The organism is Aeromicrobium massiliense JC14, assembly GCF_000312105.1.
Lineage (GTDB): Bacteria > Actinomycetota > Actinomycetes > Propionibacteriales > Nocardioidaceae > Aeromicrobium > Aeromicrobium massiliense.
Genome location: NZ_HE978637.1, coordinates 466,377 through 523,379 on the forward strand (window position 1 = coordinate 466,377; position 57,003 = coordinate 523,379).

Sequence of the window (57,003 nt, forward strand, 5' to 3'; positions counted from 1 at the left end):
GCGAGCGCCGCGACGGCCAGCCGGCGGGGGGAGCGGCGCCGGGGCGCGGCGGGGGTGGGCGCGTCCGGCGCGACCGGCGGGATGTTGTCGGGGATGGGGGTCGTCTCGTCCATGCCCGCAGTCAACGGGTCTTCCCTGAGCGCCGGCTGTCCGCAGCCCAGGCTTCGGCTGGGACCTATGCAAAGAATCCTTTGCGGTCTACCGTGGAGCCATGACGCTCTCTCGCACCCAGGTGCAGGACCTGGACACGATGCGGGCCCTGGCCCACCCGCTCCGCATGCGACTCCTGGGGCTGCTGCGCGCCGACGGGCCGGCGACGGCCAGCGACCTCGGCCGCCGGGTGGGCGAGTCGAGCGGCTCGACGTCGTACCACCTGCGCCAGCTCGAGCGCTTCGGGTTCGTCGAGGACGCGCCCGACCAGCCGTCGCGCCGCTCGCGGGTCTGGCGCGCCGCGGCCGACGTCACGTCGTGGTCCGAGGAGCTGTTCGAGGGCGCGGGCGGCGACGAGGTCTTCGCCGCCGTGCGCGCGGGGCAGCTCGAGCACCTTCGGCGCAGCCTCGCGGCCTGGACGCGTCCCGAGCGCGGCATCGGCGCCAGCGACTACCTGCTGCGCCTGGACCCCGACGACCTCGACGCGCTGACCGCCGAGCTGCACGACGTCGTGGCCCGCTACGTCGGCCGCGACGGTGCGCGCGAGGTCGCGCTCCACGTGCTGGCGCTGCCCTACCCTCGGGAGGACGCATGAGCGTCCTGGCGCGGTTCCTCGTGCTCACCGCCCTGCGCTGGCTGCCGGTGGGGCTGATCATCCCCGTCGTGGTGCTGCTGCCGCTCGACCGCGGCCTGTCGCTGGCCGAGGTGGGTGCGGCGCTCTCCGCGCAGGGCGTCGTGGTGCTGCTGCTCGAGCTGCCCACCGGCGGGCTGGCCGACGCGTGGGGTCGCCGGCCCGTGCTCCTGCTCTCCTCGGTGCTGGCGCTGTCGTCCTACCTCACCGTGCTCGCCGCCCACCACGCCGCGACCCTCGCGGTGGCCTACGTCCTCATGGGCGCCTCGCGGGCCCTGGACAGCGGCCCGCTCAGCGCCTGGTTCGTCGACGAGTCCGGAGCGACGCCCACCGAGGTCGCGTCCGGCCTGGGCCGAGCCGGCGCCGTCGTCGGCACCTCCATCGCGGCCGGCTCGCTGCTCTCCGGGGCGCTCCTCGCGTGGCTGCCGGTGGACCACGCGACCGCGCTGGCCGTCCCGTACACGGTGGCCGTCGTGCTGGTCGTGGTGCAGGTCGTGGTGGTCCTGGTGCTGATGTCCGAGCATCGTGAGCACGTCGGCTCGCTCGCGGCCAGCGTCCGGGCCACGGGGCCGACGATCGTCTCGGCGCTCGGCCTGCTGCGCCGCTCTCGCGTGCTGGCCGCGCTCGTCGCGGTGGAGCTGTTCTGGGGCTTCGGGATGGCGGCGTTCGAGTCGCTCACCCCCGTGCGGCTGGGCGAGCTGCTCGGCGAGAGCGGTGACGCCGCGGCGGTGATGGGTCCGGTGAGCGCCGCCGCCTGGGGCGTCTCGGCGCTGGGCGCGGCCGTGGTCGGCCCGATGGTGCGGCGCTGGTCGGCGGTGTCGGTGTCCGTCGCGCTGCGGCTGGTGCAGGGCACGACGGTCGTCGTCATGGGCCTGGTCGGCGGGCCGGTGTGGCTGGTCGTGGCCTTCCTGTCGACCTACGCGGTGCACAGCGCGGCCGGCGTGGTCTACGAGTCGCTGCTCCACGAGCAGGCCGAGTCGGCCAACCGCGCGACGGTGCTCTCGCTGGCGTCCATGGCCATGCACCCCGGCGGCAGCCTCGGGGTGCTCGTGCTCGGCGTCGTCGCCGCCACGTGGGGGACCGGGGCCGCGTTCGTGGTCGCCGGCGTCGTCACCGCCGCGGCGGCTCCGCTGTTCCTCGTGCGGGAGCGTGGCGGGACCCCGCGTCCCGGCCGCGAAGGACGCCGAACCCTGGGTGCCGGGACGGTCCAGGAGCGATAGTGGTCGCCTGACAGGAGGCACGGATGACGATGGCGACGGCCGCGCGGGCGGCACGGGTGCCGGCCGGGACGCTCGGCGGGACGGTCGTGACGGCGGTCGTGCTGGCCGGTCTGGTCCTCGCGGCGATGAACGCCGGTCACCCGTCGCCGGCCTACGAGGTCCATCGTCCGTTCTTCTGGGCCGACGTCGTCCTCGCCGGCGTCTACGCCGCCCTCGGCGTCGTGGTCACCGTCCGCAGCGGGCACCCGGCGGGGCGCGTGCTGCTGGTCGTCGGGCTGGGCTTCGCGCTCGCCGGTCTGGCCATCCAGCACGCGGTTCTCGGCGTCCGGGTCGACGTGCCGGCGCACGGCGTCGGCGTCCACGCCATGCTCTGGACCTGGCTCGCCGGCGCGCTGGTCGGGCTGCTGGTGATGCCGTGGCTGCTGGTGCCCGGCCGGTGGGACGGCCTGCGCCGTGCCGGTCTGGTGACCGGCCTGCTGCTCGTCCTGGGCACGACCGGCGCTCGCACGCTCGTGCAGATGCCCGGAGCGCCGGACAACCCGCTGGGCGGGTCGGGACGCTCGGCGTGGGCGGCCGACGTCGACGCCTGGTGCGTGGGGGCCGCCGTCGTGCACGGCCTGCTGGGAGCGGCCTTCGTCGTCGCCCGCGCGCGGGCCCGCCCGCCGTGGGAGCGTCGTGCGCTGCGCTGGGCGGGCGCCGGTCTCGCCGCGACGGCCGCAGGCTACGCGGTGTTCGAGGCCGGGCTGGGGCGCGGCGGTGCCGTCCTGCTCGGCGGGGTGCTGCTGCTGGTGGTGGCCCAGATCGTCCTCGGCGCCGCCGTCCTCGTGCTGCTGGTGCGCGACACCACTCCTCGCATGGAGCTCGCGCTGTCGCGCACGGTGGTCGGCGGCCTGCTGACGGCGGGCACGGTGGTGCTCTACGTCGGTCTCGTGGCGGTGCTGGTGCGCGTGCTGCCGTGGGACGAGGGGGCGGCCTCCGTCGTCGCCGTGGCCGTGCTCGCCGCGGCGACCGCGCCGGCCCACGCGTGGGTCCGTGACCGGGTCGCGCGACTCGTGCACGGGTCGTCCGCCGACCCCGCCCGGCTGCTGCTCGACGTCCACCGGGCGCTCGTCGCGCCCCAGGTCGCGGGCAGCGTCCTGGACGACGTCGCCGGCGCGCTGCGGGCCGGCCTGCGGCTGCGGACGGTCACGGTCCGGGCGGACGACGGCACGGTGCAGGCCACAGCCGGCGCGCCCGACGGTGGGCCGGTGCTGACCCTGCCGCTCGTGAGCCGGGGCCGGCGCATCGGGACGCTGGAGGTGGCGGCTCCGCGAGGGGAGCGGCTGGACCCGCGCACCACCGGTCTGCTCGAGCGGCTCAGCGGGATGGTCGCCGTGACGCTCGCCCAGACACAGACCACGGCGCGGCTCGAGGCCCTGCGCGGACGCGTGCTGGACGCGCGCCAGACCGAGCGTCGCCAGCTGCGTCGCGAGCTGCACGACGGGCTGGGACCGTCGCTGGCCGGCGCCGGGCTGGCGCTGGGGGCCATCGCGAACGGGGCCGACCTGGGGCCCGAGCACGCCGAGCTGCTCGGCCGGGTGCAGCACGAGCTGGCCCGTCGCAGCGAGGACATGCGGCTCATCGCGCGCGCCGTCCTGCCGCCGGCGCTGGACGACGGGCGGCTGGCCGAGGCGCTGCACACGCTGTCGCGCACCTTCGAGGAGACCCGGCTGACCGTGGTCGTGGAGGCCGGCCCCGAGGTGGACCGCCTGGACCCGGACCGGCAGGTCGCCGCGTACCACGTCGCGGTCGAGGGCGTCTGGAACGCCTTCCGGCACGCGCACGCCGACCGCTGCCAGGTGCGCCTGCGCCGGCTGCCCGACGGCGCGGCCGAGCTGGTGGTCCGCGACGACGGGCACGGGATGCGTCCGGACGCCGAGCCCGGGCTCGGCCTGACCTCGATGCGTGAGCGCGCGCAGGAGGCCGGCGGCACGCTGTCGGTGGAGTCCGGTGGCACCGGCACGGTCGTGACGGCGGTGCTGCCATGACCCTGCGCGTCGTGGTCGTCGACGACCACCCGGTCTTCCGGCTCGGCATGGTGGCGCTGCTCCGCTCGCTGCCCTCCGTCGAGGTGGTCGGCGAGGCGTCCGGCGAGGCGGACGCCGTCGCCGTCTGCGAGCGCGAGCGTCCCGACGTCGTGGTCATGGACCTGGACCTCGGGCCCGGCGGGAGCGGGGTCGAGGCGACCCGCCGCATCGTCCGCGCCGAGGCCGGGGCGGTGCTCGTCATGACGATGCTGGGCGACGACGACTCGCTGTTCGCGTCCATCCGGGCCGGCGCCCGCGGGTACGTGCTCAAGGGGGCGCTCCCGCCGGACGTCGAGCGGGCGGTCCGGGCCGTGGCGGCCGGCGAGCTGCTGCTCGGCCCGGAGGTGGCCCACCGGGCCGCGACCTACCTCACCGGGGCCCGCACGCGCGGCGCCGTCCCGTTCCCCGAGCTGACCGACCGCGAGCGCGAGGTGCTGGACCTGGTGGCCCGCGGTCACGACAACCCCGCGATCGCGCGCCGGCTGGTGCTCAGCGCCAAGACGGTGCGCAACTACGTCTACGGGATCCTGGTCAAGCTCGACGTGCCCGATCGCTCGCAGCTCATCGTCCGGGCGCGCGAGGGCGGGCTGGGCGTCGACGTCCCGCCGTCCTAGGCGGTCCCGGACGTCCGGGACGCGACGCGCCCGCCAGGTCGGGCCGCGCCGCCCTGGGATCCGGGCCGCCGGGCCCGCGAGCCTCGTGACGGGACGCACCCCGGCGTCCCCTCACGAGAGGAAGCACCATGTCCGTCCGCCAGACCGACGAGCGTCTCGCCGACGCCCCCGCCCTCGACGCCGCCCCCCGGGCGTGGTGGCCGCTGATGGTCAGCCTGACCGGCCTGCTCACCACCGCCGCGCTGCTGCTGGAGAACCGGCCCGACGGCAGCGGCGACTTCGAATACCCGGTGACCGCGGAGGACGTCGTCGAGCTCGGGCACGTGGCGTTCCGGGTCAGCGGGCTGCTCGGCTACGTCGCGGCGCTGTCGATGCTGGTGCTGGCCGCCGTGTGGCACCAGCGCGTGGGCCGCCGCTTCCCGTGGTCGACCGGTGCGAGCGTCGTGACGTTCTCGCTCGTCGCCTCGGCGTCGCTCATGACGCTCGCCTACGGCTGGCGCGGTGCGCTGGGCAACTACCTTCCGACCGGTGCCGAGGGCGACACGTACGACACCGAGGGCCTCTACACCTACTTCGTCATGAACGACTTCAGCCCCTACATCGCCGGCGTGCCGCTGCTCGGCGCGGGCTTCGCGCTCGCCTGGATGGCGTTCGCCGATGGCCTGGTGTCCCGCCCGCTGGGTGCCGCGGCCGGACTGGTGACGGGCCTGCTCCTGCTGGCCGTCGCGGTGACCGGCGTGCCGGGGCTGCCTGCGGCCATGTCGGTGGCCATGGTCGTCGCCGGCGTGTGGCTCACCCTGGGGCGCAGCCGGCTCGCGCGCTGAGGCCACGCAGCACGACGCCCGCCCCGGACGGTCCGGGGCGGGCGTCGTGGTGTCGATCAGTAGTCGCGCGGGGGAGCGGTGCCGTCGCCCCGGCTGCGCTGCTGTCCCATGAGGAAGAAGGAGAACAGGAAGCCGAGCACGGCCACGCCCATGAGGATGTAGCCCACCATCGTCAGGTCGATGCCGCTCACCGCGTCCTGGACGGCGAACGCCAGGATCGCGCCGACGGCGAGGAGGAACAGGGATCCACCGATGTACATGAGTACGCCTTTCGTGCGGGTGCCCCGAACGGTAGGCCCGCCGGGGGTCCGCCGCACCTCGGCCGGCGTCGCCCGGCCGGTGTGACCCGTGCCTCGACCCCGTGTGACCCCGGCCTCCTATGCTCGCCAGGACGCCCGGCGACGGGACCGTGACGACGAGGGGAGAGGCCCGTGGGAGAGCTCGTGCGCCTGGAGGTGACCGACGGGGTCGGCACCATCCGGCTCGACCGGCCCAAGATGAACGCGCTGAACACCCAGGTCCAGGACGAGATCCTGGCCGTGGCGCAGGAGGCCGACCGGCGCGACGACGTCGCCGCGGTGGTCGTCTACGGCGGTGAGCGGGTGTTCGCCGCCGGCGCCGACATCAAGGAGATGGCCGCGATGCCGTACGCCGAGATGGCACGGCACGGCCACACGCTGCAGGCGTTCACCCGGGCGATCGCCGCGATCGGCAAGCCGACCGTCTCGGCCATCACCGGCTACGCGCTGGGTGGCGGGTGCGAGGTCGCGCTGGCCACCGACGTCCGCTTCTGCGCCGACGACGCGCGGCTCGGCCAGCCCGAGATCCTGCTCGGCATCATCCCCGGGGCGGGCGGCACGCAGCGCCTGGCCCGCCTGGTCGGCCCGTCGGTGGCCAAGGAGCTCATCTTCACCGGACGCCAGGTGAAGGCGGAGGAGGCGCTGGCCATCGGGCTGGTCGACCGGGTCTTCCCCGCGGCCGAGGTCTACGAGCGGGCCGTCGCGTGGGCCGCCCAGTTCGTCGGGGGCCCCGCGCTCGCGCTGCGGGCGGCCAAGGACGCGGTCGACCGCGGCCTCGAGGTCGACCTGCAGACCGGCCTGGAGATCGAGCGCCAGGCGTTCACCGCCCTGTTCGCCACCGACGACCAGCGCGCCGGCATGCAGTCGTTCATGGAGAACGGTCCCGGCAAGGCGACGTTCACCGGCCGGTGAGCGGCGGACCCCGGGAGGTGCTTCGATCGTCCTCCGGGGGCGGAACGAGGGAGGGAACGATGACCAGCGCCACGTCCGGCACGCCCGCCGACGGGGACGCCGACCGGCGCCCGCCGCTGCGCGACGTCGTCGCGAGCTGGCCGGTGACGGCCGGCGACGTCGTCGCCGAGACGGCCGCCGACGACCCCGCGCCCGCGCCGACGAGGGACGCGGCCGGGCCGGTCGCCGAGCGACGCCCGCGACGCTGGCGCCGCTCGGCGCGCACCCGGGTGCCCGCCCCGCCGTCGCCGCGACCACCGGCTCGCACGCGCGTGGTCCGGCTGGTCGCCGGCCTGGTCGCGGCGGCCGGGCTGCTCGTCTCGGTCGTGCTGGCGGCCGGGGCGCTCGCCGTCGCGGTCGGTGTCGACACCGGCAGCGGCTGGGGCGCCGAGCTGGCCGACGCGTGCGACGCCCTGGCCGGCTCGCTGCGCGGGCTGTTCGACTTCTCCGGCGAGGACGGCGAGGTGCGCGAGACGCTCGCCGCCTGGGGGCTGGGGTCCGTGCTCGCGCTGGTCGCGGGCCGCCTCGCGGCGTGGCTGGTCGCCCGCCTCGCCTAGCCCGCTCCCGCCGTCGCGCGGTGTGACCCAGGCCATTCCATGCCCGGTTTCCCGTCATGTCACGCGTCGGTAACATTCGCAACGGTGGACCGCGCGCGACCGCTGTCCTGCGGTACCCACCCCGACCGTCGCGGCGCCGCACCTGGCGCCGCGTCCCGTGATCACAGGAGGGTCTTCGTGACCAAGATCGTTGTCGCAGTGAAGTACGTACCCGACGCGACGGCCGACCGGAAGTTCGAGTCCGACGACACCGTCGACCGCGAGAACGTCGACGGCCTGCTGTCCGAGCTCGACGAGTACGCGGTCGAGCAGGCGCTGCAGATCGTCGAGGAGGGCGAGGGCGAGGTGACCGTGCTGACGGTCGGCCCCGACGACGCTGCCGACGCGGTCCGCAAGGCCCTGCAGATGGGTGCCGACGCCGGCGTCCACGTCAACGACGAGGCCATCGCCGGCTCCGACGCGATCGCGACGTCGCTCGTGCTCGCCAAGGCGATCGAGAAGCTCGAGTACGACCTCGTCATGTTCGGCATGGCCTCGACCGACGGCTCCATGGGCATCGTCCCGACGCTCGTCGCCGAGCGCCTGGGCCTGCCGGCCGTCACCTACGGCTCGGAGATCAGCGTCGACGGCTCGACCGTCACCATCCGTCGCGACGGCGACGCCGCCTCCGAGACGGTCACGGCCGAGGGCAAGGTCGTCGTGAGCGTCACCGACCAGACCGGTGAGCCGCGCTACCCGTCGTTCAAGGGCATCATGGCCGCGAAGAAGAAGCCGGTCGACGAGTGGAGCCTGGCCGACCTCGGTGTCGACGCCGCGCAGGTCGGCCTGGACGCGTCCGGCACGCAGGTCGAGTCGACCGCGCCTCGCCCGCCGCGCACGGCCGGCGAGATCGTCACCGACGAGGGCGACGGCGGCACCAAGCTGGCCGAGTTCCTCGCCTCCAAGAAGTTCATCTGAGAAGGAGCACCACCCATGACTGAAGTTCTGGTGGTCGTCGACCACGTCGACGGTGCCGTCACCAAGCCCACGCTGGAGCTCCTGACCCTCGCCGCGCGCCTGGGCGAGCCCTCCGCGGTCGTCTTCGGCGCCGGTGCCGACACGGCCAAGGAGAAGCTGGCCGAGTTCGGTGCCGCGAAGATCTACTCCTACGACGACGCGGTCTTCACCGACTACCTCGTCGCCCCCAAGGCCGAGGCCCTCGCGGCGCTCGTCGGCGAGGTCTCGCCGGCCGCCGTGCTGCTGCCCTCGAGCACCGAGGGCAAGGAGGTCGCCGCGCGCGTCGCGCTCAAGACCGAGTCGGGCATCATCACCGACGCGGTCGACGTCGAGGCCGGTCCGGTCACGACGCAGAGCGTGTTCGCCGGCAACTTCACCGTGACCGCGAAGGTCACCAAGGGCACGCCGGTCATCACGGTCAAGCCGAACTCGACCACCCCGCAGGCCGCCCCGGCCGCCGGCGAGGTCGTGGCCAAGACGGCCGAGATCTCCGACGCCGCCAAGTCGGCCAAGGTGACCGAGCGCAAGCCGCGCGAGAAGTCGGGCCGTCCCGAGCTCGCCGAGGCCGCGATCGTCGTCTCCGGCGGCCGTGGCACCGGCGGCGACTTCTCCGAGGTCGAGGCCCTGGCCGACGTCCTCGGTGCCGCCGTGGGCGCCTCGCGCGCCGCGGTCGACTCCGGCTGGTACCCGCACACCTTCCAGGTCGGCCAGACCGGCAAGACGGTGTCGCCGCAGCTGTACGTCGCCAACGGCATCTCCGGCGCGATCCAGCACCGGGCCGGCATGCAGACGTCCAAGACGATCGTCGCGGTCAACAAGGACGACGAGGCGCCGATCTTCGAGCTCGTCGACTTCGGCGTCGTGGGCGACCTCAAGACGGTCCTGCCGCAGGCGACCGAGGAGATCACCAAGCGCAAGGGCTGATCCCTTCCGCGCGCAGGGCCCCGGTGGAGCGATCCACCGGGGCCCTCGTGCGTCCTGGCCCGTCCGGGCCACGTCGTACCGTCCGGACGGTTTATTACAAATCAGTTGCATGGCCCGTCGCGGCTAGGAGAGCGCGCGGGCGGAGTGATAGTCATTAACGGATGCACGGCTGTGCAGCAACCTGAACACAGGAGGAAACATGCGACTCTCCCGGCGTACGCGCCTCGCGAGTGTGGCACTGGTGGCCGCGGCGAGCCTGACGCTCACCGCCTGCGGCGGTGACAGCGGCGACGACTCGTCGTCCAGCGACCAGGTCATCACCGTCGACGGCTCCGAGCCCCAGAACCCGCTGGTGCCGAGCTCGACGAACGAGACCGGTGGCGGCAACGTCATCGACGAGCTCTACGCGGGCCTGGTGGCCTACAAGGCCGACGGCTCCACCGTCAACGAGGTCGCAGACTCGATCGAGTCCGAGGACAACAAGACCTGGACCGTCAAGCTGAAGGACTGGGAGTTCAGCGACGGCTCGAAGGTCACGGCGGACTCGTTCGTCAAGGCCTGGAGCTACGGCGCGTTCATCGACAACGCCCAGCTCAACGCCTACTTCTACTACCCGATCGCGGGCACCAACGACGAGGGCAACTCCGAGACCCCCGAGCTCTCGGGCCTGAAGGTCGTGGACGACAAGACCTTCACCATCACGCTGAAGCAGGCCGAGGCCGACTTCCCGGCGCGCCTGGGCTACTCGGCGTTCTTCCCGCTGCCGGACGCCGCGTTCGGCTCCGACGGCAAGGTGACCAAGGAGTTCGGCGAGAACCCCATCACCAACGGCCCGTACAAGATGGACGGCGAGGGCGCCTGGGAGCACGACACCCAGATCCGCCTGGTCCCCAACGAGAACTACGACGGTGAGCGCAAGCCCGAGAACGGCGGCCTGACCTTCAAGTTCTACACCGACCTCGACGCCGCCTACACCGACGTGCAGGCCGGCAACCTCGACGTGCTCAAGTCCGTCCCGGACAGCGCGCTGACGACCTTCGAGTCCGACGAGAACGTCCAGGCGATCTCCGAGCCCGGCTCGGTCTTCCAGTCGTTCACGATCCCGCAGTCCATGCCGGGCTTCGGCTCCGACGAGGAGGGCAAGCTGCGTCGCCAGGCCATCTCCCTGGCCATCAACCGTGAGGAGATCACCGACAAGATCTTCAACGGCACGCGCACGCCGGCCAAGGACTTCAGCTCCCCGCTGATGCCGGGCTTCAACGAGAAGATCGAGGGCTCGGAGATCCTGTCCTTCGACCCGGCCAAGGCCAAGCAGCTCTGGGCCCAGGCCGACGAGATCAAGAAGTTCAGCGGCAAGTTCCAGATCGGCTACAACGGCGACGGCGGCCACCAGGCCTGGGTCGACGCGGTGTCGAACCAGCTGAAGAACAACCTGGGCATCCAGGCGTCGGGCAAGTCGTACCCGACCTTCGACGAGCTCCGCAAGGACGTCACCGACCGCACCATCCGCATCGCGTTCCGCACCGGTTGGCAGCCCGACTACCCGTCGATCTACAACTACCTCGCGCCGGTCTACGGCACGGGTGCCGGCTCGAACGACGGTGACTACTCCAACAAGCAGTTCGACGACCTGATCAACCAGGCCGCCGGCGCCCAGGACGAGGACGAGCGCTACAAGCTCTACTCGGACGCCCAGGCCGTGCTGATGCAGGACCTGCCGGCCATCCCGACCTGGTACACGAACATCGCCGCTGCTGCCGCCAAGGGCGTCAACAACGTCGAGTTCAACTGGCAGAACCTGCCCGAGTACCACAAGCTCACCAAGTAGTACCCGGTCACACCGCTCCCTAGGAGCATGCGCTGGGGGTAGCGACCTGTCGCTACCCCCAGCGTTCTATTGTGGACGCCGGCCCGCCCGATCGGCGCGGTGCGCCGTCCGCGGGTTCTCTCATCAGGAGGCAGCTGTGTGGTGGTACGTCGGAAAACGACTACTGCAGACGATCCCCGTCATCCTCGGGGCCACATTCATCATCTACGCCCTGGTCTTCCTTCGGCCGGGTGACCCGATCGCCGGCCTGTTCGGCGAGAAGCCGGTCAACGAGGGCGTGAAGGCGCAGATCGAGGCGCAGTACAACCTCGACAAGCCCTTCCTCGTCCAGTGGCTGCTCTTCCTCAAGGGCGCGGTCACCGGCGACTTCGGCAACTCCTACACCGGTCGTCCGGTCATGGAGCTCGTCCAGCAGGCGTTCCCGGTCACGATCACGCTGGCGCTCATGGCCCTGGCCATCGAGATGGTCCTCGGCATCGTGGCCGGCACCATCGCCGGCCTGCGCCGCGGCGGACTGTTCGACTCGACGATGCTGGTCACCTCGCTCGTCGTCATCGCCGTCCCGATCTTCGTCTTCGGCTTCGTCCTGCAGCTGATCTTCGGCGTGAAGCTGGGGTGGGTGTCACCGACGGTCGGGGGTGACTGGTCGGTGAGCAAGCTGATCTTGCCGGCCTTCGTCCTCGGTCTCGTCTCCTTCGCCTACGTGCTGCGCCTGACCCGCACGAGCGTCGCCGAGAACCTCTCCACCGACCACGTGCGCACCGCGCGGGCCAAGGGCCTGTCCGAGCGCCAGGTCGTGAAGAACCACGTGCTGCGCAACTCGCTCATCCCGGTCGTGACGTTCCTGGGCGTCGACCTGGGCGCGCTCATGGCCGGCGCCGTCGTGACCGAGAGCATCTTCAACATCCCCGGCGTCGGCAACCTCGCCTACAACGCGATCAAGCGCGGCGAGAACCCCACCGTCGTCTCGGTGGTCACGATCATGGTGCTCGTCTACGTGCTGGCGAGCCTGCTCGTGGACCTGCTGTACGCCTGGCTCGACCCGAGGATCCGTTATGCCTGAGATCGCCACCCGCCCCGGTCAGCAGCGCTTCGTCGCCCCCCTGGACGAGACGCCGCTGCAGGACGTCGACTCGGTCGACCTGTCCGCTGCTCCCGAGAGCCAGTGGAAGGAGGCCTGGAAGCGGATGCGCAAGAGCCCGCTGTTCTGGATCTCCGGCACGCTGCTGCTCGTCGTCGCGATCGTCGTGGCCTTCCCGGGCCTGTTCACGAACGCCGACCCGTCCTACGAGAACCTGTCCGACAGCCTCGCGCCGGCGCGCGAGGGCCACCCGCTGGGCTTCACCCAGCAGGGCGGCGACGTCTGGGCCCGCACGCTCTACGGGGCGCGCGCGTCGGTCGCCGTCGGTGTGTTCGCGACGCTGTTCGTCACCATCGTCGGCGTCATCACCGGCGCCATGGCCGGCTTCTTCGGCGGCTGGGTCGACTCGGTGATCTCGCGCCTGAGCGACATCTTCTTCTCGATCCCGCTGCTGCTCGCCGCGATCGTGGTCATCTCGATCATCAACAACGTCTGGCCCGAGCGGCAGTTCTGGGGCTCGGTGTTCGTGGTGGTCGGTGCGCTCGCGCTGTTCGCCTGGCCGCAGATCACCCGCCAGATGCGTGGCGCGGTCCTCACCGTCAAGAACCTGGAGTTCGTCGACGCGGCCACGGCCATCGGCGCCTCGCGCTGGAAGAACCTGGTGCGCCACATCGTCCCCAACGCGATGGCCCCGGTCATCGTCACCGCGACGATCACGCTCGGCGTGTTCATCGTGGCCGAGGCGACGCTGTCGTTCCTGGGCCTGGGCCTGCCGCGCTCGTCCGTCGTCTCGTGGGGCAACGACATCGCCGCGGCCCAGGTGCTCGTCCGCTCGGGCCAGCACCTCGAGGTGATGTTCGTGCCCGCGACCGCCCTGGCGATCACCGTCCTGGCCTTCATCCTGCTCGGCGACGCCGTGCGCGAGGCCTTTGACCCGAAGGCGAGGAAGAAGTGAGCACCCGCTCCCAGGCGCGCGCCGCCAAGAAGAACGTCCCGGCCCCGGGGTACGACCCCGCGGTCGACCCGCTGCTGGACATCCGCGACCTGCACGTCGGCTTCCGCACGTCCAAGACGGAGGTCGTCCCGGCCGTCCAGGGCGCCAGCCTGACCGTGTACCCCGGCCAGACCGTCGCGATCGTCGGCGAGTCCGGCTCGGGCAAGTCGACCACCGCGCACGCGGTCATCGACCTGCTGCCCGGCCGGGGCGAGGTCACCGGCGGCCAGATCCTGTTCGAGGGCCGTGACGTGTCCAAGGCCCGCAAGGACGACATCGTCGCGATGCGCGGCTCGTCCGTCGGCCTCGTGCCGCAGGACCCGATGAGCAACCTGAACCCGTTGTGGAAGGTCGGCTTCCAGATCAAGGAGGCGCTCGAGGCCAACGGCGTCGCCAAGGGCAAGGAGGCCGACCGCCGCGTCGTCGAGCTGCTCGAGGAGGCCGGTCTGCCGGACGCCGAGCGTCGGGCCCAGCAGTACCCGCACGAGTTCTCCGGCGGCATGCGCCAGCGCGCGCTCATCGCGATGGGCCTGGCCGCACGGCCGAAGCTGCTCATCGCCGACGAGCCGACGTCCGCCCTGGACGTGACGGTGCAGAAGCAGATCCTGGACCACCTGGAGATGCTGACCGGCGAGCTCGGCGTGGCCGTCCTGCTCATCACCCACGATCTGGGGCTGGCCGCCGAGCGCGCCGACCACCTCGTCGTCATGTACAAGGGCAAGATCGTGGAGTCGGGCCCGGCGCTGGAGATCCTCCAGCACCCCGAGCACCCCTACACGCAGCGCCTGGTGTCCAAGGCCCCGTCGCTCGCCTCGCAGCGCCTCTCGGCGCGCAAGGAGCGCGAGGAGGTCAAGGCCCACGCCGTCCAGACCGCCGGCGAGATCGCCGCCGAGCTGGAGCAGGCCGAGGAGGTCGTCGGCGACGTCACGCGCGACGACGTCATCACGGTGCAGAACCTCACCAAGGTGTTCAAGCTCCGCGGCAAGCGCCCTGGGCAGAAGATCGACTTCACCGCTGTCGACGACGTCTCGTTCAGCCTGCGCCGCGGCACGACCACGGCGATCGTGGGCGAGTCGGGCTCGGGCAAGTCGACCGTCGCGCGCATGGTGCTGGACCTGCTCGAGCCGACGTCCGGCACCGTGCTGTTCGACGGCGTCGACGTGCGGACGCTCAAGGGCAAGGAGCAGCTGCGGCTGCGCCGGCGGATGCAGCCGGTGTTCCAGAACCCGTACGCGTCGCTGGACCCGCTGTACTCGGTGTACCAGTCGATCGAGGAGCCGCTGAGCACCCACGGCATCGGCTCCAAGAAGGAGCGCGAGGCGCGCGTGCGCGACCTGCTCGACAAGGTCTCGCTGCCGACCTCGGTCATGCCGCGCTTCCCCTCGGAGCTGTCCGGCGGCCAGCGCCAGCGCGTCGCGATCGCGCGCGCCCTGGCGCTGCAGCCGGAGGTCGTCATCTGCGACGAGGCCGTCTCGGCCCTCGACGTCCTGGTGCAGGCCCAGATCCTGGAGCTGCTCAACGAGCTGCAGGCCGACCTGGGGCTGAGCTACCTGTTCATCACCCACGACCTGGCCGTCGTCCGGCAGATCGCCGACGACGTCATCGTCATGGAGAAGGGCAAGGCGGTCGAGCAGGCCTCGGTCGACGAGGTCTTCAGCAACCCCACGCAGGCGTACACGCGCAAGCTGCTCGACGCGATCCCCGGCGGGTCGATCGAGCTCGGTCGCTGACCGTCCGCTGACGCCCAGGCCCCCGCGACCGCACGGTCGCGGGGGCCTCGGCCGTCCGGACCCGGGGGAGTCCCAGGGCTGACCCTCCACCTGGGGTCGAGAGTTGACCCGGTTCGAACACGTGTTCGATACTGGACCCATGGTCGCGTCGGTGGTGGAGCAGCTGCAGGCGCGGGTCGACTCGATGCAGGGCCGCCCCGCGGCGCAGCCGGTCGCCACCCACCCGGCGCTGGCCGGTCTGCTCGGCCTGCGGGCCGGCGGCACGTACACGGTCGACTCGGCCACCCTCGTCGGACTGCTGCTGGCCGGCCCGTCCGGTGACGGGGCGTGGTGCGGCGTGGTCGGCTCGACCGAGCTGGGCCTGGAGGCCACGGCGGCGCTCGGCGTCGACCTGAGCCGGCTCGTGCTCGTCCCCGACCCGGCCGACGCGTGGCTCGAGGTCACCGCCGCCCTGGTCGACGCGCTCGGTGCCGTCGTCGTGCGTCCGCCGTCCGACGTCGCCGAGTCCGCCGCCGCCCGCCTGGTCGCCCGGCTGCGCAAGCGCGGCGGGGTCCTGGTGGTGTGGGGCGACTGGCCCCGGCCCGACGCCCGGCTGACCCTGTCCGACCCGGTCTGGGCCGGGCTCGAGCGCGGCCACGGCCACCTGCAGGGCCGCCAGGCCACCGTCGAGGTGCGGCGCGGCACCGGCCCGGCCCGGCGGCGCCGGCTGTGGCTGCCCGCCCCCGACGACCAGGGCGTCCGCGAGGTCGAGTCCGCGCCCACGCCGCTGCGGAGCGTCGGATGAGCGCCGCCACCGCCGCCGACCGGCGCCTGGTCGTGTGGTGCCCCGACTGGCCGGTGGTCGCCGCGCTCACCCGCCGGCCCACCGAGGCGCCCGTCGCCGTCATGTCCGGGCACCGGGTGCTGGCCTGCTCGCCGCAGGCCCGCGACGACGGGGTGCGGCGCGGCATGCGCCGGCGCGACGCCCAGGCCCGTTGCCCCGACCTCGTCCTGCTCGACCACGAGCCCGAGTCCGAGGCGCGTGCGTTCGAGGTCGTGCTCGGCGGCCTGGAGTCGATCGTGCCCGGCGTCGCCCCGCTGCGTCCGGGCCTGTGCGCCCTGCGTCCGCCCAGCCGCTGGTTCGGCGGCGAGGCCGAGGCGGCGGCCGTCATCGCCGAGCACCTCGTCGGCCTGGGCGTTTGGGACTCGCGGGCCGGGGTGGCCGACACGCTGTTCGCCGCCGAGCAGGCCGCGCGCCGGGCCCCGGCGCAGGACTGCGTCGTCGTGCCGCCGGGGGAGAGCGCGGCCTACCTGGCCACCCTGCCGGTCGAGGTGCTGGAGTCCGACGACCTGGTGAGCCTGCTGCGCCGCATGGGCCTGAGCACGCTGCGCGACTTCGGCGCGCTGCCGGCCGCCGACGTCCACACCCGCTTCGGGCGCGAGGGCGCCCTGCTGCACCGGCTCGCCCGCGGGCTCGAGGCCCGTCCGCTGGCCGCGCGGGCCGTCCCGCCCGAGCTGTCGGCCGAGCTGGCCTTCGAGCCGCCGCTCTCGCGCGTCGACCAGGTTGCGTTCAGCCTGCGCACCACCGCCGAGCGGTTCGTGGCCCGCCTGGCCGAGGCCGGTCTGGTGTGCACGCAGGTGCGCATCGAGGTCGACGCCGAGGGCGAGCTGGTCTCGGCCCGCAGCTGGTCGCACCCGCGCTGGTTCGCCAGCGGCGACGTCGTCGACCGGGTCCGCTGGCAGCTGCAGGCCGCCCGCGGCGTCGAGGCGCCCGTCGGTGCGGTGCGACTCGTCCCCGAGGGGCTGGAGTCGCTGGGCGACCACGCCGAGAGCCTGTTCGGCGGCGGTCCCGACGTCGCGGTCGAGCGGGCCGTCGCCCGCGTGCAGAGCATGGTCGGCCACGAGTCGGTGCTGGCCGTCGGCCTGCAGGGCGGACGCACGCCGGCCGCCCGCCAGCTGCTGACCCCGTGGGGCGACAAGCCGGTCGCGACCCGTGGCCCGGCGCTGCCCTGGCCCGGCAGCCTGCCCCCGCCGGCGCCGGCCACGGTGTTCGCCCGCCCGCAGGAGGCGCTCGTGGTGGGGGCCGAGGGCCAGGCGGTCGGCGTCACCGGACGCGGCACCGTCACCGGCGAGCCCGCGCTCTTCCGGGCAGAGCCGCACGCCGACTGGCAGCCCGTGGCGTCCTGGGCCGGGCCGTGGCCGGTCGACGAGCTGTGGTGGGACGAGGCGCACGCGCGGCGCATCGCCCGCTTCCAGGTCGTCGGCGTCGACGGCAGCGCCTGGCTCATGGTCGTCGAGAACGGCCAGTGGTGGACCGAGGCCCGCTATGACTGACCCCCACCGCTCGGCGTCGGTCACCGTCCCGCTGAGTGTGACGTTTCGGGGCTCGATCGGCCGTCCCGAGCCCCGGAACGTCACACTCAGCGTGAGGCCGGGGAGGGGTTGAGGTGCCGTACTTCAACCCCGACATCCCGTGGCGCGAGCTCGAGCGCGGGCTCTCCGGACGTCCGCCGGAGGCGCCCGAGCCCGACGGCGGCGACGCGCCCGGCTACTCGCGCAAGCGCCGCCCCGCCGTGCGCGACGACGTCCGCCGCCCCACGGGGCCGGTCGTGCCGTACGCCGAGCTGCACTGCCACAGCAGCTACAGCTTCCTCGACGGCGCCAGCGGCCCCGAGAAGCTCGTCGCCGAGGCGATCGGCCTGGGCCTGCACGCCCTGGCGATCACCGACCACGACGGCTTCCACGCCGCGCCGTACATGGCCGAGACCGCCCAGCTGCACGCCGAGCACGGGCTGCGCACGGTCTACGGAGCCGAGCTGTCGCTCGGGCTGACCGGCCCGCAGAACGGCGTGCCCGACCCCGAGGGCCAGCACCTGCTCGTCCTGGCCCGCGGTGTCGAGGGCTACCACCGGCTCGCCGCGGCCATGACCGAGGCGCACCTGGCCGGCGACGAGAAGGGGCACCCGCACTACGACCTCGACGACCTCGTCGACCGCGGGCGCGGGCACTGGGCGGTGCTCACCGGGTGCCGCAAGGGCGCGGTCCGCCAGTCGCTCGCCACCGGCGGCCGCGACGCCGCCCGCACCGCGCTGCACCGCCTGGTCGGGCAGTTCGGCGCCGACGCCGTGCACGTCGAGCTCACCGACCACGGCCGGCCCACCGACGACGCGACCAACGACGTCCTGGCCGAGCTGGCCGCCGAGCTGGGCCTGCCCACCGTCGCGACCAACAACGTCCACCACGCGACCCCGGCCGAGCGGCGCCTGGCGATGGCGATGGCGGCGGTCCGCGGGCGGCGCAGCCTGGCCGAGATGGACGGCTGGCTCGACGCGGCCGGTGGCGGCCACCTGCGCTCGGGCGCCGAGATGCTGGCCCGCATGCCGCGCCACCGCGACGCCGTCGCCCGCACCGTCCCGCTGGCCGACGAGCTCGCCTTCGACCTGCGCGCGGCCAGCCCGCAGCTGCCCCGGCACGGCATCCCCGAGGGCTGGACGGCCATGGGCTGGCTGCGCCACCTGGTCGCCGAGGGCATCGAGCTGCGCTACGCCCACGACCGCGAGCGGGCCACCGCGCGCATCGAGCGCGAGCTGGCGGTCATCGAGGAGAAGGACTTCCCGGGCTACTTCCTCATCGTCCACGACCTCGTCCAGCACGCCCGCGAGCAGGGCATCCTGTGCCAGGGCCGGGGCTCCTCGGCCAACTCCGCGGTCTGCTACGCCCTGGGCATCACCGCGGTCGACTCGGTGCACTACGGGCTGCCGTTCGAGCGCTTCCTGTCCGAGACCCGCGACGACGCCCCCGACATCGACGTCGACTTCGACTCCGACCGCCGCGAGGAGGTCATCCAGTGGGTCTACGAGCGCTACGGACGCCGCAACGCCGCGCAGGTCGCCAACGTCATCAGCTACCGGCCACGCTCGGCGGTGCGCGACGCGGCCAAGGCGCTGGGCCACTCGCCGGGCCAGCAGGACGCCTGGAGCAAGCAGGTCGACAGCTGGTCGCGCATCGACCCCGACGAGGGCCACGGCATCCCCGCCCCGGTGCTCGACCTGGCCGACCAGCTGCTCGGCCAGCCGCGCCACCTGGGCATCCACTCCGGCGGCATGGTGCTGACCCGCCAGCCGATCGGCGAGGTCGTCCCGATCGAGCGGGCCCGCATGCCCGGACGCACCGTGCTGCAGTGGGACAAGGACGCCTGCGCCTACATGGGCCTGGTCAAGTTCGACCTGCTCGGCCTGGGCATGCTCGGCGCGCTCGACCACACGATGCGGGTCGTGGCCGAGCACCTGGGGGAGGAGTGGACGCTCGCGACGCTGCCGCGCGACGAGGCGGCCACCTACGACATGCTCTGCCGGGCCGACTCGATCGGCGTCTTCCAGGTCGAGAGCCGGGCCCAGATCGGCACGCTGCCCCGGCTGCAGCCGCGCCGGTTCTACGACCTGGCCATCGAGATCGCGCTCATCCGCCCCGGGCCGATCCAGGGCGGCGCGGTGCACCCCTACATCCGCCGGGCCATGGGCCAGGAGCCGGTCGAGTACCCGCACCCGCTGACCGAGCCCGTGCTCGAGCGCACCCTGGGCGTGCCGCTGTTCCAGGAGCAGCTCATGCAGATGGCCGTGGCGATCGGCGACTGCACCCATGCCGAGGCCGACCTGCTGCGCCGCGCGATGGGCTCCAAGCGCGGTGTCGAGCGCATCAGCACGCTCAAGGACAAGCTGTACGCCGGCATGGCCGCGCACGACATCGTCGGCGACGAGGCCGACCACCTGTACCAGCGCATCGAGTCGTTCGCGAACTTCGGCTTCGCCGAGAGCCACGCGCTGAGCTTCGCCGTGCTGGTCTACGCCAGCTCGTGGCTCAAGCTGCACTACCCGGGGGCGTTCCTGGTCGGGCTGCTGCGCAACCAGCCGATGGGCTTCTACTCGCCGCAGTCGCTGGTCGCCGACGCCCGGCGGCACGGCGTGCGGGTGCTGCGGCCCGACGTCAACCGGTCGCGGGCCCAGGCCGACCTGGGGGCCGATCCCGACGGCGCGGCGGGCGGCCGCGACGCGTGCCTGGAGTTCCTCCAGCCCACTCCCGGGCCGTTCGTGCGCGGCACGCCCGACCCAACTCCCGAGCATCGGCGCGACGGGGCGTTCTGCGTCCGCATGGGCCTGGACGCGGTGCAGGGCGTCGGGCTGGACGCCGCGCGGCGGATCGTCGAGGCGCGCGGGGAGGAGCCGTTCACGTCCGTCCCCGACCTCGTGCGGCGCACCGGGCTGACCACGGCCCAGGTCGAGTCGCTGGCCACCGCGGGCGCGTTCGACAGCCTGGGCCTGAGCCGGCGCGAGGCGCTGTGGAACGCCGGCTACACCGACAGCCCCGACATGCTGCCGGGCACGGCCACCGTGGCCGAGGCCCCGATGCTGCCGGGCATGACCCCGGCCGAGCTGACCGTCGCCGACCTGTGGGCCACGCACGTCTCGCCCGACACCCACCCGATGGCCTACGTGCGCGAGCTGCTGACGTCCGAGGGGGTGCTGGCCGTCACCGCGCTGGCCGGGCACGAGCCGCGCCGCCGGGTGCACGTCGGCGGGCTCATCACCCACCGCCAGCGTCCGGCCACGGCCAGCGGGGTCACCTTCCTCAACCTCGAGGACGAGACCGGCATGCTCAACGTCGTCGTCACGCCGGACGTCTGGAAGCGCCACCAGCGGGTCGCGCGCACGGCCGCCGCGGTCGTCGTGCGCGGGATGCTCGAGGTCTCGCCCGAGGGCGTGGTCAACCTGGTCGCCGAGCGGCTCGTCCGGCTGGAGGAGCTCTACCCGGCCGCGGCCGCCGCGCTCCCCGCCAAGCACAAGGCCCGCGACTTCCGCTGACCCACCTCCCCGCTGGGAGTGACGTTGTGGAGGCGACACGCCGCGCATCGCCGCAACAACGTCACTCCCAGCGGGGACGACGCAGCGCGTCCGGGCGCGGACAAAGGGTTGACGTGACCAAAAGGGGGTCTTAGGGTCAAGCCAACCTGAAGGCAGGAGCGTGCGTTGGCGATCGACCTGGCGGTCTCGACCGTGAGCTTCGCGCTGCGCCCGAACCCCGCTACCGGACGCGCCACGCTGTGGCTGCCGCTCGTGCGCCGCATCCGCGAGCCGTACGAGGGACGCTGGGCGCTGCCGGGTGGTCCGCTGCGGCCCGACGAGGACCTGGCCACGAGCGCCCGCAGCACGCTGGCCCGCACCACCGGGCTGGCCCCGCGCTACCTCGAGCAGCTGTACTCCTTCGGCGCGGTCGACCGCTCCGCCGGACCGGACCGGGTCGTCTCGATCGTCTACTGGGCGCTCGTCCGGCCCTCGGAGGACGCCCGGGCCGTCGACGGCGAGAACGTCGAGTGGTTCGTGGCCGACGAGGTGCCGGGACCGCTCGCCTTCGACCACGACGCGATCGTCCGCTACGCCCTGGACCGGCTGCGGGCCAAGATCGTCTACTCGCCGATCGCGCACAACTTCCTGCCCGACACGTTCACCCTCGCCGAGCTGCGCGAGGTGCACGAGGCCGTGCTCGGCCGCGCGCTCGACCCGGCCAACTTCCGCCGCCAGGTGCTGGCCGGCCGCACGATCGAGCCGACCGGCACCAGCCTGCAGGGCACCAGCCACCGACCTCCGGCGCTGTACCGCGTCGCCACCCCCGACAGGAGCCAGGCATGACCACCTCCGTCCACGACGCCATCACCGCGGCGCCCACCGCCAGCTGCGACACCGACCTCGCGCAGGGGCCGTGGGTCTTCGACGCCGCGCCCGGCTACGGCCCCGGCGCGTCCGACCTCGACGTCCTGCCCACGCCGGTCACGCGCCCCGGCCAGCTGCCGGTCGCCTACCAGCGCATGGACGACGCCGAGCTGCACGCGCGCATCCGCCGGGCCAAGGACGCGCTGGGGGAGCGGCTGGTCGTCCTCGGCCACTTCTACCAGCGCGACGAGGTGGTGCAGCACGCCGACTTCGTGGGTGACTCGTTCCAGCTGGCCAACGCCGCGCTGACCCGCCCGCAGGCCGAGACGATCGTGTTCTGCGGCGTGCACTTCATGGCCGAGACCGCCGACGTGCTGGCCGGCCCCGGCCAGCGGGTGATCCTGCCCAACCTCGCCGCCGGCTGCTCGATGGCCGACATGGCCGACACCGAGTCGGTCGAGGCGGCGTGGGAGCAGCTCATGGAGGTCTACGCCGACGAGGACGACGACCTCGCGCCGGTGGTCCCGGTGACGTACATGAACTCCTCGGCGGCGCTCAAGGCCTTCTGCGGCCGCCACGGCGGCATCGTCTGCACCTCGTCCAACGCCGAGGTCGTGCTCGAGTGGGCCTTCGAGCGCGGCCGCCGGGTGCTGTTCTTCCCCGACCAGCACCTGGGCCGCAACACGGCGAAGGCGATGGGCGTCCCGCTGGAGCGGATGCCGATGTGGGACCCGCGCAAGCCGCTCGGCGGCCACGACGAGGCCACGCTGCGCGACGCCAAGGTGCTGCTGTGGCACGGCTTCTGCTCGGTGCACAAGCGCTTCACCGTCGACCAGATCGCCCGGGCCCGGGTCGAGCACCCCGGCGTGCAGGTGGTCGTCCACCCCGAGTGCCCGATGCCGGTCGTGGACGCCGCCGACGCCGCCGGCTCGACCGACCTCATCCGGCGCTTCGTCGAGGCCGCGGCGCCGGGCAGCACGATCGCCATCGGCACCGAGGTGAACCTGGTGAACCGGCTCGCCGCGCAGCACCCGGACAAGACGATCTTCTGCCTCGACCCGGTGATCTGCCCCTGCTCGACGATGTACCGCATCCACCCCGGCTACCTGGCGTGGGTTCTCGACGGGCTGCTCGAGGGCGAGGTGCGCAACGAGATCGTCGTCGACGAGGCGGTCGCCGCCGACGCCCGCGTCGCGCTGGAGCGGATGCTCGCCGCCCAGCCCCGGACGACCGCCCGGCCATGAGCACGGTCGTCGTCGTCGGCTCGGGCGTCGCAGGACTCACCGCGGCGCTCGAGGCGGACGCGCGCGGGCACCGGGTCACGCTGCTCACCAAGGCGTCCCTGGCCGACGGCAGCACCGCGCGTGCCCAGGGCGGCGTGGCCGTCGCGCTCGACGGGCCGGACGTCCGGAGGCACGTCGACGACACGGTCGCCGCGGGTGCCGGCCTCGTCGACCCCACCGCCGCTCACGCCGTGTGCGGCGGCGGCCCGGACGCGCTCGCCGCACTCGTGTGCCTCGGGGCGGGGTTCGACCGGACGTCCGACGGCTCGCTGGCCCGCGGGCTCGAGGCGGCCCACTCGGTCGAGCGCATCGTGCACGCCGGGGGAGACGCGACGGGGGCCGAGATCGCCCGGGCGCTCGTCGCCGCCGTGCGCGCGAGCACCGTCATGGTGCGCGAGGACGCGTTCGCGCTGGACGTCGTGGTCGAGCACGGCCGCGCCACCGGCGTCCGCCTGCTCGACGGCGAGGTCGTGCCGGCCGACGCGGTGGTGCTGGCCACCGGCGGCTCGGGCCAGCTCCTGGGCCGCACCACCAACCCGTCGGTCGCCACCGGCGACGGCGTCGCGATGGCGCTGCGGGCGGGCGCCCACGTGGCCGACCTCGAGCTCGTCCAGCTGCACCCGACCGTGCTGCCCGACGGCTTCCTGGTCTCCGAGGCCGTCCGCGGGGCCGGCGCCGTGCTGCGCGACGCGTCCGGCCACCGGTTCCTGCTCGACGTCGACCCGCGCGGCGAGCTGGCCCCCCGCGACGTGGTGGCCCGCGCCGTCGCCCGCCGAGCCCACGAGCAGGGACGTCCCGTGGTGCTTGACGCCACGGCCCTCGGTGCCGAGCAGCTCGCGGCGCGCTTCCCGACCATCGACGCGCACCTGCGCGAACTCGGCCTGGACTGGTCGCGCCAGCCGGTGCCGGTCACGCCCGCCGCCCACTACGCCATGGGCGGCGTCGTCGCCGGCGTCGACGGCCGCACGAGCCTGCCCGGCCTGCTCGCCATCGGCGAGTGCGCGTGCACCGGCCTGCACGGAGCGAACCGGCTGGCGTCCAACTCGCTGCTCGAGGGCGCCGTGCAGGGACGCGCCGCGGTGCGCGCGATCGAGGACGGCCCCCGCGCCCTCGCCCCGCGTCCGGGCTGGGGCGCGCCGGAGCCGGTCACCGTCGACGGCGGCACCGACGCCTTCACCCGCGCCGAGCTGCAGTCGCTGATGTGGGACGTCCTCGGCGTCGAGCGCACCGAGCCCGCGCTGACTCGTGCCGCCGCCCGGCTCGCCGCCTGGGCGCCGCCGGCCCCCACCGACCCCAAGTCCGCCGAGGACGCGAACCTGCTGGTCCTGGCCCGTGCCACCGTGGAGGCGGCGCGCCGGCGCACCGAGTCGCGCGGCGCCCACCAGCGGGCCGACCACCCCCGCACCGACCCCAGCCAGGCGCTCCACCGCGTCCTGCACCGAGAGGGAGCCTGATGCTCGACCGCCGCCAGATCGACGCCGTCGTCTCGATGGCCCTGGACGAGGACGCCCCGCACGGCGACCTCACCAGCCAGGTGCTCGTGCCCGCGGGCGTCACCGCCACCGCCGAGCTCGTCGCCCGGGAGTCCGGCGTCCTGGCCGGCATCGAGGTGTTCGCCGCCGCCATGACCGCGCTCGACGACCGGGTCGAGGTGGACGCGTTCCTGGAGGACGGCGAGACGTTCGCTCCCGGTGACGTCGTCGCCCGGGTGCACGGCCCGGCGCGGGCGCTGCTGCAGAGCGAGCGGGTCGCGCTGAACCTGGTGCAGCGCATGTGCGGCGTGGCCACCACGACCCGCGCGTACGTCCGCGCCGTCGAGGGCACCGGGGCGCGGGTGGTCGACACCCGCAAGACGACGCCCGGCCTGCGCGCGCTGGAGCGGCACGCCGTCCGCTGCGGTGGCGGGCACAACCACCGCTTCTCGCTGTCCGACGCGGTCATGGCCAAGGACAACCACCTCGCGGTCGTCGGCTCGATCGGCGAGGCCATCCGCCGGGCGCGCGCGGAGCTGCCGCACACGACGCACGTCGAGGTCGAGGTCGACCGGCTCGACCAGCTCGACGAGGTGCTGGACGCCGAGCCCGACACGATCATGCTCGACAACTTCTCGCTGGCCGACCTCGTGGCCGGCGTGCGCCGCATCGACGGCAAGGCGGTCGTCGAGGCGTCCGGCGGCATCACGCTCGAGACGATCGCCGGCGTCGCCGCCACGGGCGTGGACGTGATCAGCGTCGGGGCGCTGACCCACGGCGTCCGCTCGCTCGACCTCGGCCTGGACGTCGTGGTCGGGTCGTGACCGTCTACCTCGACGAGGCGGCCACCTCGCCCGTGCGGCGCGAGGTGGTCGAGGCCATGTGGCCGTACCTCACCGGGGTGTTCGGCAACCCGGCCAGCCACCACGAGGTCGGCGCGGCGGCCCGGGCCGGGCTCGACCAGGCCCGGCGCGAGGCCGCCGCGGTGCTGGGCGTCCGGCCCGGCGAGCTCACCTTCACGTCCGGCGGCACCGAGGGCGCCAACGCCGCGGTCAAGGGCCTGGCGCTCGCCGCCCCGCGCGGTCGCCACGTCGTGGTGTCGGCCGTCGAGCACCCCGCGGTGCTGGAGTCGGCGCGCTGGCTGGCCCGCTGGGGCTTCGACGTCGACGAGGTGGGCGTCGACGCCCACGGCACGGTGACGCCGGAGGCCCTGGATGCCGTCCTGCGCGACGACACCACCCTGGTCAGCGTCCAGCTGGCCAGCAACGAGGTCGGCACGGTGCAGCCGCTCGCCGCGCTCGCCGCGGTCGCCGCCCGGCGCGGCGTGCCGTTCCACACCGATGCGGTGCAGGCCGCGCCCTGGCTGGCGCTCGACCCGGCGGCGCTGGGCGTGCAGGCGCTGAGCATCTCCGGTCACAAGTTCGGCACGCCGAAGGGCTCGGGACTGCTGTGGGTCGACCGCCGCACGCCCTGCGAGCCGCTGCTCCACGGCGGAGGCCAGCAGGACGGCCGCCGCAGCGGCACCGAGGACGTCGCCGCGGCCGTCGGGCTGGCCGCGGCCCTGCGGCTCGCGGCGACCGACCGGGACGCCGAGGCGGCCCGCGTCGCGGCGCTGCGCGACGCGTTCGTCGCGCACGTGCTGGACGCCGTCCCGGGTGCGGCGCTCACCGGCCACCCCGTCGACCGGCTGCCCGGGCACTCCTCGTTCGTGCTGCCCGGCGTCAGCGGCGAGGCCGCCCTCGTCGGCCTGGAGGAGCGCGGCGTGGTCTGCTCGAGCGGCTCGGCGTGCGCCGCGGGCAGCGACGAGCCCAGCCACGTCCTCACCGCGATGGGCCTGCCGCGCGAGGTGGCGCAGACCGCCGTCCGGCTCACGTTCGGCCGCGGGGCAACCGCCGAGCAGCTCGAGCACGCCGCCACGACGCTCGCCGCCGTGGTGGGGCGGCTCCGCCCGGCGGCGGGATAGGGAGGCGGGACTACGCTGGGACGGTCATGACCCAGCAGCAGACCGTCTACCTCGACCACGCGGCGACCACGCCCATGGTCCCGGAGGCGATCGCCGTCATGACCGAGCAGCTCGCCCGCACCGGCAACGCGTCCTCGCTGCACGCCGCCGGCCGGGCCGCGCGGCGCACCGTGGAGGAGGCACGCGAGCTCCTCGCGTCCCACCTGGGGGCCCGGCCGAGCGAGGTCGTGTTCTGCTCGGGCGGCACCGAGGCGAACAACCTGGCGATCAAGGGGCTGTTCTGGGCCCGGCGCGCGACCGACCCCGCCCGCACCCGGGTGCTGTTCAGCGCGATTGAGCACCACGCCCTGCTCGACCCGGTCACCTGGCTGGCCAAGCACGAGGGCGCGACCGTCGAGACGACCCCGGTCGACAAGATCGGCCGCATCCGGCTGGACGCCCTGCGCCAGGCGGTCGAGACCGACCCCGGCAGCGTCGCCGCCATCACCACGATGTGGGCCAACAACGAGATGGGCACGGTGCAGCCCGTCCGCGAGGTGGTGGAGCTCGCCGCCGCCCACGGCATCCCCGTGCACAGCGACGCCGTGCAGGCCGCCGGCTACCTGCCGCTCGACTTCGGCGCCAGCGGGCTGGACGCCATGACGATCACCGCGCACAAGCTGGGTGGCCCGGTCGGTGTTGGCGCCCTGGTCATCCGCCGCGAGGTCGAGCCGGTTCCGTTGCTGCACGGCGGCGGCCAGGAGCGCGACCTGCGCTCGGGCACGATCGGCGTCGCGCTCATCGCCGCGTTCGCCAAGGCGGTCGAGGTGACGCTCGCCCGCCAGGCCGAGACCACCGCGCGCATCGAGGCGCTGCGGGCGCGGCTCGTCGCGGGCCTCACCCGCGTGGTGCCCGACGCGATCGTCAACGGCGACCCCGAGCCGGGTGCGGGCCACCGGCTGCCGAACATCGCCCACGTGACCTTCCCCGGCTGCGAGGGCGACGCCATGCTCATGCTGCTGGACGCCCAGGGCATCGAGTGCTCGACCGGCTCCGCGTGCGCCGCCGGCGTGCCGCAGCCCAGCCACGTCCTGCTGGCCATGGGCTACGACGAGCGCGCGGCCCGCGGGTCGCTGCGGTTCAGCCTCGGTCACACGTCCACCGAGGCGGACGTCGACCGGCTGCTGGCCGTGCTCCCGGCCGTCCACGAGCGCGCGCTGGCCGCAGGCATGGTGAGGCAGCGATGAGGGTCGTCGCCGCGATGTCCGGCGGCGTCGACAGCGCCGTGGCCGCCGCCCGCGCGCTCGACGCCGGGCACGACGTCACCGGCGTCCACCTGGCACTGAGCCGCAACCCGCGCTCGTACCGCTCCGGGGCGCGCGGGTGCTGCTCGATCGAGGACTCGAACGACGCCCGCCGGGCCGCGGACGCGCTGGGCATCCCGTTCTTCGTGTGGGACATGAGCGAGGAGTTCGCCGACGAGGTGGTCGACGACTTCGTCGCCGAGTACGCCGCCGGCCGCACCCCCAACCCGTGCCTGCGCTGCAACGAGAAGATCAAGTTCGCCGCCGTGCTGGACCGGGCGCTCGCGCTCGGCTTCGACGCCGTCGCCACCGGCCACTACGCCCAGCTGCGCACCGCCGCCGACGGCACGATCGAGATGCACCGGGCCACCGACCACGGCAAGGACCAGTCGTACGTCCTCGGCGTCCTCACCCAGGAGCAGCTGGCCCACTCGCTGTTCCCGCTCGGCGGCTCGGTCAAGACCGACGTCCGCGCCGAGGCCGCCGAGCGCGGCCTGCAGGTCGCCACCAAGCCCGACAGCCACGACATCTGCTTCGTGGCCGACGGCGACAACGCCGGTTGGCTGGCCGAGAAGCTCGGCCCGCGCCCCGGCAGCGTCGTCGACGAGCAGGGCACGGTGCTGCGCGAGCACGACGGCGCCTACGCGTTCACGATCGGGCAGCGCCGCGGGCTGCGGCTCGGCGTGCCCGCCGACGACGGCAAGCCGCGTTTCGTGCTCGACATCGAGCCGGTCTCCGGCACCGTCACCGTCGGCCCCCGCGAGCGCCTGCAGGTGGACGCGCTCGAGGGCATCCGCCCGCTGTGGTGCGGCACCGCTCCGGCCGGGACGCTCGAGTGCACCGTGCAGCTGCGCGCCCACGGCGACGAGCACCGGGCGAGCCTGACCGTCGACGGCGACCGCGTCCACGTGACGCTGCACGACCCGGCCTCGGGCATCGCGCCCGGCCAGGCGGTCGTGGTCTACGACGGCACCCGCGTCGTCGGCTCGGCCACGATCGCGCGCACGCACCGCCGCGAGCCGGTGGGCTAGCGTCCACCCCGCCCGTCCGGCGGTGAGGCAGCGTCCACGACGCGCCCGCCGGTGGACGCAGGCTCACCGCCCACCCCGCACGACCCAGGAGGACGCATGGCGCTCGCCACCGGCATCGGCTCGATGCCCGGCACCGACGTGGTCGACACCGTGCACACGGTGCTCGGCGAGGTCGGGGCGCTGCCCCACGTGCCCGAGCTGCCCGGGCGCGGTGCTCCCGCCGGCATGGTCGGCCGCTCGCTCTCGTTCCTCGTCGGCGTCGGCGCCGACCTGCAGCCCCAGGGCTGGCGGCTCACCGACCACGACGGCGTCGACCTGCGCCGCGCCCGCTCGCTGCTGGCCCGCGACCTGGACGCCGTCGAGGAGCTGGCCGGCGACCACCGCGGCCCGTTCAAGACCCAGGTGACCGGTCCGCTGACGCTCGCCGCGACCGTGGAGCGTCCGAAGGGCGACAAGCTGCTCGCCGACCACGGCGCCCGGCGCGAGCTGGCCGAGTCGATGGCCGAGGGTGTCGCCGAGCACGTCCGCGGCCTGCGCCGCCGCCTGCCGCACGCCGACCTCGTCGTCCAGGTCGACGAGCCCGCGCTCGTCGCGACGCTCGAGGCGAAGGTGCCGACCGCCAGCGGCTGGGGCACCCACCGCAAGGTCGACGCCCCCGAGGCCGACGCGCTGCTGCGCCGCTACGTCGACGCGATCACCGAGGCCGGAGGTCGTCCGGTCGTGCACACCTGCGCCCCCGACGTCCCGGTCGCGCTGCTGCGCGGGGCGGGCTTCGCCGCGATCACCTTCGAGCTCGCGCTGGCCCAGCCGCACGACGCGTGGGCCGAGGCGTTCGAGGCCGGGGTCGACCTGTGGCCCGGTGCGGTCCCGGCCGTCGAGCAGCCCGGCTCGGACGCGGTGCTCGGCCGCCGGCTCGAGACGTTCTTCGACCGGCTCGGCTTCGCCCGCGACGCCTACGACGAGCGGCTCGTCGTGACCCCGGCGTGCGGGCTCGCGGGCGTCTCGCCGACCGCCGCCCGCCGCGCGCTGGCCCTCGCCCGGACGCTCGCCGAGCCGTCCGCCGACGAGCGCTGACCCGCCCGGCGCGCGCCGCGCCGACGTCGGTGGCCGCCGATACGATCGCGCCATGGAGACCGACGAGCTGCGCCAGCGTCACAAGGAGCTGACCGAGGTCATCGAGGGCCATCGGGCCCGCTACTACGTCGACGACGCGCCCACGGTCTCCGACGCCGAGTACGACGCGCTCATGCGCGAGCTCGAGCAGCTCGAGGAGCAGCTGCCCGACCTGCGCACGCCCGACTCGCCCACGCAGTCCGTCGGCGGGTACGCCAGCTCGACGTTCGAGGCCTACGAGCACCGCGAGCGCATGCTCAGCCTCGACAACGCCTTCAGCGCCGACGAGCTGCGCGGCTGGCACGAGCGGCTGCTGCGCGACGGTGCCGCCGATGCCGCGTTCCTGTGCGAGCTCAAGGTCGACGGCCTCGCCATCTCGCTCACCTACGAGGACGGCGTGCTCACCCGCGGCGTCACCCGCGGCGACGGACGCGTGGGGGAGGACGTCACCAACAACGTCCGCACCATCACGGCGATCCCGCACCGGCTCACCGGCAGCGACGAGTTCCCGGTGCCGGCCTACGTCGAGGTGCGCGGCGAGGTCTACTTCCCGACCGCCGCGTTCGAGGCGTTCAACGAGGCGTGGGCCGAGTCGGGCAAGACCCCGTTCGCCAACCCGCGCAACGCCGCCGCCGGCTCGCTGCGCATGAAGGACGCGTCGGTCACGGCGAGCCGCCCGCTGTCGATGGTCTGCCACGGCCTCGGCTACCGCGAGGGCTTCACGCCGCAGCGGCAGAGCCAGGCCTACGACGCGCTCAAGGCCTGGGGCCTGCCGACGTCCGACCGGGCCCGCACCGTCGACACCATGGCCGAGGTCGAGGAGTTCATCGCCTACTACGGCGAGCACCGTCACGACGTCGAGCACGACATCGACGGCGTGGTGGTCAAGGTCGACCAGGTCGACCTGCAGCGCCGGCTCGGCTCCACCAGCCGCGCGCCGCGCTGGGCGATCGCCTGGAAGTTCCCGCCCGAGGAGGTCAACACCCGCCTGCTCGACATCCGGGTCAACGTCGGCCGCACCGGCCGCGTCACCCCGTACGGCGTCATGGAGCCGGTCAAGGTCGCGGGCTCCACGGTCGAGATGGCGACGCTGCACAACAAGCACGAGGTGGCGCGCAAGGACGTCCGCCCCGGCGACATGGTCGTGCTGCGCAAGGCCGGCGACGTCATCCCCGAGATCGTCGGGCCGGTGCTGCCGCTGCGCCCGGACGACGCCGAGCCGTGGGTCATGCCCGAGCAGTGCCCGTCCTGCGGCACCACGCTCGCGCCGGCCAAGGAGGGCGACGCCGACCTGCGCTGCCCCAACTCCGAGCACTGCCGCGGGCAGATCATCGAGCGGCTCGAGTACGTGGCCGGGCGCGGCGCGTTCGACATCGAGGCGCTGGGCTACGAAGGCGCGGTCGCGCTGCACGACAGCGGCGTGCTCGAGAACGAAGCCGGCCTGTTCGCGCTCACCGAGGACGACCTGCTCCGCACGAACCTCTACCGCACGAAGGCCGGGGCCCTGTCGGCCAACGGCCGCAAGCTGCTGGAGAACCTCGACAAGGCCAAGCAGCAGCCGCTGTGGCGCGTGATCGTGGCGCTGTCGATCCGGCACGTCGGCCCGACCGCCGCCCGGGCCCTGGCCACCCACTTCGGCGACCTGGCCGAGATCCGCGAGGCCGACGTCGACACGCTGGCCGCGGTCGACGGGGTGGGTCCGACCATCGCCCGCGCGGTGGTCGACTGGCTGCAGGTGCCCTGGCACGTCGCGATCCTCGACGCCTGGGCCGCGGCCGGCGTCCGCACCGCCGACGAGCGCGACGAGTCGATCGAGCGCACCCTCGCCGGGCTCACGATCGTCGTCACCGGGTCGCTGCAGCGCTACACGCGCGACTCGATCAAGGAGACGATCATCGCCCGCGGTGGCAAGGCGTCCGGCTCGGTCTCGAAGAAGACCGACTACGTGCTCGTCGGCGACGCGCCCGGCACCAAGGCCGAGAAGGCCGAGCAGCTCGGCGTCCCGATCCTCGACGAGGACGCCTTCGACGAGCTCGTCGCCCACGGCCCGCCGCCGGCCGAGGACGAGCCCGACGCCGGCGACGAGACCCCGGCTCCCTGACGCGAGCCCCCGCTCCCTGAGCCGACCCCGCTCCCTGACGCGAGCCCCCGTCGACGGCTGAGCCTGTCGAAGGGAGCTTCGACAGGCTCAGCCGTCGACGGGGGCTCCGACAGGCTCATCCACCGGTGCGCGCGTGTGAACGGCGGCGATCGGGGTACCTCGGCGGCGTGACGGAGCACGAGACGTACGACGTGGTGGTGGTCGGTGGCGGACCGGGAGGGCTGTCCGCGGCCCTCGTGCTCGGACGCGCGCGGCGCCGCGTGCTCGTGGTGGACGCCGGTGAGCCGCGCAACCGGTACGCGTCCCACGTGCACGGCTTCCTGACCCGCGACGGCGTGCCGCCGGGCGAGCTGCTCGAGCTGGCCCGCGACGAGGTGCGCGGCTACGGCGTCGAGGTGCGCACGGGCACCGTCGACGGGCTCGAGCGCGACGACGACGCGCTCGTCGTGCAGGTCGACGGCCAGGCCTGCGTCCGTGCGCGCCGCGTGATCGCCGCGATCGGCACCGACGACGAGCTGCCCGACGTCCCCGGCCTGGCCGACGGCTGGGGCCTGGACGTGCTGCACTGCCCGTACTGCCACGGACGGGAGGTCAGCGGCCGCCGCGTCGCCGTGCTCGCCACCCACCCGCACGCCGCCCACCAGGCCCGGCTCGTGCGCCAGTGGACCGACGACCTGGTGCTGCTGGTCAACGACGTCGCCGAGCTCGACGACGAGGCACGCGAGACCCTGGCCAGCCGCGACGTCCGGCTCGCCGAGGGCGCCCTGGAGCGGGTGGAGCGCGACGACGACGGGCCGCTGCGGCTGCACCTGGCGGGCGGCGACGTGGTCGAGGTCGACGCGCTGTTCACCGTCCCGGCCATGCGGCCCGCGCACTCGCTGCTGGAGAAGCTCGGCGTCTCGGTCGACCAGACCCCGATGGGCCCGGCGATCGGGACCGGCGACCACGGACGCACGAACGTCCCGGGGGTGTGGGCGGTCGGCAACGTCACCGACCCGACCGCCCAGGTGGTCACCGCCGCGAGCCACGGCGCGCTCGCCGGCATGGACGTCAACGCCGACCTGGTGGAGGAGGACTTCGCCCGCGGCTGAGCGGGGCCGACGCCGTCCGGGCGCCGGGGGAGCGACCATTAGGATGGACGCGCACCCCGCCCGCACCTGCGAAGGAACCGCATGTCCGAACCCCGGATCTCCCGCGACGACGTCGCGCACCTGGCCGGCCTGGCCCGCATCGACCTCAGCGAGGCCGAGCTCGACCGCCTGGGCGCCGAGCTCCCCTCGATCCTGGGCTACGTCGCCGAGGTGCAGGCCGTCGCCGGTGACGACGTGGAGGCGATGAGCCACCCGATCCCGGTGCGCAACGTCTTCCGCCCCGACGTGCCGACGCCGAGCCTCGCGCCGGCCGATGCGCTCGCCGGTGCGCCCGCCGCCGAGGACGACAAGTTCCTCGTGCCCCAGATCCTCGGGGAGGACTGATGACCGACCTCACGCGGCTCAGCGCCGCCGACCTCGCCGCGCGCCTCGCCTCCGGTGACGTGACCTCGGTCGAGGCCACGCAGGCCCACCTCGACCGCATCGCCGCGGTCGACGGCGCCGTGAACGCCTTCCTGCACGTCGACGCCGAGGGCGCGCTCGCCCAGGCCGCCGACGTCGACGCCCGCCGGGCCGCCGGCGAGACGCTCGGCGACCTCGCCGGCGTCCCGATCGCGGTCAAGGACGTCATCACCACCAAGGGCGTCCCCACGACGGCCGGCTCGAAGATCCTCGAGGGCTGGATCCCGCCCTACGACGCCACGGTCACCGAGCGGCTCAAGGCCGCCGGCCTGCCCATCCTGGGCAAGACCAACATGGACGAGTTCGCGATGGGCTCGTCCACCGAGCACTCGGCCTACGGCCCCACGCACAACCCGTGGGACCTCGACCGCATCCCGGGCGGCTCGGGCGGCGGCTCGGCCGCGGCCGTCGCCGCCTTCGAGGCGCCGCTGGCCGTCGGCACCGACACCGGCGGCTCGATCCGCCAGCCGGGCGCCGTCACCGGCACCGTCGGCGTCAAGCCGACCTATGGCGCGATCAGCCGCTACGGCCTCATCGCGATGGCCTCCAGCCTCGACCAGGCCGGCCCGGTCACCCGCACCGTGCTCGACGCGGCGCTGCTGCACGGCGTCATGGCCGGCCACGACCCGCGCGACTCCACCAGCATCAGCGGCGAGTACCCCGACGTCGTGGCCGCGGCCCGCCGCGCGGACGTCGACGGGCTGCGCATCGGCGTCGTCACCGAGCTCGGCGGCGAGGGCTTCCAGCCCGGCGTCCGCGCGCGGTTCGAGGAGTCCGTCGAGCTGCTGACCAAGGCCGGCGCCGACGTCGTCGAGGTCTCGCTGCCCAGCGTGAAGCAGGCGCTCGCCGCCTACTACCTGGTCATGCCGAGCGAGGCGTCCAGCAACCTGGCCCGTTTCGACGCCATGCGCTACGGCCTGCGGGTCACGCCCGACGGCGCCACGCCGAGCGCCGAGGCGGTCATGGCCGCCACGCGCGACGCCGGCTTCGGCGACGAGGTGAAGCGCCGCATCATCCTGGGCACGTACGCGCTGTCCAGCGGCTACTACGACGCCTACTACGGCTCGGCGCAGAAGGTCCGCACCCTGCTGGCGCAGGACTTCGCGGCCGCCTTCGCCCAGGTCGACGTGCTGGCGTCGCCCACCTCGCCGACCACGGCGTACAAGCTGGGCGAGAAGCTGGACGACCCGCTGGCCATGTACCTGGGCGACGTCGCCACGATCCCGGCCAACCTGGTTGGCATCCCCGGCATCTCGATCCCTAACGGCCTGGCCGACGAGGACGGCCTGCCGTCCGGGTTCCAGCTGCTGGCGCCGGCCCACGCCGACGACCGCCTGTACAACGCCGCCGCCGCGCTCGAGCGCCTGCTCGAGCAGCAGTGGGGCGGCCCCATCCTCACCAAGGCTCCCGAGCTGGAGGCGACCCGATGACCGAGACCCTCGTGCCCCTCGACGAGGCGCTCGACCGCTACGACCCGGTGATGGGCTTGGAGGTCCACGTCGAGCTGAACACCGCGACGAAGATGTTCTGCGGCTGCTCCACGACGTTCGGCGCGCCGCCGAACACGCAGGTCTGCCCGGTCTGCCTGGCCCTGCCCGGCGCGCTGCCGGTCGTGAACGAGAAGGCCGTCGAGTCGGCCATCCGCATCGGCCTGGCGCTCAACTGCGAGATCGCCGAGCTGTCGCGCTTCGCCCGGAAGAACTACTTCTACCCGGACATGCCGAAGAACTTCCAGACGTCGCAGTACGACGAGCCGATCGCGTTCGACGGCTACCTGGACGTCGAGGTCGACGGCGAGACGTACCGCATCGAGGTCGAGCGCGCGCACATGGAGGAGGACACCGGCAAGGCCACCCACGTGGGCGGCTCCACCGGACGCATCCACGGCGCCGACCACTCGCTGATCGACTACAACCGCGCCGGCATCCCGCTCATCGAGATCGTCACCCGCACCATCGAGGTGCCCGGCGACAAGGCGGCCGCCGTGGCCCGCGCGTACGTCTCGACCCTGCGCGACCTGGTCGGCGGACTCGGCGTCTCGGACGTCCGCATGGACCAGGGCTCGCTGCGCGCCGACGTCAACCTGTCGCTCAAGCCCAAGGGGTCGGACGTCCTGGGCACGCGCTCGGAGACCAAGAACGTCAACTCCTTCCGCTCGGTCGAGCGCGCCGTGAAGTTCGAGATCTCGCGCCACGCGGGCATCCTCGACGCCGGCGGCTCGGTGCTGCAGGAGACGCGTCACTTCCACGAGGACACCGGCACGACGTCGTCGGGCCGTGAGAAGTCCGACGCCGACGACTACCGCTACTTCCCCGAGCCCGACCTCGCGCCGGTCGCGCCGTCGCGCGAGTGGGTCGAGGAGCTGCGCACGACGCTGCCCGAGCCGCCGGCCGCGCGCCGCGCGCGCCTGCAGGCCGACTGGGGCTTCAGCGACCTCGACATGCGCGACACCGTGGGTGCCGGCGCGCTCGAGCTCGTGGTGGCCACGATCGAGGCGGGCACGACCCCGCAGGCGGCCAAGAAGTGGTGGCTCGGCGAGCTGGCGCGCCGCGCGAACGAGACCGGTGTCGACCTCGACGCCCTGCCCATCACGCCGCAGGTCGTGGCCCAGATCCAGGGCCTCATCGACGCCGGCCGCGTGAACGACAAGCTCGCGCGCCAGGTGTTCGACGGCGTGCTGGCGGGGGAGGGCACGCCCGACGAGGTCGTGGCCGGTCGCGGGCTCGAGGTCGTCTCGGACGAGGGGGCGCTCGGCGCGGCCGTCGACCAGGCGATCGCCGACAACCCGGACGTGGCGCAGAAGATCCGCGACGGCAAGGTCGCGGCGGCCGGGGCGCTCATCGGCGCCGTCATGAAGCAGATGCGGGGGCAGGCTGACGCGGCACGGGTGAGGGAGCTCGTGCTCGAGAAGCTCGGCTAGGCCGCCGTGCCCGGCTCGAGATCGGCCGCAGCGGTCGCCCCGGTCGTCCCCGTCACGCGGTGGCACGTCCTGGGTGCCCGCGCGTTCGCCGCCGTCGCGGTCGTCGTGCTCGTCGCCGGCGCGGTCAGCGACGGCCGGCTCGACACCGCACCGCGGGTCGTGCTGGCGGTGGCGGGCGTGGTGCTCGCGACGCTGGCGGTCTGGGCCGGGCTGCGCCGCCGGGGCCGCGACGGGTCCGAACGGTCGGTGCTGCTGTGGCCGGCCGCGGTGCTGGTGCTCATGGTCGTGCTGAACCTGGTCAGCCCGCTGACCGCCCACGAGCTGCCGGGCCTGTTCACGCTGGCGTTCCTGTTCGTGGGCCTGTCGCAGCGCCCGGGCACGGTGTGGTGGTGCCTGCCCGTCGCGCTCGTGCCCTACGTCTGGATCCTGCAGATCGACCTGGACGTGTCGCTCGTGCGCATCCCGGTCATCGTCGCGGTGTGGACGCTGGTGGCGGAGGTGCCCGCGCGCCTGCTCGGCCTGCTGAGGGTGCAGGCCGAGGAGCTGTCCCGCACGGCGTCCACCGACGCCCTGACCGGGCTGGCGAACCGCGCCGACCTCGACCGCACCCTGGCCGCCCTCGGCCCCCACGACGCCGTCGCGATCGTCGACCTGGACCACTTCAAGCGCTACAACGACACCTTCGGTCACCCGTCGGGCGACGTGCTGCTGCGCGACTTCGCCGACTGCCTGCGTGAGAGCGCGCGCTCGGGCGACCGGCTGTTCCGCTACGGCGGCGAGGAGTTCCTCCTGGTGCTGCCGCGCACCACGCCGGCGGCGGCTGCCGGGGTGCTGCGCCGCACCGCGGGTCGCTGGCAGCAGACGCGTCCGGAGGTGACGTTCAGCGCGGGCGTCGCGGCGGGCGCCGGCCGCGACCCGCTGGGCTCGGCGGACGCGCTGCTCTACCAAGCCAAGGAGCAGGGGCGGGATCGCGTCCTGGCGCAGCCGGACGCCGTGGATCCGGACGCTCCTGAGGCTTCCCTTCCCCAGGGGACCGGGTCCTAGCCTGGACGCACCCGTCCGAGGAGGTCGCCATGACCGCGACGTTGCCCGAGGTCCACCAGTGCGAGGTCGCTGGGTGCTCCTACAACCACGACACCGCCTGCCACGCCGGTGCGATCACCGTCGAGGCCGGCTCCGACGCCGCCTGCGGGACGTTCATCGCGCTCGACGTGCACGGCGGCCTGTCGAAGTCGATCGCCAAGGTCGGCGCCTGTCACCGCGCCGACTGCACCCACAACCACGAGCTGGAGTGCGGGGCCGAGTCGATCCGCGTGGGCCCGGGCGTCGACGCCGCCGACTGCCTCACCTACGCGCCGGCGTCCTGACCTAGCCGCGCACCCGCTGCTCGATCGCGTCGAGCAGCACGTCCTCGCCGCCGCCGCTCTGCGGCAGGAACAGGCTCGGCTCGGTCAGCTCGACCTCGAGTACGACCGGGCCGCCGTCCGGTGCCGTCACGAGGTCGATGCGCGCGTACAGCAGGTCCAGGTCCGGGCCGAACAGGCCGCGCAGCGCGTCGTGCGTCGACGCGGCCACCTCGAGCTGGGCCGCGGTCGGCGCCCGCGGCGTGATGTCGCCCCGGCTGTCGCGGTGGTCGTTGACGCCCTCGCCGCGCTCGAGCAGCGGCGCCTTGCGGATGGCGTGCGAGAAGTGGCCGCCGAGGAAGAGCATGGCGGTCTCGCCGTCGGTGTCGACCGACGGGACGTAGCGCTGGGTCATCGACGTGCGGCCGCGGGCGAGGAGCTCCTCGCTGTGCCGGTGGACGTCCGCCGGGTCGCTCCAGCGCGCGGTGTCGCGCGAGCCGGCCGAGATCGACGGCTTGACCACCCACTCGGCGTCCGGCTCGCCCTCGCCGGCCAGCGGGTCGCCGCTGCGGACGTCCCACTGGGTCTCGACGACCGGCACGCCGGCGGAGGCCAGCTCACGCAGGTAGGTCTTGTCGGTGTTCCACCGCAGCACCTCGACCGGGTTGGCCAGCCGGGGCACCGTGGCTGCCCAGGCGAGGAACTCCTCGCGCCGGACGGTGTAGTCCCAGCACGAGCGCACCACGACCACGTCGTAGCCCACCCAGTCGACGGCCGGGTCGTCCCACAGGACGGTCTCGACGGCCAGGCCGCGGCGCTCGGCGGCGGCGTGCAGCAGCGGCAGGTCCGGGTCGATGTCGCGGAACGGCAGGGCGGTGGCGAGCGCGATGGTCACGCCTGCACTCTAGGACGCCGTGGCCGCCGCCCATCGGCTAGGGGCTTATATCCGACGGAGTTAAGCGCTAGGCTTCATTCATGACGTCTTCAGTCGTGGCCTGCATCGTCGACCTCGTCGGCTCGCGCCGTCAGGGCGACCGAGGGGCCGTCCAGCGGGCGCTCGACGTGGCGCTCGCGCACGTCAACGAGGTGGCCCCGGGCCTCGAGCCGCTCGCCCCGACGGTGGGCGACGAGTGCCAGGGCGTCTTCCCCGACGTGGCCACGGCCCTGCGCGCGTCCCTGCTCCTGCGCCTCGCCCTGCCCGGGGAGCTGGACTGCCGCGTGGGCCTGGGTGCCGGGACGGTCGAGGACGTCGGTGCCGGGCCGTACGGTCGGCTGCAGGACGGCCCGGCGTGGTGGGCCGCCCGTGACGCCATCGTCGAGGCCAAGCGTCGCGAGTCGGGCCGGCACCGCTCGCTGCGCTCCTGGTACGCGGTGGGTGACGACGCGCACGACGCCCTGCCGGCCGACGTGGTCAACGCCTACCTGCTGTGCCGCGACCAGCTCGTCGCCGGGATGAACGATCGCGCACGCCGCATCCTCGCGGGCGTGCTGGAAGGACGGACCCAGGTGCAGATCGCCCAGGACGAGCAGGTGTCGCAGTCGGCCGTGTCCCAGTCGCTGCAGCGCTCCGGCGCGGTGGCCGTGGTCGGTGCGGCCGAGCTGCTGGAGGCGCGATGACCCTCCTGGCGCTCCTGCTCGCCGCGCTCGGAGCGGCCGACCTCGTCCGGCCGCGCGACCGCGACGCGACGCCGATCGCCGCCGTCCGCGCGGTGCTCGTCGCGGGTGCCGTCACGCTGGTGCTCACGACCGGTCTCGCGCTCGGCGCGCACGTGCTGTGGCTGGTGCCGCTGGCCATGGCCCTGACGGCGGCGTGGGTCCTCACCACCCCGGTCGCGTCCTGGGGCAGCGCCTACCCCTGGCCGCTGGTCGGGCTGCTGACCGCCGCCGCGGCCGCGCTGGCGGTCCCGTCGCCGGCGAGCGGCGACGGGTGGCTGCTGCGCTGGTACGACGGTCTCGACCTGCCGGCGCTCGCCGCCGTCGACGCCGCCCACGCGCTGCTCGGCGCTGCCGCACTGGTCCACCTCGTCGGCACGTCCAACGTGCTGGTGCGCATGGTGCTCACCGCCACCGGCGCCGAGGTCATCGCCCAGGAGCGCAGCCTCCAGGGCGGCCGCGTGCTCGGCCCGATCGAGCGCATCTTCCTGTTCGCGATGGCCCTGGCCGGCGAGTACGGCGCGCTCGCGGCGGTCGTCGCGGCCAAGGGCATCCTGCGCTTCCCCGAGATCTCCCGCGACGCTCCCGGGCACGCCGCCGAGTACGTGCTCGTCGGCAGCTTCGTCAGCTGGGCGTCCGCGCTCGTCCTGGTGCCCCTGTTCTGAACGGATGATCGCCGCGCCCCATGGCCTGAGCGCGTCCCAGCATGCCGACACCCCGCGTCCGGGCGTGTCGCCCCGCGTACGCTGTGACGCATGGCGCAGACCCCCGACAAGCCCCAGATCGACATCAAGCCGCGCAGCCGCACCGTCACCGACGGCATCGAGGCCACGGCCTCCCGCGGCATGCTGCGAGCCGTCGGCATGGGCGACGACGACTGGGAGAAGCCCCAGATCGGCGTCGCGTCCAGCTGGAACGAGATCACCCCCTGCAACCTGTCGCTCGACCGGCTCGCGAAGGCGTCGAAGGTCGGCGTCCACGCCGCCGGCGGCTACCCGTTGGAGTTCGGCACCATCTCCGTCTCCGACGGCATCTCGATGGGCCACGAGGGCATGCACTTCTCGCTGGTCAGCCGCGAGGTCATCGCCGACTCGGTCGAGACGGTCATGATGGCCGAGCGCCTGGACGGCTCGGTGCTGCTCGCCGGCTGCGACAAGAGCCTGCCCGGCATGCTCATGGCCGCGGCGCGCCTGGACCTGGCGAGCGTCTTCCTCTACGCCGGCTCGATCATGCCGGGCAAGGTCGACGGCGAGGACGTCACGCTCATCGACGGCTTCGAGGGCGTCGGCGCCTGCATGAAGGGCCTCATCACCCGCGAGCAGCTGGACAAGATCGAGCGCGCCATCTGCCCCGGCGAGGGCGCGTGCGGCGGCATGTACACCGCCAACACGATGGCGTCGGTCGCCGAGGCGATCGGCATGAGCCTGCCCGGCTCGGCCGCCCCGCCGGCGCCCGACCGCCGCCGCGACGGGTTCGCCGAGGCGTCCGGCCAGGCCGTCGTCAACCTGCTGCGCCAGGGCATCACCGCGCGCGACATCATGACGAAGAAGGCCTTCGAGAACGCCATCGCGATCGTCATGGCGCTGGGCGGCTCGACCAACGCCGTCCTGCACCTGCTGGCCATCGCCCGCGAGGCCGAGGTCGACCTGACGCTCGAGGACTTCACCCGCATCGGCGACAAGGTGCCGCACCTGGGCGACCTCAAGCCGTTCGGCAAGTACGTCATGTACGACGTCGACCGCGTCGGCGGCATCCCGGTCATCATGAAGGCGCTGCTGGACGCCGGCCTCATGCACGGCGACACCCTCACCGTCACCGGCAAGACGATGGAGGAGAACCTCGCCGACCTCGACGTGAAGCTCGACGGCGACGTCATCCGCCCGCTCGACCGTCCGATCCACCGCAACGGCGGCATCACGGTGCTGCGCGGCTCGCTCGCCCCCGGCGGCGCGGTCGTCAAGAGCGCCGGCTTCGACACCGACGTCTTCCGCGGCACCGCCCGCGTGTTCGACGGCGAGCGCGCGGCCATGGACGCGCTGGAGGACGGCACGATCGTCGCCGGCGACGTCGTGGTCATCCGCTACGAGGGTCCCAAGGGTGGCCCGGGCATGCGCGAGATGCTCAAGATCACCGGTGCCATCAAGGGCGCCGGCCTGGGCAAGGACGTCCTGCTGCTCACCGACGGACGCTTCTCCGGCGGCACGACCGGCCTGTGCGTCGGCCACGTCGCCCCCGAGGCGGTCGACGGCGGGCCCATCGCGTTCGTGCGCGACGGCGACCCGATCGTCCTGGACGTGGCCAACAAGCTGCTCGAGGTCGAGGTCGACGCGGACGAGCTCGAGGCGCGCAAGCAGGGCTGGGAGCCGCTGCCCCCGCGCTACACCAAGGGCGTCCTGGCCAAGTACCGCAAGCTCGTCGGCTCGGCGTCCGACGGCGCCGTCCTCGGCTGACGCGCGCCGTGGGGGAGACGCCGGCCTTCGCGACCCGCTGGGACCTGCTGCACGCGTGGGTGCTGATCGGCGTCGACCGCGCCTCAGGCGTCTTCTCGGGCAGCGAGCCCGAGCCGGGACGTCAGGCGGTCTGCGTCTGGGCGAGCCGGGACGCGATCACCGAGGCGCTCCACGTCGAGTCCTGGGACCCGCGCCGCATCCGCGTGCGTGACCTGGTCGCCATGCTGCCGGCCGGCATCGGCCTGCAGGTCGACCCCGGCCTCCCGTCCGGGATCACGCTGACCTCCGCCGAGGTCTCGGCGCTCCGCGAGCTCGTGTCGCCGTTCCCGCCGGGCGAGCCGGCCCTGCACGCGTGGGCCGGCCCGACCGGCGCGGTGCGCGACGCCCTCGTCGCCGCGGCGTCCGGGCGGGTCCGGGCGCTGCACGCGTTCGGCTACACGGTCGGCGACAGCCCGGTGCTCGGCTGCCTGGCCCACGACTTGGCTCCCGACGAGGCCGAGGCGGTCGACGCCGCGCTCGAGTCGGTGCTGGCGGCGGCTGCTGTCGACGCCGACGCCCTCGGGGTCGCGCGGGTCGACGTCGTGCGGCTCGGCGACGTGCCGGCGCCGCTGCGCGACGTGCTGGGGCGCGAGCACGTGCTGCTGCCCGAGCGTCCGCGACGGCGCTGGCGGCGCTAGCCGTCCCGGCGTGGACGGAGCACCGGGCTCGGCGTGGGAGAATGGGGCGACCCCCGCCCTCTCACCGTGCTGGACCCATGACTCTGACGAACGACGCCGCCGACCCGCAGGCGCAGATCGACCCCGCCGACCTCGAGACCGCGCTCCGCGTGCTTGCCACCGCCGGGGCCCTCGACCAGGACGACCCCGCCTACGTCGCGCTGCGGCGCGCCACCGGCGGGTTCTTCAAGGACGCCAAGCGCGAGCGGCGCAACCGCAAGCGTGAGCAGGTCCAGGCGGCCGACCGGGCCGTCGTCGAGAGCACGGCGACCGGCTCGGCCCAGCGCATCGACGACGAGACCGCCGGCATCCCGCTGACGTCGAGCGCCAAGGGCGCCGTCGCGGGTGAGCTGCTCGTGCCGCGCGGTTGCTACATGTGCAAGACCAAGTACACGACGGTCGACGCGTTCTACCACCAGCTGTGCCCCGAGTGCGCCGCGCTGAGCCACGCCAAGCGCGACGCGCGCACCGACCTGACCGGGCGCCGGGCGCTGCTCACCGGCGGCCGGGCCAAGATCGGCATGTACATCGCGCTGCGCCTGCTGCGCGACGGCGCGCACCTGACGATCACGACCCGCTTCCCGCGCGACGCGGTGCGCCGCTTCTCGAGCCTGCCCGACAGCGCCGACTGGCTGCACCGGCTCAAGGTGGTCGGCATCGACCTGCGCGACCCCGGCCAGGTGATCGCCCTGGCCGACGAGGTGGCGTCCGAGGGGCACCTCGACATCCTGGTCAACAACGCGGCCCAGACGGTGCGGCGCACGCCCGGGGCCTACGCCCCGCTCGCGGAGGCCGAGAACGCGGAGCTGCCGCCGGGACCGAAGCCCGAGCTGGTGACGTTCGGACACACCTCGGACCTGCACCCCGCCGCGCTCATGGGCTCGGTGGACGCCCACCCGGTGCTGGCCGGTGACGCGATCACCGCCGAGCGGCTCACCGAGGAGGCCATGACGGCGGGCTCGGCCGACCTCAGCCGCATCGACGCGGGCGGGCTCGTGCCGGACGTCGTCGACACCAACAGCTGGGTGCAGAACGTCGGTGAGGTCTCCGAGCTGGAGCTGCTCGAGGTGCAGCTGTGCAACCAGACCGCGCCGTTCATCCTCATCAGCCGGCTGCGCCCGGCCATGGCCGCGTCTCCGCACCGGCGCACGTACGTCGTCAACGTCTCGGCGATGGAGGGCCAGTTCGCCCGCCGCTACAAGGGCCCGGGCCACCCGCACACGAACATGAGCAAGGCGGCGCTGAACATGCTCACCCGCACGAGCGCCGGCGAGATGCTCGAGGCCGACGGCATCCTCATGACCGCCGTCGACACCGGCTGGATCACCGACGAGCGGCCGCACGTCACCAAGGTGCGGCTGGCCGAGGAGGGCTTCAAGGCCCCGCTCGACCTGGTCGACGGCGCCGCGCGCGTGTACGACCCGATCGTGCGCGGCGAGGCGGGGGAGGACGTGCACGGCGTCTTCCTCAAGGATTACGCACCGCACCCCTGGTGAGCGTCCACATGTCGGACATCTCGTCTCATTACTTGACCAAGTGACGCCGGAGGGGCGAAGATCGGTGACGTGAACGCCCACGTCCTCGTAGTACTTCGTTAGACGCGCCGGTCGGCTCGACCGTCGCGTCTCCCCTCAGCGCCCACGTCCGGGCCGGGGGCTTTTTTTATGCGAGGGTCCGGACACCACACCAACCGATAGGCACGCATCATGACCAAGCAGCTCGACGAGCAGATCACCGGGGCCCAGAGCCTGGTGCGCGCGCTCGAGCGTGCCGGGGTGGACACGATCTTCGGCATCCCCGGCGGCGCGATCCTCCCGGCGTACGACCCGCTGTTCGACTCCAGCATCCGCCACGTCCTGGTCCGGCACGAGCAGGGCGCGGGCCACGCCGCGCAGGGCTACGCCATGGTCACCGGGCGCGTCGGCGTCTGCATGGCCACCTCCGGCCCGGGCGCGACGAACCTGGTGACGGCGATCTCGGACGCCTACATGGACTCGGTCCCGATCGTCGCGATCACCGGCCAGGTGGCCAGCGGCTTCATCGGCACGGACGCGTTCCAGGAGGCCGACATCCGCGGCATCACGATGCCGATCACCAAGCACAGCTACCTGGTCACCGACCCGGCCGAGATCCCGCGCGTCATCGCCGAGGCGTTCCACATCGCCGGCACCGGGCGCCCCGGCCCCGTGCTCGTCGACATCTCCAAGGACGCGCTGCAGAGCCCGACCGGCTTCGAGTGGCCGACCGAGCTGGCGCTGCCCGGCTACCGGCCCACGACGAAGCCGCACGGCAAGCAGGTCCGCGAGGCCACCCGCCTGCTGCTCGAGGCCGAGCGTCCCGTGCTCTACGTCGGCGGCGGCGTCATCAAGGCCGAGGCGTCGGCCGAGCTCAAGGTGCTCGCCGAGATGGCGCAGATCCCCGTGGTCACGACGCTGACCGCGCGTGGCGCCTTCCCCGACTCGCACCCGCTGCACATGGGCATGCCCGGCATGCACGGCACGGTGGCCGCCGTCGGCGCGCTGCAGCGGGCCGACCTGATCGTGTCGCTGGGTGCCCGCTTCGACGACCGCGTGACCGGCAACCTGGACTCGTTCGCGCCCGACGCGAAGGTCGTCCACGCCGACATCGACCCGGCCGAGATCTCCAAGAACCGCATCGCGGACGTGCCCATCGTGGGCGACGCCCGCGAGGTCATCGCCGATCTCGTGGTCGCGCTGCAGAAGGCGGCGGAGGAGGACGACGAGCGGGGCGACTACGCCGCGTGGCGGGGCTTCCTGGCCGGGCTCAAGGAGCGCTACCCGCTCTCGTACGACCGTCCGGCCCAGGGCCTGGCGCCGCAGACCGTGATCGAGCGGATCAGCGCGATCGCCGGTCCGCAGGCCACGTACGTGGCGGGCGTCGGCCAGCACCAGATGTGGGCCACGAACTTCGTCGACTTCGAGCGTCCGCGCCAGTGGCTCAACTCCGCCGGCGCCGGCACCATGGGCTACGCCGTCCCGGCCGCCATGGGCGCCAAGGTCGCGCTGCCCGACGACGTCGTGTGGGCGATCGACGGCGACGGCTGCTTCCAGATGACCAACCAGGAGCTCGCGACCTGCGCGATCGAGAACATCCCGATCAAGGTCGCGGTCATCAACAACTCCTCGCTGGGCATGGTGCGCCAGTGGCAGACCCTGTTCTACGAGGGCCGCTACTCCAACACCGACCTGAACACCGGGCCCGAGTCGATCGGCGCGCGCCGCATCCCGGACTTCGTCAAGCTGGCGGACGCCTACGGCTGCGTGGGCCTGCGCTGCGACTCCGAGGCCGACCTGGACGCCACGATCGAGAAGGCGATGGCGATCAACGACCGCCCCGTCGTCATCGACTTCGTGGTCGAGCGCGACGCGATGGTCTGGCCGATGATCGCCGCCGGCACCAGCAACGACGACATCAAGATCGCGCGGGACCTCGCGCCCGAGTGGGAGGACGACGACCTGTGAGCGAGCGCAGCGAACGAACCACGACCGTCATCGGCGGACGTCCGTGCCGTGCGATCTTCACGGAGGGCCGCCGATGAGCAAGCAGCACACGCTGAGCGTGCTGGTCGAGAACACGCCCGGCGCCCTCGCCCGCGTCTCGAGCCTGTTCATGCGCCGCGGGTTCAACATCGACTCGCTGGCCGTCGGCCCGACCGAGATCCCGGAGATCTCGCGCATGACCATCGTGGTCAGCGTCGACGAGATCGCCCTGGAGCAGGTGACCAAGCAGCTCAACAAGCTGGTCCACGTGCTCAAGATCGTCGAGCTCGAGCCGTCGTCCGCGGTCGAGCGCGAGCTCGTCCTGATCAAGGTGAAGGCCGACGCGCAGACCCGCGGGCAGGTGCTGGAGACCGTCCAGCTCTTCCGCGCCAAGGCCGTCGACGTCGCCACCGACTCGATCACCATCGAGGCCACCGGCGACAGCGGCAAGATCGCTGCCATGCTGCGCGTCCTCGAGCCCTTCGGCATCCGCGAGATCGTCCAGTCCGGTCGCGTGGCGATCGGTCGCGGCTCGCGTTCCATCACCGACCGGACCCTGCGCGCCGTCCCCGGCACGCAGGCCGGCTAAGAACCCCCTACACACAAGGAGACACATCTCGTGGCCGAGCTCTACTACGACGACGACGCCGACCTCAGCATCATCCAGGGCAAGAACGTCGCGGTCATTGGCTACGGCAGCCAGGGCCACGCGCACGCGCTCAACCTGCGCGACTCGGGCGTCGACGTCCGCATCGGCCTCAAGGAGGGCTCCAAGAGCCGCGCCAAGGCCGAGGCCGAGGGCCTGTCGGTCCTGACCCCGCGCGAGGCCGCGGAGGAGGCCGACGTCGTCGTCATCCTGGCTCCCGACCAGGTCCAGCGGACGCTGTACGCCGAGGAGATCGCGCCGGCGCTCGCCGAGGGCGACACGCTCGTGTTCGGCCACGGCTTCAACATCCGCTACGGCTACATCGAGGCGCCCGAGGGCGTCGACGTCGTGCTCGTCGCGCCGAAGGCCCCCGGCCACACGGTGCGCCGCGAGTTCGTCGCCGGCCGCGGCATCCCGGACATCATCGCGGTCGAGAAGGACGCCTCGGGCCAGGCCTGGGACTTCGCGCTCTCGTACGCGAAGGCGATCGGCGGCACTCGCGCCGGCGTCATCAAGACGACGTTCACCGAGGAGACCGAGACCGACCTGTTCGGCGAGCAGGCCGTGCTGTGCGGCGGCATGTCGCACCTGGTGCAGGCGGGCTTCGAGACGCTGACCGAGGCCGGCTACCAGCCCGAGATCGCCTACTTCGAGGTGCTGCACGAGCTCAAGCTCATCGTCGACCTCATGTGGGAGGGCGGCATCGCCAAGCAGCGCTGGAGCATCTCCGACACCGCCGAGTACGGCGACTACGTGTCCGGCCCGCGCGTCATCGACGCGTCGGTCAAGGAGCGCATGAAGGAGGTCCTCGGCGACATCCAGAACGGCGCCTTCGCCGAGCGCTTCATCGCCGACCAGGACGCCGGAGCGCCGGAGTTCAAGCAGCTGCGCGAGAAGGAGGCCGGCCACCCGATCGAGGCGACCGGCAAGGAGCTGCGCGCCCACTTCGCGTGGCAGCAGACCGACGCGGACTACACGGAGGGCTCGGCCGAGCGCTGATCCTGCGGACGCGACGAGGGCCCGCCACCGGTGACGGTGGCGGGCCCTCGTGCGTGCGGTCGCTGCTACGGTGACGTCCGACTGGCCGGGGTGCCCCACCGACGGGGCTGAGATCACACCCGCACACCTGATTCGGTTCGTACCGACGGAGGGAGCCCGATGACTGTCACGTCCCCACCCGCCCTGCTCGACCGCCTGCGCGCGCAGGCGCCGCTCGTGCAGTGCCTGACCAACTACGTCTCGATGGACCTGGCGGCGAACCTGCTGAACGCCGCGGGCGCGTCGCCGGCGATGGTCCACGACGAGCGGGAGGCGGCCGAGATGGCCGGGCTCGCGTCCGCCGTCGTGGTCAACATCGGCACGCTCAGCCCGCCGTGGGTGACCGGCATGCACGCCGCGGCGTCGGTCGCCGCCGAGCGCGGCATCCCGTGGGTGCTCGACCCGGTCGCGGTCGGTGCCACCGCCTACCGGCGCGAGACCGCCGCCGCGCTCATGGAGCTGCGGCCGACCGTCGTGCGGGCGAACGCGAGCGAGGTCGTCGCGCTGGCGACGGCGACGGGAGCCGGCCGGGGCGTCGACGCGACGCACGAGTCGACGGCGGTCGTCGACGACGCCAAGGCGCTCGCGGCGTCCGCCGGGTCCGTCGTGGTCGTCAGCGGCGCGACCGACGTGGTGACCGACGGCGAGCGGGTGGTGCTCGTGCGGGGAGGGGACCCGCGGATGCCGATGATCTCGGCGCTGGGCTGCTCGGCCACGGCCCTGGTGGCCGCGTGCTGCGCGGTGGCCGACGACCCGGTCGAGGGCTCGGTCGCGGCCATGGCGATGCTGGCCGTCGCGGGGGAGCGGGCCGGTGCCCTGGCCGCGGGGCCGGGCACGTTGCGGGCGCACCTGCTCGACGAGCTGGCCGCGCTGGACTCCGGCCGGCTGGCCACGGCGGACGTCCGGTGAGCCTCGACGTCTCGCTGTACCTCGTGACCGAGCCGCGCGACGACCTGGACGCGGTGGTGGCCGCGGCGGTCGACGGCGGCGTGACGCTCGTCCAGGTGCGCGACAAGCACGCGTCCACCGAGCGTCTGGTCGCGGACGTGCGGCGGCTGCGCGAGCGCCTGGCCGGACGCGTCCCCGTCGTCGTGAACGACGACGTGGCCGCCGCCCGGCACGGCGACGGTGTCCACGTCGGCACCTCCGACACCACCCCGGCCCAGGCCCGTGCCGCACTCGGCCCGGACGCGATCGTCGGGTGGTCGCTGAACGAACTCGACCAGCTCGACGATGAGGAGCAGCTCGCCGCGTGCAGCTACGTCGCGGTGAGCCCGCTGTGGCCGACCGCGACGAAGCCGGACCACGAGACCCCGTGGGGCCTGGACGGGCTGCGCCGGGTGGTGGACCGGGTGGCGGGTCGGCTCCCGGTCGTCGTGATCGGCGGCATCGGGCCGGCGGAGGCGCACGAGGCCGTCCGCGCCGGGGCCGACGGTGTCGCGGTGGTCAGCGCCCTCACCCGGGCGGACTTCCCGGCGACGGCCGCGCGCGCCCTGGCCGAGGCCGTGGCCCGGGGGAGGGTCGACCGATGAGCGTCCCGGTCGTGCTCAGCATCGCCGGGTCGGACCCGTCCGGCGGTGCCGGGATCCAGGCCGACCTGAAGACGATGACCGTCCACGGCGTCTACGGGGCGGCAGTGCTGACCGCGCTGACGGCGCAGAACACCCACGGCGTCCAGGGCGTGCACCCGTTGCCCGCCGACTTCGTCGAGCAGCAGCTGGTCAGCGTCCTCGACGACCTCGACGTCGCCGCGGTCAAGATCGGCATGCTCGGCGAGCCCGAGGTGGCGGAGCGGGTCGCGCAGGTGCTCGCGGCCGCGCAGGTGCCGCACGTGGTGCTGGACCCGGTCATGGTCGCGACGTCCGGCCACCGGCTCGTGCCCGAGGAGACCGTGGCGGTCGTGCGCGATCGCCTCCTGCCGCTCGCCTCGGTCGTGACGCCCAACGTCCCCGAGACGGAGGTGCTGGGCAGGACGACCGTGCACGGCGTGGACGACCTTGAGCGGGCCGGTCAGCGGCTGCGCGCGCTGGGTGCCCGTGCCGCCCTCGTCAAGGGCGGGCACCTCGACGGCGACGAGAGCGTCGACGTGCTGGTGACCGCCGAGGGGACGACGTGGCACGCCGCACCGCGGGTGCGCACCCGCAACAGCCACGGCACCGGCTGCACCCTGTCGTCCGCGGTGGCCTGCCGGCTGGCGCTGGGCCACGGGCTCGACGACGCGGTGCGGCTGGCCAAGGCCTATCTCGGCCGGGCGCTGGCGTCCGGGGCCGAGCAGCACGTCGGGTCCGGCAACGGCCCCGTCGACCACCTGGTGACGCCGTGAGCACCGCGCAGCGGGCCTGGGAGTCGGTGGCGGAGCGGCACGCCGCGATCCTGGCCCACCCGTTCGTGACCGGGCTGCGCGACGCGACGCTGCCCGCGGAGGCGTTCGTCCGGTACCTGGTCGACGACGCCCACTACCTCGAGCGGTACGCCCGGGTGCTGGCGACGCTGGCGGCGCGGGCGCCGGACAGCGAGGGCGTCGCGCTGCTGGCGCGGTCGGCCGCCGGGGCGGTCGAGGCCGAGCGGGCGCTGCACACCGGCGAGCTGGCCGAGCGGGGCGTCGTGCTCGCGGGCACCGAGCCGTCGCTCACCTGCCGCGCCTACACCGGGTTCCTGGCCGAGGCCGCGGCCAGCGCGCCCTTCGCGGTCGGGCTGGCCGCCGTCCTGCCGTGCTTCCGGGTGTACGCGGAGGTCGGCCGGGCGGTCCACGCGGGCCGCGCAGCCGGGTCGCACCCCTACGCGGCGTGGATCGACACCTACGTCGACCCGGCCTTCGACGCCGCGGTGACCGACGTCGAGGCGTACCTCGACGCGGTCGCCCCCCAACCCGACCGGGCCGTGCTGGACGCGTACGCCACGGCGACCCGGTTCGAGTGGCTGTTCTGGGACGAGGCGTGGCGCGGAGGGCCCGCGGCCCGGGCCGCGGGCTAGAGGACCAGCCAGAGGCCGTAGGCGGTCGGGACGAGCGAGAGCGCGATCCAGACCGGCGACCACAGCCGGGCCCCGAGGATGAAGCGGCAGCCCGCGTACTGGATGAGCGCGACCACGCCGGACATCACCACCAGGCCGATCGCGTCGCCGTGCCGGCCTTGGCCGTCGACGATGTGGCCCACCACGATGAGCCCGATGACGCCGTGGATGGTGATGACGAAGAAGCCGATCGCGGCGACCCGGCGGCGGACCCGGTCCAGCGCCCTCATCTCGCGGTCGACGTCACGCGGCTGCGCGGTCGTGGGCTGGCGCTCGGTCATGCCTGGACCTCCGTGCAAGAAGAAGAACGGTACGTCGGCCCCGGCATGACGGTCTCGATGGTCGCTCGCGGGCGCTCGCTCATGCCTGGACCTCCGTGGGACGGGCGCGACCGGACAGGTCGCGCAGGATGCGATTGACCTCGGCGAGGTCGGCGACGTCCAGGCCGAACGTCTCGAGCATGCGCGGCGGCACCTCGAGCGCCCGCTCGCGCAGCGCGCGTCCGGCGTCGGTGAGGTGGACGAGCACCAGCCGCTCGTCGTGGGTGGCTCGGCGGCGCTCGACGTGACCGTCGCGCTCGAGCCGCTTGAGCAGCGGCGTGAGCGTGGCGGGCTCGAGGCTGAGCCGGGCGGCGAGCTGGCCGACGCTGACGCCGTCGTCCTCCCACAGCGCGAGCATCACCAGGTACTGCGGGTGGGTGAGGCCGAGCGGGGCGAGCACCGGCCGGTAGGACGCCACCACCTCGCGCGCGGCGACGGTGATGGCGAAGCACACCTGCTCGTCCAGCGACAGGGGATCGTTCGTGGTCACGTCGTTAGTGTACTAAGCACCGTGCGGCGTCAGGCGATCAGGTCGATCGGCGCCCGGCCGGCCGCCGCCGGGCGACCAGCCCGCGACGTCACCTCGTCCCACGCGTCGCGCAGCCGGCGCACCGCTTCGGTGATGACGGCCTCGCCCTGCGTGTAGGGCAGGCGCAGGCGGGTCTCGCCGCCCGCATGGGCGTGGAAGCGCGGTCCCGGGGTCAGCAGCAGCCCGTGCCGCTCGGCCGCCGCGACGAGCGGGGTGGAGACGCGCTCCGGCAGCTCGGCCCACACGTTCAGCCCGCCCGCGGGCGGTTCGGCGGCCAGCATCGGCAGCTGCACCGCGAGCTCGGCGAGCAGGTGGTCGCGGGCCGTCCGGGCGGTCTCGCGGCGGTGGTCGGCGTCGGCGCCGTCGCCCTGCAGCAGGTGGGCGAGCACCAGCTGCTCGAACGCCGACGACCCGAGGTCGAGGGTCATCCTCCGCTGCAGCACCGGGGTGACCAGGTGCCGTGGCAGCCGGGCCCAGCCGATGCGCAGGCCGCCCCAGAACTCCTTGGACGCCGAGCCGACGAGCACGGCGCGCGGGTCGTAGGTCGCGTACGACGGTGGCAGCTCGACCCGGTCCAGGTTCACCTCGCGCAGCGACTCGTCGACGACCGGCAGCACGCCGTGGCGGCGCAGCAGCCGCGCCCACGCCGCGCGGGTCGACTCGTCCATCACCGCGGCGGTCGGGTTGTGGAAGTCGGGGATGAAGTAGGCCGTCGCGTGCCGCCCGCTGCCGAGCAGGGCCGCGAGCGCCTGCACGTCCCACGGATGCTCGGTGACCGGCAGCGGGGCGAGGCGCCCGCCGCTGGCGACGATCGCGTCGTACGCGTGCGGGTACGAGAGCCCCTCGACGACGACGCGGTCGCCGGCCGAGACGAACGTCCGGAACGCGAGCGACAGCGCGCCCATGGCGCCGTTGGTGACGACGACCTGCTCGGGATCGGTGGGCAGTCCCTGCCGCCGGTAGCGCTCGGCGAGCGCCTCGCGCAGCACCGGCAGCCCGTCAGGCAGGTAGCCCGTGGTCGCCAGCAGCGCGGGCAGCTGCTCCTGGGCGGCGGCGAACGCACGCGCCAGCCCCGGTGGCCCCGCGGGTGCGGAGTAGGTGAGGGCGATCGTGCCGGGAGCGGACGGTGCGGTGATCAGCGAGCTGACGTGCGACTCGCTCGGCGGCACCTGGACGACGCTGCCCGAGCCGCGACGCGACCGCAGCACCCCGCGCTCGCGCAGCTCGGCGTAGACCCGCGCGGTCGTCGTCCGGCTGACGCCGAGCGCGACGGCGAGGTCGCGCTCGCTGGGCAGCCGGGCGCCGTCGGCCACGCGGCCGTCCACCACGAGTAGCCGGACGCGCTCGGCCAGGTCGGCGTAGGCGGGGGAGCGCAGCGGCTCCGAGCCGAGGAGCGCGGCGAGCCGGGAGGCGGGCACGAAGGACGTCATGGGTCCAGTCTGTCGGAATTGGCCATCGAGTCGAGGGCCAATTCGCGACATGGTGGCCTGCATGTTGCTCCTCCTGCTCCTCCTGCTCCTCGTGACCGTGGTCGCGGCCGTGCTGGCCGTGACCGTCCGGGCCGTGGCCGGCGACGGCTACGGGCACCGCGCCGCGCCGGCGCGGCTCCAGGACGAGAGGATCGTCCGGTGACCCTCCGTCTGCTCCGCCTCGTCGTCGGCCTGTGGCTCTATGGCGCCACCATGGCGCTGCTCGTCGAGGCCGGTCTCGGGCTCGACCCGTGGGACGTCCTGCACGAGGGCCTCGCCCACCGGCTGCCGCTCACCTTCGGCCAGGTCGTCATCGCCGTCGGTGTCGTCGTCATGCTCGCCTGGATCCCGCTGCGTCAGCGTGCGGGTCTCGGCACGATCCTCAACATCGCCCTCATCGGCATCGCCGCCGACGTGACCCTGGCGTGGCTGCCGACGCCGGACGTCCTCGCGGTGCAGGTGGCGATGCTGCTCGGCGGCGTCGTCGGCAACGCGCTCGCCGGGGCGCTCTACGTGGGGGCGAACCTCGGCACCGGCCCGCGGGACGGGCTGTGGGTGGGCATCTCGCGCCGCACCGGGCTCAGCGTGCGCCTGGTGCGCACGGGCCTGGAGGTGACGGTGCTGGTGATCGGGTTCGCGCTGGGCGGGACGGTCGGCGTCGGGACGGTCGTCTACGCGCTGGCCATCGGCCCGCTGGTGCAGCTGTTCCTGGGCCTGACGACGCGCTCAGCGCCGAGTGGCGATGAGCAGCGAGGCGTCGGGGTCGATGAGCATCTCGACGGCGGCGAAGCGCTCGTCGGTCAGCCACCGCTCGCGCACGGTGTCGACGCGTCCCTCGATGATCGGCGGCCAGAAGGCTGAGGGCACGAAGTCGTCCAGCACGACGATGCCGCCGGGCTCCATGAGGTCGGCGACCAGGTCGAGGTCGTTCATGACCTCGCGGATGTCGACGAACAGCAGCGCGAACGGCGCGTACTTCTCCAGCACCGACCAGTCGCCGGAGACGACCTCGACGTTGTCGGTCGCGGAGAAGATGTCCTGGACGTCCTCGGCCAGGGCCGGGTCGAGCTCCGCGGTCACCACGCGGGCGCCGGTGGCGGCACCGCTGGACAGCCAGGCCGAGCCCACGCCGCAGCCCGTGCCCAGCTCGGCGAGCGTGCCGGACTTCGCGGCCGCGAGCGTGGCCAGCAGGCGTCCGGTCTCGTGCCGCGTCGACGTGATGAAGCCGCGCTGGCGGGACAGGTCGAGGGTCGCGGACACCAGGTCGGGCAGCTCGGTCGGGGCACTCACCGGGCCAGTCTCACACGTCGGCCCGGGCGCGGGTCGGGGGGAGCGTGGAGTGAGACACGTCACGAGATGCTGCGCCCCGGCCCGTCCGCCGGGCTATGCTCGGCGCCATGCGGAAGCAGCGAGTAGTCGCCTGCCGCGGCAGGGCCTCCTAAAGGGCCACACCCTGCCGCGGTGCTCGTCGTTGGCTCGACCGCTCCGCCGCAGGCTCCGCCGCACCGCAACCCGGTCCGGCCGAACACCTCCTCGGTTTCACCAGAACCCCGGCACCCCGGCCCTGAGCGGTCGTCATCACGACGAGACCGCCGTCCCTGATCTGCCACTACCGAGGAGAACCACCATGAACCGTCCCGATCTCGAGTGGGGCCCCGCCCACCTGCGTGACGAGCGCGACGAGCTGCTCGCCGAGCGTCCCGACGACAACTGAGCCGACCATTCCGTGAGACGCCGGTTTCACATCCTGAGACCGGACGTCCTAGGATGACGCCATGACCCGCACCTACTCCCTGGCCGTCGTGCCCGGCGACGGCATCGGCCCCGAGGTCACCGCGCAGGCGCTGCGCGTCCTCGACGTGATCGCCCCGGCCCACGGACTCGCCTTCGACCGCACCGAGTACGACCTCGGCGCCCGCCGCTACCACGCCACCGGCGAGGTGCTGCCGGACTCGGTGCTGAACGAGGTCCGCGGCCACGACGCGATCCTGCTCGGCGCCGTCGGCGACCCGAGCGTGCCGTCGGGCGTCCTGGAGCGCGGCCTGCTGCTCAAGCTGCGCTTCGAGCTCGACCACTACGTCAACCTGCGCCCGAGCAAGCTGTACCCGGGCGTCGCCACCCCGCTGGCCGACCCGGGCGAGATCGACTTCGTCGTCGTCCGCGAGGGCACCGAGGGCCCGTACGTCGGCAACGGCGGCGCGATCCGCGTCGGCACGCCGGCCGAGGTGGCCACCGAGGTCAGCCTCAACACGGCGTTCGGCGTCGAGCGCGTGGTGCGCGACGCGTTCGCCCGCGCCCAGGCGCGTCCGCGGCGCACGCTGACGCTCGTGCACAAGAACAACGTGCTCGTGCACGCCGGCCACCTGTGGAGCCGCACCGTCGCGGCCGTGGGCGAGGAGTTCCCCGACGTCACCGTCGACTACCTGCACGTGGACGCCGCGACGATCTTCCTGGCCACCGACCCGGCGCGCTTCGACGTGATCGTCACCGACAACCTGTTCGGCGACATCCTCACCGACCTGGCCGCCGCCATCACCGGTGGCATCGGCCTGGCCGCGAGCGGCAACGTCAACCCCGACCGCACCGCGCCCAGCATGTTCGAGCCCGTGCACGGCTCGGCGCCCGACATCGCCGGCCAGTCGAAGGCCGACCCGACCGCGGCGATCCTGTCCGGCGCGCTGCTGCTGGACCACCTCGGCCACCCCGAGGCGGCCGCCGAGATCGAGCGCGCCGTCGAGGCCGACGTCGTCGCCCGCACGGACGCTGCCGGACCGCGCAGCACCGAGGAGGTGGGGGAGGCCATCGCGGCGCGCGTGGCCGAGGGCGTACCGGCGTCCTGACGCCGCCCCTCCATCCCCCGAACCCAAGGACGCACTACCGTGAACGCCATGTCCACCACCGGTCTTCCGGTCCGTTTCGAGCCCAACCCGCTCGCCCGGACCGAGCACGAACGCAGCACGATCCTCGCCGAGCCCGGCTTCGGCAAGCACTTCACCGACCACATGTTCCTGGCCGACTGGACGCCCGAGGAGGGCTGGCACGACGCCCGCGTCGTGCCGTACGGCCCGCTGCTCCTCGACCCCGCCTCGGCCGTCCTGCACTACGCGCAGGAGATCTTCGAGGGGCTCAAGGCGTACGCCCACGAGGACGGCTCGGTCTGGACGTTCCGGCCCGAGGAGAACGCCAAGCGCTTCCAGCGCTCGGCCGACCGGCTCGCGCTGCCCGAGCTGCCGGTCGAGTGGTTCGTCGGCTCGATCAAGGCGCTGGTCGAGGCCGACCGTGCCTGGGTGCCCACCGGTGGCGAGACCAGCCTGTACCTGCGCCCGTTCATGTTCGCCTCCGAGGCGTTCCTCGGCGTCCGGCCGTCGCTCAAGGTGACCTACTCGGTCATCGCGTCGCCGGCCGGCCCGTACTTCAGCGGCGGCGTGCACCCGGTCTCGATCTGGCTCTCGGAGAACTACACCCGCGCCGCGGTCGGCGGCACCGGCGCGGCCAAGTGCGGCGGCAACTACGCCGCCAGCCTCAAGCCGCAGATGGAGGGCGCGGCGCACGGCTGCGAGCAGGTGGTCTTCCTCGACCCGGTCGAGCGCACGTACGTCGAGGAGCTCGGCGGCATGAACGTGTACTTCGTCCAGGCCGACGGGTCGATCGTCACCCCCGAGACGAGCGGCACGATCCTGGAGGGCATCACCCGCGAGTCGCTCATGCAGCTCGCGCGCGACCGCGGCCACGAGGTCGTGGAGCGTCCCGTGAGCATCGACGAGTGGCGCCAGGGCGTGGCCGACGGCTCGATCACCGAGGTCTTCGCCTGCGGCACGGCGGCGGTCATCACGCCCATCGGCCGGCTCAAGTGGGACGGCGACGAGGTCGTGACCGGCGACGGCACGACCGGCAAGGTCACCTCCGACCTGCGCGCCGCGCTCGTCGACCTCCAGTACGGCCGGGCGACCGACACGCATGGTTGGATGCAGAGGATCGACGTCTAGCCTCCGGGCTGATCCTCGGGGGAGGCGTCGTCGCGACAACGACGTCGACCCCGGAGGTGACCCCTCCGGCTGAA

The 57,003-nt window shown here is 73.6% G+C and carries 52 protein-coding genes, 1 pseudogene and 1 riboswitch; of the genes and pseudogenes, 47 read left to right on the top strand and 6 right to left on the bottom strand.

Going from position 1 to position 57,003, the window contains the following annotated elements; translation table 11 throughout:
• The first annotated feature begins 211 nt into the window (after window positions 1-211).
• The 5 genes from HGAM_RS20780 to HGAM_RS09555 all read left to right on the top strand — a co-directional run bounded on the left by HGAM_RS20780 (window position 212) and on the right by HGAM_RS09555 (window position 5,505).
• Entirely contained in the window at window positions 212-745 is a 534-nt protein-coding gene (locus HGAM_RS20780) for a transcriptional regulator (protein ID WP_019145260.1), read from the top strand.
• A complete protein-coding gene (locus HGAM_RS18660) occupies window positions 742-2,001 on the top strand; it encodes an MFS transporter (protein WP_019145261.1) in 1,260 nt (419 codons plus the stop codon). The genes HGAM_RS20780 and HGAM_RS18660 overlap by 4 nt, the downstream gene beginning before the upstream one ends.
• Before the next feature lie 23 nt (window positions 2,002-2,024).
• Entirely contained in the window at window positions 2,025-4,028 is a 2,004-nt protein-coding gene (locus HGAM_RS09545) for a sensor histidine kinase (RefSeq protein ID WP_019145262.1), read from the top strand.
• The gene (locus HGAM_RS09550) at window positions 4,025-4,681 is read left to right on the top strand and encodes a response regulator (protein ID WP_019145263.1); all 657 of its coding nucleotides are present in this window, start codon (window positions 4,025-4,027) and stop codon (window positions 4,679-4,681) included. The genes HGAM_RS09545 and HGAM_RS09550 overlap by 4 nt, the downstream gene beginning before the upstream one ends.
• A gap of 128 nt (window positions 4,682-4,809) precedes the next feature.
• The gene (locus tag HGAM_RS09555; protein ID WP_019145264.1) at window positions 4,810-5,505 is read left to right on the top strand and encodes a hypothetical protein; all 696 of its coding nucleotides are present in this window, start codon (window positions 4,810-4,812) and stop codon (window positions 5,503-5,505) included.
• 56 nt (window positions 5,506-5,561) lie between these two features.
• Here the strand turns inward: HGAM_RS09555 and HGAM_RS18665 are convergent, their stop codons facing one another.
• Window positions 5,562-5,765, bottom strand: a complete 204-nt coding sequence (locus HGAM_RS18665; RefSeq protein ID WP_019145265.1) for a DUF6458 family protein — start codon at window positions 5,763-5,765, stop codon at window positions 5,562-5,564.
• Between the two features lie 171 nt (window positions 5,766-5,936).
• Here HGAM_RS18665 and HGAM_RS09565 point away from each other — a divergent pair, with 171 nt between their 5' ends.
• From HGAM_RS09565 to HGAM_RS09690, 26 genes are all read left to right on the top strand, one after another.
• Window positions 5,937-6,716, top strand: coding sequence for an enoyl-CoA hydratase/isomerase family protein (locus tag HGAM_RS09565; protein WP_019145266.1), 780 nt, complete (start codon window positions 5,937-5,939; stop codon window positions 6,714-6,716).
• Between the two features lie 59 nt (window positions 6,717-6,775).
• On the top strand, window positions 6,776-7,312 hold the full coding sequence (locus HGAM_RS09570; protein ID WP_019145267.1) for a hypothetical protein: 537 nt from the start codon (window positions 6,776-6,778) through the stop codon (window positions 7,310-7,312).
• A 177-nt stretch (window positions 7,313-7,489) separates the two neighbouring features.
• Complete coding sequence (locus tag HGAM_RS09575; RefSeq protein ID WP_038951701.1) at window positions 7,490-8,269, top strand: electron transfer flavoprotein subunit beta/FixA family protein; 780 nt, start codon at window positions 7,490-7,492, stop codon at window positions 8,267-8,269.
• 15 nt (window positions 8,270-8,284) lie between these two features.
• The gene (locus tag HGAM_RS09580) at window positions 8,285-9,232 is read left to right on the top strand and encodes an electron transfer flavoprotein subunit alpha/FixB family protein (protein ID WP_038951703.1); all 948 of its coding nucleotides are present in this window, start codon (window positions 8,285-8,287) and stop codon (window positions 9,230-9,232) included.
• Between the two features lie 241 nt (window positions 9,233-9,473).
• Window positions 9,474-11,060: a peptide ABC transporter substrate-binding protein gene (locus tag HGAM_RS09585; RefSeq protein WP_019145270.1), complete on the top strand. Its 1,587-nt coding sequence runs from the start codon at window positions 9,474-9,476 to the stop codon at window positions 11,058-11,060.
• Window positions 11,061-11,196: 136 nt separating this feature from the next.
• Window positions 11,197-12,123 (top strand): ABC transporter permease, encoded by a 927-nt coding sequence (locus HGAM_RS09590; RefSeq protein WP_019145271.1) that lies wholly within the window; start codon window positions 11,197-11,199, stop codon window positions 12,121-12,123.
• Entirely contained in the window at window positions 12,116-13,096 is a 981-nt protein-coding gene (locus HGAM_RS09595) for an ABC transporter permease (protein WP_019145272.1), read from the top strand. The genes HGAM_RS09590 and HGAM_RS09595 overlap by 8 nt, the downstream gene beginning before the upstream one ends.
• Window positions 13,093-14,865: a dipeptide ABC transporter ATP-binding protein gene (locus HGAM_RS18670; protein WP_019145273.1), complete on the top strand. Its 1,773-nt coding sequence runs from the start codon at window positions 13,093-13,095 to the stop codon at window positions 14,863-14,865. Before HGAM_RS09595 ends, HGAM_RS18670 begins: the two co-directional genes overlap by 4 nt.
• A gap of 139 nt (window positions 14,866-15,004) precedes the next feature.
• Window positions 15,005-15,649: a hypothetical protein gene (locus HGAM_RS18675; RefSeq protein WP_019145274.1), complete on the top strand. Its 645-nt coding sequence runs from the start codon at window positions 15,005-15,007 to the stop codon at window positions 15,647-15,649.
• Complete coding sequence (locus HGAM_RS09610; protein WP_019145275.1) at window positions 15,646-17,178, top strand: DNA polymerase Y family protein; 1,533 nt, start codon at window positions 15,646-15,648, stop codon at window positions 17,176-17,178. The genes HGAM_RS18675 and HGAM_RS09610 overlap by 4 nt, the downstream gene beginning before the upstream one ends.
• 113 nt (window positions 17,179-17,291) lie before the next feature.
• The gene (locus tag HGAM_RS09615) at window positions 17,292-20,702 is read left to right on the top strand and encodes an error-prone DNA polymerase (RefSeq protein WP_019145276.1); all 3,411 of its coding nucleotides are present in this window, start codon (window positions 17,292-17,294) and stop codon (window positions 20,700-20,702) included.
• Window positions 20,703-20,867: 165 nt separating this feature from the next.
• The gene (locus tag HGAM_RS18680; protein ID WP_019145277.1) at window positions 20,868-21,527 is read left to right on the top strand and encodes an NUDIX hydrolase; all 660 of its coding nucleotides are present in this window, start codon (window positions 20,868-20,870) and stop codon (window positions 21,525-21,527) included.
• The gene (gene nadA / locus HGAM_RS09625) at window positions 21,524-22,792 is read left to right on the top strand and encodes a quinolinate synthase NadA (RefSeq protein WP_019145278.1); all 1,269 of its coding nucleotides are present in this window, start codon (window positions 21,524-21,526) and stop codon (window positions 22,790-22,792) included. Before HGAM_RS18680 ends, nadA begins: the two co-directional genes overlap by 4 nt.
• Window positions 22,789-24,285 (top strand): L-aspartate oxidase, encoded by a 1,497-nt coding sequence (gene nadB, locus HGAM_RS09630; protein ID WP_019145279.1) that lies wholly within the window; start codon window positions 22,789-22,791, stop codon window positions 24,283-24,285. The genes nadA and nadB overlap by 4 nt, the downstream gene beginning before the upstream one ends.
• Window positions 24,285-25,127, top strand: coding sequence for a carboxylating nicotinate-nucleotide diphosphorylase (gene nadC / locus HGAM_RS09635; protein ID WP_019145280.1), 843 nt, complete (start codon window positions 24,285-24,287; stop codon window positions 25,125-25,127). The genes nadB and nadC overlap by 1 nt, the downstream gene beginning before the upstream one ends.
• Complete coding sequence (locus tag HGAM_RS09640) at window positions 25,124-26,266, top strand: cysteine desulfurase family protein (RefSeq protein WP_019145281.1); 1,143 nt, start codon at window positions 25,124-25,126, stop codon at window positions 26,264-26,266. The genes nadC and HGAM_RS09640 overlap by 4 nt, the downstream gene beginning before the upstream one ends.
• 26 nt (window positions 26,267-26,292) lie before the next feature.
• Window positions 26,293-27,492, top strand: a complete 1,200-nt coding sequence (locus HGAM_RS09645; protein ID WP_020691716.1) for a cysteine desulfurase family protein — start codon at window positions 26,293-26,295, stop codon at window positions 27,490-27,492.
• Window positions 27,489-28,580: a tRNA 2-thiouridine(34) synthase MnmA gene (mnmA, locus tag HGAM_RS09650; protein ID WP_020691715.1), complete on the top strand. Its 1,092-nt coding sequence runs from the start codon at window positions 27,489-27,491 to the stop codon at window positions 28,578-28,580. Before HGAM_RS09645 ends, mnmA begins: the two co-directional genes overlap by 4 nt.
• Before the next feature lie 96 nt (window positions 28,581-28,676).
• Window positions 28,677-29,654 carry a uroporphyrinogen decarboxylase/cobalamine-independent methonine synthase family protein gene (locus HGAM_RS09655; RefSeq protein WP_019145284.1) on the top strand — a complete coding sequence of 326 codons (978 nt, stop codon included), beginning with the start codon at window positions 28,677-28,679 and terminating at the stop codon, window positions 29,652-29,654.
• A 52-nt stretch (window positions 29,655-29,706) separates the two neighbouring features.
• Window positions 29,707-31,794, top strand: a complete 2,088-nt coding sequence (gene ligA / locus HGAM_RS18685) for an NAD-dependent DNA ligase LigA (RefSeq protein ID WP_019145285.1) — start codon at window positions 29,707-29,709, stop codon at window positions 31,792-31,794.
• Window positions 31,795-31,961: 167 nt separating this feature from the next.
• A complete protein-coding gene (locus HGAM_RS09665; protein ID WP_019145286.1) occupies window positions 31,962-32,885 on the top strand; it encodes an NAD(P)/FAD-dependent oxidoreductase in 924 nt (307 codons plus the stop codon).
• An 81-nt stretch (window positions 32,886-32,966) separates the two neighbouring features.
• The gene (gene gatC / locus HGAM_RS09670) at window positions 32,967-33,269 is read left to right on the top strand and encodes an Asp-tRNA(Asn)/Glu-tRNA(Gln) amidotransferase subunit GatC (protein ID WP_019145287.1); all 303 of its coding nucleotides are present in this window, start codon (window positions 32,967-32,969) and stop codon (window positions 33,267-33,269) included.
• A complete protein-coding gene (gene gatA / locus HGAM_RS09675; RefSeq protein WP_019145288.1) occupies window positions 33,269-34,777 on the top strand; it encodes an Asp-tRNA(Asn)/Glu-tRNA(Gln) amidotransferase subunit GatA in 1,509 nt (502 codons plus the stop codon). The genes gatC and gatA overlap by 1 nt, the downstream gene beginning before the upstream one ends.
• Window positions 34,774-36,267: an Asp-tRNA(Asn)/Glu-tRNA(Gln) amidotransferase subunit GatB gene (gene gatB, locus HGAM_RS09680; RefSeq protein WP_019145289.1), complete on the top strand. Its 1,494-nt coding sequence runs from the start codon at window positions 34,774-34,776 to the stop codon at window positions 36,265-36,267. The genes gatA and gatB overlap by 4 nt, the downstream gene beginning before the upstream one ends.
• Before the next feature lie 6 nt (window positions 36,268-36,273).
• On the top strand, window positions 36,274-37,311 hold the full coding sequence (locus HGAM_RS09685; protein ID WP_019145290.1) for a GGDEF domain-containing protein: 1,038 nt from the start codon (window positions 36,274-36,276) through the stop codon (window positions 37,309-37,311).
• 29 nt (window positions 37,312-37,340) lie between these two features.
• A complete protein-coding gene (locus HGAM_RS09690) occupies window positions 37,341-37,634 on the top strand; it encodes a DUF1540 domain-containing protein (RefSeq protein WP_019145291.1) in 294 nt (97 codons plus the stop codon).
• 1 nt (window position 37,635) lies between these two features.
• Here the strand turns inward: HGAM_RS09690 and HGAM_RS09695 are convergent, their stop codons facing one another.
• Window positions 37,636-38,505: an ATP-grasp domain-containing protein gene (locus HGAM_RS09695; RefSeq protein WP_019145292.1), complete on the bottom strand. Its 870-nt coding sequence runs from the start codon at window positions 38,503-38,505 to the stop codon at window positions 37,636-37,638.
• An 80-nt stretch (window positions 38,506-38,585) separates the two neighbouring features.
• Between HGAM_RS09695 and HGAM_RS09700 the strand changes: the two genes are divergently transcribed.
• From HGAM_RS09700 to HGAM_RS09755, 12 genes are all read left to right on the top strand, one after another.
• The gene (locus HGAM_RS09700) at window positions 38,586-39,227 is read left to right on the top strand and encodes a SatD family protein (protein ID WP_020691710.1); all 642 of its coding nucleotides are present in this window, start codon (window positions 38,586-38,588) and stop codon (window positions 39,225-39,227) included.
• Entirely contained in the window at window positions 39,224-39,928 is a 705-nt protein-coding gene (locus HGAM_RS18690) for a hypothetical protein (protein ID WP_019145294.1), read from the top strand. The genes HGAM_RS09700 and HGAM_RS18690 overlap by 4 nt, the downstream gene beginning before the upstream one ends.
• Before the next feature lie 90 nt (window positions 39,929-40,018).
• Window positions 40,019-41,713 (top strand): dihydroxy-acid dehydratase, encoded by a 1,695-nt coding sequence (gene ilvD, locus HGAM_RS09710; protein WP_019145295.1) that lies wholly within the window; start codon window positions 40,019-40,021, stop codon window positions 41,711-41,713.
• Between the two features lie 8 nt (window positions 41,714-41,721).
• On the top strand, window positions 41,722-42,390 hold the full coding sequence (locus HGAM_RS09715; RefSeq protein ID WP_019145296.1) for an SseB family protein: 669 nt from the start codon (window positions 41,722-41,724) through the stop codon (window positions 42,388-42,390).
• A gap of 77 nt (window positions 42,391-42,467) precedes the next feature.
• Window positions 42,468-43,925, top strand: coding sequence for an SDR family NAD(P)-dependent oxidoreductase (locus HGAM_RS09720; protein WP_019145297.1), 1,458 nt, complete (start codon window positions 42,468-42,470; stop codon window positions 43,923-43,925).
• Window positions 43,926-44,135: 210 nt separating this feature from the next.
• Window positions 44,136-45,911 carry an acetolactate synthase large subunit gene (locus HGAM_RS09725; RefSeq protein ID WP_019145298.1) on the top strand — a complete coding sequence of 592 codons (1,776 nt, stop codon included), beginning with the start codon at window positions 44,136-44,138 and terminating at the stop codon, window positions 45,909-45,911.
• Between the two features lie 73 nt (window positions 45,912-45,984).
• Window positions 45,985-46,518 carry an acetolactate synthase small subunit gene (gene ilvN, locus HGAM_RS09730; protein ID WP_019145299.1) on the top strand — a complete coding sequence of 178 codons (534 nt, stop codon included), beginning with the start codon at window positions 45,985-45,987 and terminating at the stop codon, window positions 46,516-46,518.
• A gap of 30 nt (window positions 46,519-46,548) precedes the next feature.
• Entirely contained in the window at window positions 46,549-47,574 is a 1,026-nt protein-coding gene (gene ilvC / locus HGAM_RS09735) for a ketol-acid reductoisomerase (protein ID WP_019145300.1), read from the top strand.
• A gap of 76 nt (window positions 47,575-47,650) precedes the next feature.
• A riboswitch (TPP riboswitch) is annotated at window positions 47,651-47,745 on the top strand.
• A complete protein-coding gene (gene thiM / locus HGAM_RS09740; protein WP_019145301.1) occupies window positions 47,734-48,522 on the top strand; it encodes a hydroxyethylthiazole kinase in 789 nt (262 codons plus the stop codon). Its footprint overlaps the riboswitch before it by 12 nt.
• Window positions 48,519-49,145, top strand: coding sequence for a thiamine phosphate synthase (gene thiE / locus HGAM_RS09745; RefSeq protein ID WP_019145302.1), 627 nt, complete (start codon window positions 48,519-48,521; stop codon window positions 49,143-49,145). The genes thiM and thiE overlap by 4 nt, the downstream gene beginning before the upstream one ends.
• Complete coding sequence (gene thiD / locus HGAM_RS09750) at window positions 49,142-49,936, top strand: bifunctional hydroxymethylpyrimidine kinase/phosphomethylpyrimidine kinase (protein WP_019145303.1); 795 nt, start codon at window positions 49,142-49,144, stop codon at window positions 49,934-49,936. Before thiE ends, thiD begins: the two co-directional genes overlap by 4 nt.
• Window positions 49,933-50,586, top strand: a complete 654-nt coding sequence (locus HGAM_RS09755) for a TenA family protein (protein WP_019145304.1) — start codon at window positions 49,933-49,935, stop codon at window positions 50,584-50,586. The genes thiD and HGAM_RS09755 overlap by 4 nt, the downstream gene beginning before the upstream one ends.
• On the opposite strand, the gene HGAM_RS09760 is transcribed toward HGAM_RS09755, so the two are convergent.
• From HGAM_RS09760 to yczR, 3 genes are all read right to left on the bottom strand, one after another.
• Entirely contained in the window at window positions 50,583-50,906 is a 324-nt protein-coding gene (locus tag HGAM_RS09760; protein ID WP_019145305.1) for a hypothetical protein, read from the bottom strand. The two genes, HGAM_RS09755 and HGAM_RS09760, sit on opposite strands and share 4 nt — an antisense overlap.
• A gap of 79 nt (window positions 50,907-50,985) precedes the next feature.
• Window positions 50,986-51,435, bottom strand: coding sequence for a MarR family winged helix-turn-helix transcriptional regulator (locus HGAM_RS09765; RefSeq protein WP_019145306.1), 450 nt, complete (start codon window positions 51,433-51,435; stop codon window positions 50,986-50,988).
• Between the two features lie 29 nt (window positions 51,436-51,464).
• Window positions 51,465-52,904, bottom strand: a complete 1,440-nt coding sequence (gene yczR / locus HGAM_RS09770; RefSeq protein WP_019145307.1) for a MocR-like transcription factor YczR — start codon at window positions 52,902-52,904, stop codon at window positions 51,465-51,467.
• A gap of 61 nt (window positions 52,905-52,965) precedes the next feature.
• Here yczR and HGAM_RS20365 point away from each other — a divergent pair, with 61 nt between their 5' ends.
• Complete coding sequence (locus HGAM_RS20365) at window positions 52,966-53,106, top strand: hypothetical protein (protein WP_154653258.1); 141 nt, start codon at window positions 52,966-52,968, stop codon at window positions 53,104-53,106.
• Window positions 53,103-53,642 (top strand): annotated as a pseudogene (yczE, locus tag HGAM_RS21115) (membrane protein YczE); the annotation flags it as partial. The gene HGAM_RS20365 and the pseudogene yczE, both read left to right, overlap by 4 nt.
• 27 nt (window positions 53,643-53,669) lie before the next feature.
• Here yczE and HGAM_RS09785 read toward each other — a convergent pair.
• Window positions 53,670-54,233 (bottom strand): O-methyltransferase, encoded by a 564-nt coding sequence (locus tag HGAM_RS09785; protein ID WP_019145309.1) that lies wholly within the window; start codon window positions 54,231-54,233, stop codon window positions 53,670-53,672.
• A 485-nt stretch (window positions 54,234-54,718) separates the two neighbouring features.
• Between HGAM_RS09785 and HGAM_RS09795 the strand changes: the two genes are divergently transcribed.
• Together HGAM_RS09795 and HGAM_RS09800 are read left to right on the top strand one after the other, a co-directional pair.
• Window positions 54,719-55,783 (top strand): 3-isopropylmalate dehydrogenase, encoded by a 1,065-nt coding sequence (locus HGAM_RS09795; RefSeq protein WP_019145310.1) that lies wholly within the window; start codon window positions 54,719-54,721, stop codon window positions 55,781-55,783.
• 48 nt (window positions 55,784-55,831) lie between these two features.
• Entirely contained in the window at window positions 55,832-56,929 is a 1,098-nt protein-coding gene (locus tag HGAM_RS09800; RefSeq protein ID WP_019145311.1) for a branched-chain amino acid aminotransferase, read from the top strand.
• Window positions 56,930-57,003: the final 74 nt, after the last annotated feature.

Excerpts from the sequence above, each read along its gene's own strand:
- HGAM_RS20780 (WP_019145260.1), top strand. The coding sequence starts at position 212 with ATGACGCTCTCTCGCACCCAGGTGCAGGACCTGGACACGATGCGGGCC.
- HGAM_RS18660 (WP_019145261.1), top strand. The coding sequence starts at position 742 with ATGAGCGTCCTGGCGCGGTTCCTCGTGCTCACCGCCCTGCGCTGGCTG.
- HGAM_RS09545 (WP_019145262.1), top strand. The coding sequence starts at position 2,025 with ATGACGATGGCGACGGCCGCGCGGGCGGCACGGGTGCCGGCCGGGACG.
- HGAM_RS09550 (WP_019145263.1), top strand. The coding sequence starts at position 4,025 with ATGACCCTGCGCGTCGTGGTCGTCGACGACCACCCGGTCTTCCGGCTC.
- HGAM_RS09555 (WP_019145264.1), top strand. The coding sequence starts at position 4,810 with ATGTCCGTCCGCCAGACCGACGAGCGTCTCGCCGACGCCCCCGCCCTC.
- HGAM_RS18665 (WP_019145265.1), bottom strand. The coding sequence starts at position 5,765 with ATGTACATCGGTGGATCCCTGTTCCTCCTCGCCGTCGGCGCGATCCTG.
- HGAM_RS09570 (WP_019145267.1), top strand. The coding sequence starts at position 6,776 with ATGACCAGCGCCACGTCCGGCACGCCCGCCGACGGGGACGCCGACCGG.
- HGAM_RS09580 (WP_038951703.1), top strand. The coding sequence starts at position 8,285 with ATGACTGAAGTTCTGGTGGTCGTCGACCACGTCGACGGTGCCGTCACC.
- HGAM_RS09595 (WP_019145272.1), top strand. The coding sequence starts at position 12,116 with ATGCCTGAGATCGCCACCCGCCCCGGTCAGCAGCGCTTCGTCGCCCCC.
- HGAM_RS18675 (WP_019145274.1), top strand. The coding sequence starts at position 15,005 with ATGGTCGCGTCGGTGGTGGAGCAGCTGCAGGCGCGGGTCGACTCGATG.
- HGAM_RS09610 (WP_019145275.1), top strand. The coding sequence starts at position 15,646 with ATGAGCGCCGCCACCGCCGCCGACCGGCGCCTGGTCGTGTGGTGCCCC.
- nadA (WP_019145278.1), top strand. The coding sequence starts at position 21,524 with ATGACCACCTCCGTCCACGACGCCATCACCGCGGCGCCCACCGCCAGC.
- nadB (WP_019145279.1), top strand. The coding sequence starts at position 22,789 with ATGAGCACGGTCGTCGTCGTCGGCTCGGGCGTCGCAGGACTCACCGCG.
- nadC (WP_019145280.1), top strand. The coding sequence starts at position 24,285 with ATGCTCGACCGCCGCCAGATCGACGCCGTCGTCTCGATGGCCCTGGAC.
- HGAM_RS09645 (WP_020691716.1), top strand. The coding sequence starts at position 26,293 with ATGACCCAGCAGCAGACCGTCTACCTCGACCACGCGGCGACCACGCCC.
- mnmA (WP_020691715.1), top strand. The coding sequence starts at position 27,489 with ATGAGGGTCGTCGCCGCGATGTCCGGCGGCGTCGACAGCGCCGTGGCC.
- HGAM_RS09655 (WP_019145284.1), top strand. The coding sequence starts at position 28,677 with ATGGCGCTCGCCACCGGCATCGGCTCGATGCCCGGCACCGACGTGGTC.
- ligA (WP_019145285.1), top strand. The coding sequence starts at position 29,707 with ATGGAGACCGACGAGCTGCGCCAGCGTCACAAGGAGCTGACCGAGGTC.
- gatC (WP_019145287.1), top strand. The coding sequence starts at position 32,967 with ATGTCCGAACCCCGGATCTCCCGCGACGACGTCGCGCACCTGGCCGGC.
- gatA (WP_019145288.1), top strand. The coding sequence starts at position 33,269 with ATGACCGACCTCACGCGGCTCAGCGCCGCCGACCTCGCCGCGCGCCTC.
- gatB (WP_019145289.1), top strand. The coding sequence starts at position 34,774 with ATGACCGAGACCCTCGTGCCCCTCGACGAGGCGCTCGACCGCTACGAC.
- HGAM_RS09690 (WP_019145291.1), top strand. The coding sequence starts at position 37,341 with ATGACCGCGACGTTGCCCGAGGTCCACCAGTGCGAGGTCGCTGGGTGC.
- HGAM_RS09700 (WP_020691710.1), top strand. The coding sequence starts at position 38,586 with ATGACGTCTTCAGTCGTGGCCTGCATCGTCGACCTCGTCGGCTCGCGC.
- HGAM_RS18690 (WP_019145294.1), top strand. The coding sequence starts at position 39,224 with ATGACCCTCCTGGCGCTCCTGCTCGCCGCGCTCGGAGCGGCCGACCTC.
- ilvD (WP_019145295.1), top strand. The coding sequence starts at position 40,019 with ATGGCGCAGACCCCCGACAAGCCCCAGATCGACATCAAGCCGCGCAGC.
- HGAM_RS09720 (WP_019145297.1), top strand. The coding sequence starts at position 42,468 with ATGACTCTGACGAACGACGCCGCCGACCCGCAGGCGCAGATCGACCCC.
- HGAM_RS09725 (WP_019145298.1), top strand. The coding sequence starts at position 44,136 with ATGACCAAGCAGCTCGACGAGCAGATCACCGGGGCCCAGAGCCTGGTG.
- ilvN (WP_019145299.1), top strand. The coding sequence starts at position 45,985 with ATGAGCAAGCAGCACACGCTGAGCGTGCTGGTCGAGAACACGCCCGGC.
- thiM (WP_019145301.1), top strand. The coding sequence starts at position 47,734 with ATGACTGTCACGTCCCCACCCGCCCTGCTCGACCGCCTGCGCGCGCAG.
- thiD (WP_019145303.1), top strand. The coding sequence starts at position 49,142 with ATGAGCGTCCCGGTCGTGCTCAGCATCGCCGGGTCGGACCCGTCCGGC.
- HGAM_RS09760 (WP_019145305.1), bottom strand. The coding sequence starts at position 50,906 with ATGACCGAGCGCCAGCCCACGACCGCGCAGCCGCGTGACGTCGACCGC.
- yczR (WP_019145307.1), bottom strand. The coding sequence starts at position 52,904 with ATGACGTCCTTCGTGCCCGCCTCCCGGCTCGCCGCGCTCCTCGGCTCG.
- HGAM_RS20365 (WP_154653258.1), top strand. The coding sequence starts at position 52,966 with ATGTTGCTCCTCCTGCTCCTCCTGCTCCTCGTGACCGTGGTCGCGGCC.
- HGAM_RS09795 (WP_019145310.1), top strand. The coding sequence starts at position 54,719 with ATGACCCGCACCTACTCCCTGGCCGTCGTGCCCGGCGACGGCATCGGC.
- HGAM_RS09800 (WP_019145311.1), top strand. The coding sequence starts at position 55,832 with ATGTCCACCACCGGTCTTCCGGTCCGTTTCGAGCCCAACCCGCTCGCC.